Raw genomic sequence first — 57671 nt, 5'->3', positions numbered from 1 at the left:
AGAGCCGTCGGCACCTGAAAGTGTCACGGCCCCATCGTCTTCGGATGACACGCGTGCGCCCGCGATCGGCGCGTTCGCGGCGTCGAGAATGCGGCCCCGCACCACTCCAATACCCCGCTTGACGCGGCGGCTCACGGGTGAGCCGCTGTTCCGCCCGCCTGCCCCCTCCGTGACTCCACCAGGAGGCGAAAGACGAAAGGGTACAATCGCGATCCCCGAGCTGAAGTTTGCCCTGAGGGCCGCTGTTGTATCGCTTCCCCTCGATGCAGCTATCCCGGTCTCCAGATCGGATGGAATTCCGCAGAGCTCGTACGAACCATCGGACAGAACCGTCGTCGTCCGCTTCTGCGGAGTACGAGCAATCGACTTTCGGTCCACTTGATAATCCGTCCACTCAATCGAAACCACCGCCCCCGTCGATGGTTGTCCGGTCTCGGCGTCGAAAACCATCCCGATCGCCATGGAGGATCCCAGCTTTCTCTCGGCAGGAGTGCATTTCCGCTCTACCAGGCTACTGGCCGAGGGCGTGCTGATGACGACGAAGATTGAATCACTCGCGCTCGACTGGAACGTGCGCGTTCGCAGCCTTATCCCCAGGGTGTCAAGGAAGGGATGAAAGGCTTCGAGCTCGTACGACCCTGGAGGTAAGTCGGCCATGCGAAATCTTCCCGAAGCGTCGGCAATTGCACTGTGCGAGGTGCCGGCCACCTGAATTATTGCCTGACTCAGCGCTCTTCCCCGAACGCTGTCGATCGCGAACCCAACCACGACACCAGCGGCCGTAACGGGCCGTTGTGCGGCCAGAGGCACCGAGAGGGCAGACAGCGCGATTGCGATGCTACTCGCTTGAAACAGAGCGGATCCCGCTTTTTTCCCGACCATGTTGCAAGTCACGATCGTCTCTCGGAAGCCGGACATCAACCCGCAATGACCGAGGTAAACAGCACTTGAGTTTCGCCCGACGCGGCGCAGGTGAGGCCAGGGCAAATCAGTCGCGCCAATATTCCACTGGTATCAGATTCAAAGCAAGAATCAGTTGCGAACGCGAACGATTCTCCGCGCAGCGCGGCGATTGTCATGCTGCCGACAACCAGGCCCACATTGAGCGAATGCAATCCGGGGAACCAGTTGAACGCTGCTAGCGAACCACGTGACAAGTGGTTGCTGCCAATCCTCGCCGGGATCCTGCCAGCGGGTGCTCTTGCCGCTATCACTGGCTCCGTCGGAGACAGTTACTGGGAAGCGGCCGTACGTTCCAATCTCATCACCGATCAGGGCCTGCTGACAGAGATCGCGAGACGTTCACACGCAGTGATCGCGCCGCGACTGGCGGTGTCCGACAACGCACGCGCGGCGCTGCCCGAACGGCTCGCGAGACGCTTCCACGTTCTGCCACTTGCCGTCTCGGCATCCACACTCGATATCGCGACTTCGAATCCATATGACATGGACTGCGAGCAGATGCTTGCCTTCGTGTCCGGCCGCTCGGTGCGGATGTCACTGGCGCCGCCATTGTTGATTGCTGAGCGTATCGAACAGGTATACAGCGCCCAGCCTGTGTCAAAGCCGGGAACAGCGAATAGACAAACGCCGCCTGACTCCCCCGCTCGGTCAGGTGAATCGCCGCCTTCAGCGGGTATCGCCGATACAATCGTCGGTCTCGTCGATAGTATCGTCGCCGATGGCATCAATCAGAGAGCCAGCGACATCCACCTCGAGCCGGAAGAGAATGGCATCGCCGTCCGCCATCGCGTGGACGGGCTCCTCCGCCACGTCGCGGTACTGTCGAAACCCGTTGGCGTGCCGCTCGTGTCACGCATCAAGATCATGGCGAAGATGGATATCGCCGATCGACTGAGGCCTCAGGGAGGTCATGCATCGATTTCTCTCGGCGGGAGCAGAATCGATCTCAGAGTGTCGACGCTGCCCGCCTCGCACGGCGAAAAGGTGGTCATCCGCATACTCGACCCCCGCCACGCCCTTCGATCCCTCGAATCCCTCGGCCTCGATGCTTTCGATGCGCCACGCATGAAAAAGCTTCTTGAAGTGCGCGAGGGGCTCATCCTCGTCACCGGCCCAACTGGGTCGGGCAAAACGACAACACTGTATGCCGCGCTAAGTCAGATTCAGCATCGCGGTCTGAACGTCATCACGGTCGAAGATCCGGTTGAATACCGCATTCCCGGAATCGTGCAGGTACAGATCAACGACAAGGCGGGCCTCACTTTCGCCTCGGCGCTGAGGTCAATTCTCAGACAGGACCCCGATGTCGTTCTCATCGGCGAGATTCGAGACCGCGAGACGGCGGCAATCGCAATCCAGGCTTCGCTGACAGGCCATCTTGTGTTCGCCACCCTTCATACCAACGATGCCTGCAGCTCCATCACGAGACTGACGGATCTCGGCGTAGATAGCGCCAAATTATCGGCCGCACTCAAAGGCGTTATCGCGCAGCGGCTGATAAGGAAACTGTGCAGCAATTGCTGCGTCGTGGCTAATAGCGGGGCGCCGGTGCAGCTGCGACCATCCCTCTCACGGAACATCATGGTCTTCGCCCCGGCGGGATGCGTTCTCTGCGGAATGAGCGGCTATCGCGGCCGGATAGCCGTTACGGAAATTATTCAGATCGACTCCGACCTGGAGCGAGCCATCGCCGACCGGTCGACGGCGGACGTCCTGACTCAGGTGGCGCGTCGCGGTGGTTCGAGATCGCTTTGGGAATCGGGAGTCGCACATCTCGTTCGCGGCGAAACCGATGGCGATGAGCTGCTGAGGGTGCTCGAGCAGCAGATTCGATCGCCTGCCGTCGCAGCGAATGCCGAACGCGGCAGCGCACAAACGCTGGTGCCCGATGACAAACTCCCGGACGTGGAAGCTGATACTCGCACGGCGCCACGTAAGTCGCTTGATTCGTTTCAGGATGCAACCACCCGGGAGCAGGGAGATGACCTCGAGGTGCCGGCAATGACCGGCATAACCGCCGGGGTAGTGGATGTATATGTCATCCGGCCGCTGCCGGAAGGCTGGAAGATTCTGGTGGTCCAGCGCGCGGTTGACACTCGCTGCCCGAATGCATGGGAAACCATACATGGGCGGATCGAGCGGAGTGAGCGCCCGGAGGATGCTGCAGTACGCGAGGTGATGGAGGAGACAGGGCTCACCATCGTCCGGTTGTACAACGTGACAGTGCAACCGTTTTATCTGCACATGTTCCAGACCGTCCAGCTCGCCGTCGTGTTCGCCGCATTCGTTGACGAGCCAGCGACGGTCGCGCTTGGAGAGGAACACCAGACGCACGAATGGCTGTCCGCCGCCGACGCGGCGTCGAGGTTCGTCTGGCCGCGTGAGGTCGAAGCGCTCACGCACATCCGGAAGCTTCTTGCATCGGGCGATGCCGGCCCAGTCGAGGACGTTCTGCGCGTGTTTTGAGAGCCCCGGGCTAGCGCACCTTCACGGTCGTCAGATTGCCTGTACCAGTCGGTGCGTTCGGCTTGACTCTTACACTCTTGGCCGGAATGCCGACGTAGACGTGGTAGGGCCGCACATCCTTTGTCGCGACCGCACACGCGCCCACCATTCCTTCCTCCCCCACATGCACTCCCGCCAGGACCGTCGCATGGTAAGTGATGCGAACGCCGTCGCTCAGTGTCGTAACCGCGTCAGTCACATCTCTTTGATCGACAATGCTGTGCGTGTGGCTGTAGATGTTTGCGTAATCGCTGATCGACACCCGGTTGCCGATGGCAAGACCGCCGCGATCGTCGAGCAGCACATGGCGGTGCACCACGACGTCGTCACCGACATCCATGTTGTAGCCAAACGAGAACTCCACGTTCTGGAACGCCTTGAAGTTTGCACCGCACCTCTTGAAGATCTGCTGAGCCAGCAATCTCCTCAGCCTGACTCCGAGATCCACGTTCTGGCCGCCGAGTGGCGTGCGATCGAACGAATACCAGAGCCAGAGAAGGGGTTTGACGCGCTGAAACTTCTCATCGTCGCATTCGGCGTAGTACTCCGGCTCGAGCGTGACATTCCGCGGATCGAGCGCACTAAGCGCAAGTCGCGTTAAAAGCGGCAGCGCAGTATCCTCCACCGACGTCTCCCAGTCCGTAGAGTACTGCGGATACGCTATGTCACACAGCGTCTGTCTGCATAACAGCGCCCAGTCAGCCGGCCTGTCGGCTAGTGCGGCATCCATCTGCGACAGCCAGTCCATCGTTGCAGATGCGGTCGGGCGTTCAGATAGCTTGCGAAGCGGCAGAAGGGTCATTTGGGTCGGTTCAGGTCGTTGCGTTTCGTCATGGGCTTAAGCTATCACTGACTAACCTTCAGGGGATAACTGCCGGCGGAAAAATGAGCAACTATGCTCCTCATCGCCGTGTCGAAAGGTTGGCAATCGATCTGAGTCGGGGCCAAGATCAGGAGGTCAGTCGCAACGGTTGCTCTACTTTCAAGGGGAGTATTTACAATGTCGGTGCGTGCGTTTGCAGCTTTCGTCTTCGCATGTTGCGCCATGAGCCGGGTAAGCGATGCCCAGCAAGTCGAGGCCGTAACCGGACGGTTATTGTTCGCAGCAGGAACCGAAGCGATTGGTTTCCGCGACGGCGCGGTGATCGATCCTGCCCTGTCGCTCCATTTCGGGTATGAACGGCCACTCGGCAACTCCCGCGTCGGTATCAGGTTGGCCGGAAGCTTTACCGGGAACGCCCACAACAATGCAGACTCTGAATCCTACGGACGCTTTTACGGCGCAGGCCTTTTTTCAACCTATGCGCTCTCGACGGCACGAGCGCTCCGGCCGTATCTGATCGCCGGTGCAGGAATTGAACGCCTTAGCACCACCAGGACTCTCCAACGCGTGGGTGACAGCGGCGCTCGGTCGGTTTCGCTTGTTGGGCAGAGCAGTGCCTCACTCTCGGGCGGAGCTGGCCTTCTCTCCCGTCTTGGGCCTGCGTCGGTATTCGCCGAAACTCGCCTCACCTGGTTCCCGGGTGGCTCGCAAACAAGACGAGCAGCCATACCCATTTTGGTCGGCCTGCGGTTTTAGCCGTCTTCCCTATCGCGCCGATCCGCCCGACGCCCGGGCCCTTACTAGCGCTCGCTCTCGTTCGATTCTCTGCAGCACCTGCTCCCAGAGAGAGTTGCGCTGACCCTGGAACGTTACTGTCAACGGGTGATCGACATCGATGTCGCCGGGATACACATAAACCGCGCTCTGCGTTTCTCGCTGTCGCAGGCGCTGCTCGCCGAAGCCGGTGCTCAACGGTATGACATCGATCGGCCTGAAATCCTGGCCACCACTCGTTATTACAAGATCCATCGGGCTGAACCTCGCGTTGTCTTCGAGTCCGTAAAAAGACACGTACCACAGATCGGGAGCGCGCCCTCCAGACCGGCGCGTGATCTGTTCAATCGTCCTTCGGTTGCTTTCCTGCAGATCCCGCAGTGCACGGTAGGAATCCGGAGTGAGAAGACGAATAATGTTCTCATCGAGTGGAATGGCGCGGACGATCAGCCCCGGCGGCTCCAGCCGGGTTGCAATGTCGTCCTGGCGCAGCGAGCCGTAGCCAACGGGGACGCTGCCTCGGCCCGCGCTGTCGTCGACCACCACGGGCGCCGGATCGCCGCCAGCCGCGCCCGGCGTGGACGGCGCGCAAGCCGCGACGACAATTACGCCTGCCGCCCAAACCAAAAATATCCGTACTACCACCGCGATCGGCGTCCAGACCCGGAATGACCTCATCGCCGGCATGCCTGGCATCCAGACACGAAACATTTCATGCGGCACCCTCACTCCGCGGAACTTCGAGAGGAGCATCCACTGTATCGCTGTCCGGCTGCACAGCAAGCGAATGCGCTGCAACGATCGACGAAACTGCCGCTGCCAGCTCGTCACGACCTGCACCGGTCATGGCGCTGAACTCGATGGTCTGCGCTGGATCGAGCATCAGCCCCCTGACGATCTCGCCGGTGCGAGCAGCAACACTAGCCCGGGATAGCTTGTCGACCTTCGTAAGGACTACGATCGTCGGTATTTCGAGGTGGGCGAGAAAATCCAGCATGGAGACGTCATCTTCGCTCGGTGCACGCCTGATGTCCAGCAGTTGCACCACCCCGGCCAGCCTTGTCGTTCCGCCAAGATAGCCCTCGAGCAACGGGCGCCATTCAGCCTTTCGCTCTTTCGAGATCTTCGCGTACCCGTAGCCCGGGAGGTCAGCCAGCACGAAGCGATCGTTGACGAGAAAGAAATTGATCTCGCGGGTCCGGCCCGGAGTGCGGCTCACTCTCGCGAAGGCTTTGCGTTTCACCAACCGGTTGAGAAGCGACGACTTGCCAACATTCGACCGGCCGGCGAACGCAATTTCCGGCAGGTCTGTGTCCGGCCGCCAGCCGCCAGCAGACGCCATTCCACCCATGAATTCCAGCGACCGGATAACCAGCGGGTCTGCACCGCCGGCATCAGCCATCAGTGCGCCGTAATGACGTCTTGAATCGACTCACCGCCGTTGTGAGCGTGATCGCCCGCGCGGGTCGCTCGCGCCGCGCGCCGCGCCGCCGCTTTCTTGAGCGAATCGCCCCGCATTGCAATTGCCAGGACCTCGTCCATCGTCTTCACAGGGTGAAACCGAACCGCCGCGCGAACCTCTTCAGGCAACTCGTCGACATCTCGCGCGTTGCCGAAGGGAATGATGACATCCGACACCTTGTTGCGGTGCGCGGCAACCGACTTCTCCTTGAGGCCGCCTATTGGCAGCACACGCCCTCGAAGCGTTATCTCGCCCGTCATCGCAACGTCCCCGCGCACGGGTACACCAGTCAATGCGCTGATTACGCTGGTAGCAATGGCAATCCCCGCCGAGGGCCCGTCCTTCGGCGTCGCACCGGCAGGCATGTGAATGTGGATGTCCCGATTCTTGTAAAAGTCCGCATCGAGGCCCAGCTGGCGGGCACGGGTGCGCGCATAACTGAGCGCCGCGCTCGCGGATTCCTTCATCACATCACCCAGGGTGCCGGTAAGCTGCAATTTCCCCCGCCCCTTCACCACGCTGACTTCGATTTCGAGAACCTCGCCGCCGACGGATGTATAGGCCAGGCCAGCCGCCACGCCGACTTTGTCCTCGAGCGACGTGTCATCCGGATCGAATGGCGGCGAACCAAGCAGCTCCTTCAAGTCTGCCGACCGAACAATCTGAGTCGCGGACCCGGCCATATTCTCGGCTCGCTTTCGAGCGAGTTTTCTCGCCACTCGCGCAATCCGCCGTTCGAGCTCGCGCACTCCCGCTTCCCGCGTGTACCCCCGCATGATGGCCGCAAGAACATCAGGCTCAAACGTAATGTCGGAACTGCTCAGACCGTTTGCCTCGAGCTGGCGAGGCACGAGATACTGACGCCCGATAGCCAGCTTTTCATGGTCGAGATAACCGGCCAGCCGGATAATCTCCATTCTGTCGCGGAGTGCTTCCGGAATGCCTGAAAGACTGTTGGCCGTAGTGACAAACAGCACCTGCGACAGATCGTAGTCGACTTCGAGATAGTTGTCATTGAACGCAGTGTTCTGCTCAGGGTCGAGAACCTCCAGCAGTGCAGACGCCGGGTCCCCACGGTAATCCTGCCCAAGCTTGTCCACCTCATCCAGCAGAATGACCGGGTTGACGACCTCGGCACGACGCATCGCCTGGATAATCCGCCCGGGCATCGAGCCGATGTACGTGCGCCGGTGCCCCCTGATCTCGGCTTCATCCCTCACTCCGCCAAGCGCCATCCGGATGAATTTTCTGCCGAGTGCGCGGGCAATCGATTTGCCGAGTGATGTTTTGCCTACGCCGGGGGGGCCTACGAGACACAATATCTGGCCGTCGATGCGGCCCACGAGCGCGAGCACGGCAATGAAATCGAGGATGCGGTCCTTTACCTCCTCCAGCCCGTAATGGTCTTCGTCCAGGATCTGTCGCGCATGCGTCACATCCAGCACTTCGTCCGTGCGTTCTTCCCACGGAAGCCCGATAATCCAGTCGACGAAATTGCGAGAGACTGTGAACTCGGGTGACATGGGTGACATCCGGCGCAGTTTTCTCAATTCCCTGAGAGTGCGCGTGCGCACCGGATCCGGCATCGGCTTGTTTGCGACTTGCGTCTCGAGGTCACCGAAGTCGTCGCCGTCCTCCTCGCCGAGCTCCTTGTGAATCGCCCGAAGCTGTTCCTGCAGATAAAACTCTCGCTGATTCTGAAAAAGCGCTCCGCGAACATCGTCGTCGATCTTTCGTTCGAGACGTAGGAGCTCGCTTTCGCTGTTCAGTGTTTTCGCAAGCGCGTCGAGCAGGCTGCTCAATGTGAGAGCCTCGAGCAGCTTCTGCCGGACATCGAATTTCACCGGCATGTGAGCAGCGACGCCCCATGCCTGCCGCTCTTCCGACTCTGTGCTCTGTATCAGGCCGACCACTTCCGGTGGTATCCGGCGGTGCAGCGCAACGTACTCTTCGAACAGTGACAACACCCTGTTGCCAAGCGCACGAGTCTCGGGTTCTCCGGTGGACTCGGTCCACTCCAGCGGAGAGGCAACCGCGCGCATGAACGGCCCGCCGCCGACATAGCGGGTGATCTTCGCGCGGGCAAACCCCTCGACAAGCACCCGTGTGCTGCCGTTTGGCAGGCGGGCCACCTGAAGCACTCTGCCAAGAACGCCGGTTCGATGCAGATCCCCCGCGCCGGGCTCCTGAGTTTCGCCCTCTCGCTGTGCGACGAGGAGGATGAGCTTGTCGCCTTCGACTGCCGCGTCGATTGCCGCCAGGGAAGGTTGTCGGCCTACCAGCAGCGGAATGACGACGTAGGGAAAAATGACGACATCACGCAGCGGGAGAACCGGTATGCGGGCTTGCGCCTGCAAAGTCTCGCCGTCACGCACGAATTCGTGAGTCACGATAGGTATGTGGGTAGCCTGTCAGCCGCCACTTGCGAGCCCTTCTGGCGCACACCGGCGCGGAGCCGTGTACGGGAAGCGGCTAACGGGATGCTGGTGGCAGATAGAGGAGGGTAGATGGCGTCGGGAAACCGATCAGGCTTCCTTCTTCCGGCGAATCGGCGATATCTCGAGCAGCGGCTGAGTGCCGTTCGTGATACAGGACTCGGTGACCTTGACTTCAACGACGTCCTCGCGGCTCGGAAGGTCGAACATCACCTCCATGAGCGTTTCTTCCAGAATGGCGCGCAGCCCACGGGCGCCGGTGCCACGTTTGAGTGCCTTCGTTGCGATTGCCGTCAACGCGCCTTCGTCGAAGGTGATCTTCACTTCTTCGAGTCCGAACAGCTTGGTGTATTGCTTGGTGAGCGCGTTCTTCGGCTCTTTGAGAATTCGTACGAGCGATTTCTCATCGAGCGCTTCGAGTGCGACGGTAACGGGGAGCCGCCCGACGAGCTCGGGAATCATGCCGTATCGAAGGAGGTCGTCCGGCTCCACTTCTGCAAACATCTGGGTTGGATCGGCATCCTTGCGCCCGGCGAGGTTGTTGAAGCCGATCTGGCGCCGTCCAACACGAGCTTCGATGATTTTTTCGAGACCGTCGAAAGCACCGCCGCAGATGAAGAGAATATCCTTTGTGTTGAGCTGGATGTACTCCTGCTGCGGATGCTTGCGTCCCCCCTGCGGCGGGACCGAAGCAATGGTTCCTTCGATGATCTTGAGGAGCGCCTGCTGCACACCCTCGCCAGACACATCGCGGGTGATGCTCGGGTTTTCCGACTTGCGTGCGATCTTGTCGATCTCATCGATGTAGACGATTCCGCGCTCGCACTCCGCAATGTTGAAGTCACCCGCCTGAAGCAGACGTACGAGGATGTTCTCGACATCCTCTCCGACATAGCCAGCCTCGGTGAGTGTCGTGGCATCCGCAATCGTGAACGGTACATCGAGAATCCGCGCCAGCGTCCGCGCCAGCAACGTCTTGCCAACGCCCGTTGGGCCGATCAGCAGGATATTGGATTTGTCCAGCTCAACGTCGTCGTCCTTGAGGGACGCGGAGTTGATACGCTTGTAGTGATTGTAAACCGATACCGCTAACGCCTTTTTCGCGTGCTCCTGGCCAATGACGTACTCGTCGAGCACGTCCTTGATCTCCTGCGGCGAGGGAACCTGCGTGATCGCCTCGGATACCTCCCGCTCCTCGTCCTCCGCCAGAATCTCGTTACACAGCGCAATGCACTCATTGCAGATGTACACTGACGGGCCAGAGATGAATTTCCGGACCGAATCTTTCGATTTTCCGCAAAACGAACAGCGGAGGTGTTTATCCTGCGACATGGGGGATGGGTGCCAGGGACGTCAAACGTAGGCTGCTGAACAACTAACAGCGGTTTCGGATATGGTCAAGCGCGAATACGTCACTGCCCTATCCCTTTACCGCCTCGATGATCTGGTTCTGGTTCTGGTTCGTAATCACATTATCGATTATACCGTACTCCTTGGCCTCTTCTGCCGACATGAACCGGTCGCGATCCATGTCTCGCTCAATCTGCTCGATGTTCCGGCCGGTGTGCTTGGCCATGAGCTCGTTCATCTTGGCACGGAGATAAAGAATTTCGCGGGCCTGGATCTCGATGTCTGCGGCCGTTCCCTGCGCGCCGCCACTGGGCTGATGAATCATGACGCGGGCGTGGGGCAGGGCAGACCGCTTGCCCGGCGTGCCAGCAGCAAGCAGAAAAGATCCCATGCTCGCCGCCAGACCCATGCAGGTGGTGTTTACAGGCGGCTTCAGGAACTGCATGGTGTCGTAGATCGCCATTCCCGCAGACACGCTTCCGCCCGGCGAGTTGATGTAGACGTGGATGTCCCGCTCGGGATTATCCGCCTGCAGGAACAGAAGCTGCGCAATGACGACATTCGCAACATCGTCGTTGATTGGAGTGCCAAGAAAAATGATGCGGTCCATCAACAGACGGGAAAAGACGTCATACGTCCTCTCGCCGCGACTGGAGCGCTCGATTACATAAGGCGTATACAGTGTCGGCATTGCGGGAACCTCAGCTTTCGGTGTGTACTTCGTTCTTGTCGAGCAGCCACGCAAAAACCTTGTCTTCAGTAAGGCTGCGTTCCATTTCCTTCAATCGGCCGCTCTTCTCGAGCTGGGCATACAGCTGGCCGGGATTGACTCCGCGCTTGCCGGCCTGCTCGGTGATCCGATCGTCAATGTCTTTCTCGCTCGCCGCCAATCCTTCCCGCTCGGCGATAGTCTCGATGACGAGGTCGCGGCGAATCTGACGTTCGGCGACCGACCGGAACTCCGTCGCAAATTTTTCGCGCTCCGTCTCCGGAATCTGATATGCCTCTGCGTAATTGGAGGCAAACTGCTGCACCCAGCTTTTGGGCACGTCAAAGGGGTTGGCGCCAACGATCTCGTCGACCAGCTTCTGCCGGACTTCGGCCTCAGCTTCACGTGTCGCATGCTCAGTCATGTCCGTCCGCACCGCTGTCCTGAATGCATCGAGCGAGTCAAAATCTCCGACTTCCCGGGCGAAGTCGTCGTTCAGATCGGGGGCCGACTTGCGCTTGACGTCGTGAAGCGTGATTCGGACCGTCTTGGTCTGGCTGCGCTGGGCTTCGTCGGGAAAGTCCTCGGGCCATCGCACCGGCCGTTCGACGGTCTCCCCCGGCATTGCTTCCATCACCAACTCCTCGATTCCCGCAATCGCCTGTCCGGTGCCGAGTACAAGCGGGTAGGATTCGGGCGCAGCCTCGGTATCGCCGCCGGTCGATATCGCGACGTTGACCATGTCACCGGGAAGCGGTTTGCCGTCGACGGGTGCCCACGCAGCGCGCTGGTCGCGCACGGTCTCGATCTGCTCCCGAACGAGATCATCCGTGATTGAAATATTGCGCCGGGTCACTCGAAAGCCGGACACGCGGGAGAGGTCAAGGGTCGGGCGCAGCTCGAAATGGAGCTCGAACGTAAGAGGCTTGCCCTCTTCGAACTTGAGGTCATGCACGTGCGGCTGCGACGCGATCTTGAGATCCTCTTTTTCAACCACTTCCTTGTACGCATCACGAACGATCGCCTCGAGCGCCTCCTGACGTATCGCCTCGGCGAATTTCTTTCGCACCATCGTCGCCGGGGCCTTGCCAGGTCGAAAGCCCGGCAAACGAACGGTCGAGGCGTACCGGCGAGCGGCCCTGTCTTCGGCATCCCGCACTGTTTCGAGGGGTACGGAGACCTGAATGTGACGATCTACCCCTGAGCTTTCCTTCGGCGTGATATCGATGTTCATGCTTCTAATATAACAGGGGGCGCCAACACTTCCCCTGCCTCACACCGGTCTTCCAGCCATCGTCAAACCCTGTCTTCGAGACCCTTCACACCCGAGTTTTCCGCGCACGACGCGCAGCAGTAGAACGTTCCGCTCGCTTCAACGCCGTGGCCGATGATCCGGCACCCGCAGTGGGCGCATTTGGGCGCCAGCAGATGGATCGCGCACTCGAAAGCGTCGAATGTATGAGTCTCCCCTCCCATCGTCACCGTGAACGATTTGTCGTAGCTGTTGCCGCATACGTCGCATTTTGCCATGGTCTGTCTCGATAGTCGTAGGTGCAGAATCATGCTGCGCGTTCCGGGCCATGGCAACCGGCCTTAGTTTTACGTCATGTGCGGCAGGTCATCTCTTCACGACGTCCCGACGAATGTTCTCGATCGGTTCAGGCTGCCGCCGGTGCTGCCGGGCTTCACGCCCCGGTTTAACATTGCGCCCACTCAGGAGCAGTGGACAATCGCCGTTGGGCGCGACAGGAAACCCGTTTCGAAACTCATGCGGTGGGGCCTGGTGCCTTCCTGGTCGAAAGATCGCTCTGCCGGACATCGTATGTTCAACGCCAGGGCCGAATCAGTCACTGAGAAGCCGGCATTTCGCGATGCGATGCAGCGGCGGCGTTGCCCGATCCTCGCCGATGGCTACTATGAATGGAGTGTCCGGGGGAAGTCGAAAGTGCCGATGTATTTTTATCTCGCCGGCAATCGTGCGTTCGCCATGGCCGGTCTCTGGGAGTTCTGGAACGATGGCGATGCGCCGCTGTTGACATGCGCGGTCATTACAACGCCCGCCGGTGCCCGAACTCAGCCCTGGCACCACCGGATGCCCGCGATTCTCACCCTCGACGGCGCGGAATCGTGGCTGGACGCGTCGACTCCTCCGTCGGCACTTCAGGCTCTTCTCGTGCCGTACGACCAGGATGATCTGGTATCCCATGAGGTGGCAAAGCTTGTAAACAGCCCGGCCAACGATCGAGCCGAGTGCATGGCGCCCCTCGTCGCCGAGGCCGCTACCGTCACCTAGCAATTCGCGGACGTACTACCGGTACTGGTGTTCTCTTCCGTCCCGCTGTGAGTTGCTGAATCCAGCCAGCCTCCGGTAAAGCCAGCGCGGCGCAGGCCCTCCTGGATATATGGGCACCCATATAATAGACGCCAGATGAGTCCCGTAAAATGATTCTCGATCATCATTGCCACCGGACCCTGATCGATCGCATAGCACACACCCGACGTCCACGCATGCCCATCGCCACCCTTATGGGGATAGGACGCGTTGAAACTGCAACGGTAGCCGTATTGTCCCACGATCCCCCGATTCTCCACTGCCAGGCGGGCGAGGGCTTCCTCAACGTCACCGGGCGCGAATGGCAGCGATGCTGCGACACTCCAGGGGGACAGAGTTCCATCATCAGCGCCGTAAGGCACACCCCGCGCCCGGTAACCGTGGAAATCGTGCTCTCGATCGTTGATCGTGTGTCGCGACGGGCCCGGCCCATCGCTGGCCGTTACCCCCCACGAATGCTCCCCGTAGCCGGCGAAACCGCCTGGATTGCGGCGTGCGTACTCCCGCTGCACGGCGACAGCATGCTGGCTGTTCTCGAAATAGTCACTTTGCTTATCGCGCATGAACGCGTCCCGAATTCCACGGAAATCAATCCATGCGTGGCTCAACTGATGAACGAACAGTGGCCCCCCATAGAGGTATTCGTGACCATAGACCCGCTTCCATCGATAAGTCGATGTCCACTCGCCGTATGCGCGCTCGTCGAGCGAATGAGTGGGTGAACCCAGGCCCAGTATGTAGAGGAAAAGCGACTCGTTGTATCCGCGCCACGCATAGGGAATGAAACCACGTCCGGGCCGCCAGCCATGTGACAGCGCACCGGACTTGTCGGACGCCCAACTCCAGTCAGCCCGCCGGTAAAGTGCGTCGGCCAACTCGCGAATCTCGGCTTCCGCGGGGGTTGCGCGGTCGAAATACTGCCTGGCAACCAGCGCTCCGATTATCGCGATACCGGAGTCAACCGTGGACAATTCGGAGTTGCCCGCACGCTGGCCCGACTCGAAGTCGAGGAAGTGGAAGAAGAAGCCGCGAAATCCAGTCGCGTTCCGCGTGCCCGTCTGCGGTGCCTCCCAGAGGAAGCGGAGTGACGCCAACGTCCTCCCGGCTGCAGTCGAGCGTTCCACATAACCGCGCTCAGCTGCGATTACCAGGCATGCGAGCGACATTCCCGACCCTGCGATCGAGGCCGAGGCGCTGTCGCTCGAGCTGTCGCGAATAAGACCGTTCGAGACGTTGGCGTATCGATCGAAATAGCCAAGGGTATCGCGCTGCAAAGTCAGGAGCACGGTCCCGGTCTGTTAGCCGCCGCCTGAAGGACGCGCGGCGATCGCACCCGTGTTCGGGAAATAATCGGTCGGCCGGTCAGTCGTGCCGACCAGCCCCACAACCGCGAAGCTGCCGTCATCATTTCCGATCAGGTTGAATGGAACTCTGATCACCAGGTTGTTGGCGGAGAACGCAGCGGGCACGGCGACCGGAACGCCTCCGGGAAATGCTTCGATAGTGACTGTGGTGGCCGTTGCATTGAACAGGCTGATCAGATAATCCACACCTACGTTTGCTGAGGCCCCGAACGAGTTGCTCGAAGCACGTCCGCCGGTGGCTGCGTTGCTGTCGATGTCGATCTCGATCACGCCGGCAACCGCGGCCGGGCCTCCGACGGATGCAGGTCCTACCGGCCCGGCGAAAGTCAGCGTGAGAACGAGTGTGTCGCGACGAAATTCCCCGCGAGCGTCGATCACGTCATGCGCCCGTGCCAGACCCACGGGTGTCGGGGCCAGCGTATCACCTCGCATGTCGGAAACAGCAAAGGCGCCAACGCCGGTATCAGGGGCTATCGCCGAGATTATGAACGAAACCGGAGCGAGACCGGCCGCTGTGGCGGTGAGAAGTCTCATACCGAATGAGTTGCCGAGCGTCCACGCCCCGGCGGTTGCCCTACCCCTGGAATCTGTCGTCGAAGTCGGAGTTTGAATTGTGCCGCCCGATCCGGTCGTGAACGTCACCATCACTCCCGGCACCGGCCTGTTCTCGTCATCCAGCACCAGGACGGATGGCACGACAGGAGAGTCCCGCCCGGCCACGCCTGTCTGATTCGCTCCATCCAGCGCCAGCATCCGCGCCGGGCGCCCGAACGTGGGGGCGGTCGCTGACTCGCTGCAACTGGCAAGAACTACCGGCACCAGAAGTATTCTTCTCGCCACGGTCCGCCAGGAACGAATTGCCGGTATGGCGCTGTCAGGCAGGATGGTGGGAGACATCATCAGAGGCTACCGAGGTCGACTGCGCGGATCACGTTATCCGCCATGATGAATGCGACTCCCCCGTAAACCGCCATTCCGTTGATCCGTCCTTCCACCCGCGCCCCGACGATAGTGTCTGACCAGCTGGTCGGGTCGATGCGGTGTATCCTGTCACCGGCAAGCACGTAGAGAAATGAGCCGGCCACTGCCATCCCCTTTACCGAATTGAGCGGAAAAGGTGCGACTCTCTTTGCCCATGATCCGGGGGTGACTTCAGTCAGCCTGTCGTTTGCAATGACATACAGACGACCGTTTCCCGCGGTCATGTCGTTGAAGTCCGTCCATGTGCCGGGCATTGTAGTGCGCGGCCATTCGCCGGGGTCAGCGAAAGCGAACCGTTGATACCCATTCCAGAGCGCATGCAGCTTTCCATCCTGCATCACATAAGTGGAACCGAAGGGAGGAGCTGAAACGACTCTCTGAGTGCGCGGGAATCCTTTGGGGTCTTCAAGCGCGCCGAGGGGACGTCCAGATTCAGCCGTTAGCCGCGGATTGCCCGTCATTCCGCCGGCATCGCGATTCCCGAACCGGTTCCCCCAGAAAAGCCATGACCATGCAAGCCCGAAATGAACGTCTGCCTGTCCGGCGCCGAGTACCGTGTTGCCAATGAAATAGACGTCCCGCAATGGACCGCGCGGTCCGCTGTCCTCGGTCTCATATCCGCCGAGGCCCAACCCCGCATGCGCCGGACCGACGATCAAATTGTTGGCGACCACTACACCCTGTGATCGCCACACATCCAGCGCCGTGAGATACCAGCGGTCGATAGCTGGAGTGGATGCGTGATCGAGAATCAGATTGTTCTCGATGATGACGCCCACTCCCCCGTATCCTGTCTGGAGCGCCTGATAGATTGCATGCCGGTCGGCATTGCGGATAACGTTGTCCGCTATCCGCACCCGCCAGCAGTTTTCGTTGTGGATTCCGTAGCCAGAGCCTCGCGTGAATCCGCCCGGCAGTACGAAGTCCTGAATGTTGTCGAGACTGTTGCCAGTGATCGCGATGTCGGAGCACTGACCACCGCGTGGACTGACCAGGCTGATGCCCACGGCGACGTCCTTGATCTCGAGGTCATAATATTTTGCGCTGGTCAATGACAGACGGTCATCATCGGTTGCGATCGCGGCTGTCGGAACGTTAGACGGTAGCGTGCCCTGAATCGTCATGTGAGCGATGCTGATGCGCTTGACGTTGCCCGGGGTATTGAAACCTGTCAGAATGTTCGGCCCGAGGCGGATTATCGTCTTCCCGCGCCCCGCCCCGAATATTTCGAGATCGTTCTTGCTGGCAATCCGAAGTCCCTCGTCGCCAAGGTCGTACACACCCGGCGCAATCTGTATCTGCTGAAACGGTTGTGCGTTTCTGATTGCAGCCCTCAGCGATGAGACGGTTGAAACGCCGACCACAGCGTTGGTTGCCGTCGCGCCGGCACCGTTATCGGTGACAATCAGGGAAGTCGGAAGCGGGACGTCGCGGGCGCATGCCGCGGCGACCCATAGAGCGGCGGCGAGGACAGAGCGGCTGGTGACGGTCACACAGGTGTGACGACTGGCGTTTCGGATAGACATGCCGAAATATGCACCGCTGCCCGAGCCCGCGCCGGGTCGGGCTTGCCTCGATTGCAGCGCGGGCGCGGGCTTCCCATCTTCGGCGGCAGCGCTCCGGAGTGTGGCATCCCGGGATAACTCGCGGCGCGGCGCCTCGAAGCGATCCACCTGGCTTAAGTGTATTCGTAGCCTGCCTCGATCATCCTGGCGGCGCGCACTACCTCATTCATGCCACTGACCACCCTCGGTTTGCCGCGCGCGGGCTGGCCGCGGCGCGCGCTTACGCGAAGATCGCACCCGACGCGGAACACGCTCTGCACATGCCGTCGCTCATATTCGTGCAGATCGGCGCATGGGGCGATGCGATTGCATCCAACGAGCGCGCATGGGCCGCGTCGGTAGCCGGTGTGAAGGCCAGCCGCGGTCCCGAAAGTGAGCTAAACCTTCACGTGTTAGGGTGGCTTCAGTATGGGTACCTGCAGCAGGGGCGCTTTCGCGAGGCCAGAGCACTCGTTGACAGCGTCCGCAAGTATCTCGATTGAATGGACTGGATGAGGTCGGACCCGATAGATGGACGCGACGCACTGACAGAGTTCAAGTTCAGCTATGCGGCGACGACGAGCGACTGGACAGTGTTCGGGCCCACAGCCCCAGACACCGCCGTTGCGGGGCTGCAGGCGAATCGCCACGTGCGAGAAGCTTTGCCTTCGCGGATAAGTATGCTGTTGCATTCACTGCGGCGACTCTTGGGGACACGGTCAGGCGAAGTCGATCGCAGACTGTGCTTACACCGGAGACTGGCCTCGTCGCGTGGTTGCGCGCGCGCACGTTGCTGCACTGGTTGCCCGAGCTCAGGGAGACAGGCCTCGCCACATCGAACTGCTGCGGAGTGCTGAGCGGCGCATGCGCGGATCAGTCACGTCGGTCCGCCGACCCTCGTGCCGGCTGACGAAATGCTCGGCAACGCGCTGATCGAGGCGCGTCGGTGGCCAGAAGCGATTGCTGCGTTTCAGAAGGCGCTCGGGTTCATGCCAAACCGGTCGGCGTCATTTCTCGGACTTGCACGGGCTTATCGCGCATCGGGACGGGAAGCAGATGCGCGAATCGCATACGGCAAGCTGGTCGCGAACTGGCACGCCGCCGATGCCCCACCCAGCGGTGAAGGAAGCAAGGGCGGGGTTTCGCTAAACGCCTGCCCTTCAGCGCGCCGGGGCGAGCCTTCGGCGAAACCCCATGACGGCGGCAATTACTTCATCGGGCCGCTCCTCGTGAATGAGGTGTCCCGCGCCGGGAATGCGGGTAATGCTGAATTTGCTTCCCATTGTCATGAACGGTTCGATCTCCGCAGGTTCGGTCGCGCCGAAATGCGGAGCCGTTCCGACAAGCAGTTGAAGCGGCGCCTGCACTTTCCCAAGCGAAGGACGCATCGGTCGCGGCTCTTTCGAGCCTGCAATTGAACGATACGTGTTGAGTGTAGCTGAAATCTTCCGCGTCCACGGCGCGAGATAATTGTCAACGACCTCGCTCGTTATCCATGACCGGTCACCGGATACATTCTCCAGATCTCTACGCAGCCGGCGACGCATGATTCCACGGCTTGGAATGATCCTGAAAAGAACCGCTGCGACGGCGAACCCCATCTTGAGACCCGGTGAAGCAGAAGTCTCTGCCGCGCCCCCTTCGAGTGAAACGATTCCGCGCACACGATCTGGTGTCCCGATCGCCAGCCGGAGAAGCATAGAGGTGGAAAGTGCCTGTCCGATGAACAATGCTTCGCGGACACCTAGCGAATCGAGCGCGGCGCCAATCCGCCGCGACTGGGCGGTGATAGAGTAGTCAGCTTTCTGCGGACGGCCTGAGGATGCCACTCCAAGCGGCTCTATCACGATTACCTGCATGCCACTGTCGGCAAGAGGCGGAATGACTTTGCGAAATGCATAAGTCAGCGACCAGATTCCCGGGACTATGACGACTGGATCTCCGCGTCCTGATATGGAGACGTGAAGGGTTTCTGCCGGAGCGACAGCGATTCGCATCACCCGCGGCATCTGCGCATCTGCGCGGGCAGCCACCACAAAGAGGGCAGGGAGGAGCAGCAAGCGAGGTGATGTGAAGAGCATCTTCCGGGAGGAGGCCAATGTTGCCCGATCTGCGTTTGATTCGCACCTTACTGGCGGCGTGGCGGCTGCAGGCAAACCTAATCGCTGCTCGATGCAGAACGCACGAAGGTTTGCGGCTTGGCAGTCTGGCGCGTTACGCCTGGCGTGTCAGTGCGTTAATGGCGTATTAGTTTGCGTTGAAACGAGGATTGCGGATTGCCGACCGATGAAAATGTGAAAGCGAAAGGTCTGCTTCCAGAGCGGTCAATGCCGGCAGCGGGCCAGCGTGACCGTTCGGCTGGTGACGCTATTGTCGACAACGGTGCAAAGGTCAGGTCAGACTTTCGTAGTGAGCGCGATGAAGCGAGTGGCAACGAATCTGGCTCAAGCGCATCGGCAAGCCCAGGTTCAGTTAGTGTCGGCAAGTTTGCTACGTGATATACAAGGGGCACCAAAACCAGGCAATGTCAATTTCCTGGCTGCCAGATTGCCACCGAAACCATTCCGCTCGAATTCCACCTGCATCATTTGCCTGAGAAGGTGTGGCGCGCGCTCACGGACCCGTACGGCTCACCTGGTGGCTCCTTCCCATGGTCGAGCTCAAGCTTGAACCGCGGGCCGCGTTCATGTTCAAGACGCAGCCGTACCCAGGGTGGGACGGCATCGTGAACTGCCGGGTCGACGAAATCGTAACTCACAGGAAGCTCAGACGTGATTGGCCTCGACACCGTCGTAACCTTCACGTTCACGCCCACCGCATAGGGCACACACCTCACCTTCGTGCAGTCGGGTTTCGAGGCGGACCAGAACAAGGAGTTCGGCGGTGGGCGCTACGGCTGGAACATGATGGGCGCGAAGCTTGTCGCGCTGCTCGAGGATCCCCGGAGCCGGTCTATCCTGTTGAACAGAAGCAAATGGTTTTCGGCAGACCCAGCCGCTGGCTGTCTATTGCCTTCACGGTGACCGTCATCGCCAACCTCGTCGCCATGGCAAGGGGGAAGTCCTCCCTCTGGCTGACCTACTCGCCGCTGCTCCCGCTCGCCTGCTCCTGTTCAGCGGTCTGAACTTGTTCGTGCTGCCGTATGCCACCAAGTGGCGCAGCGGGCGACCCACTGAAACTTCCACGATGAGAACATGAAAAAGCCAGGCGACAACCAGGCCCAGTCAGCATCGGAGCATATCTCGGAAAAGATTGCCGACCTTGGCGACTGGCGTGGGGAAACCCTTAGCAGAATGCGCAAGCTTATCAAGGAGGCAGACCCGGATGTCGTCGAGGAGTGGAAGTGGATGGGCACTCCGGTGTGGTCGCACGACGGGATCATCTGCACCGGCGAATCCTACAAAAAGGTCGTGAAGCTCACCTTCGCGAAGGGCGCGTCTCTGCAGGATCCGGCCGCTCTCTTCAACTCAAGTCTCGACGGAAACACACGCCGCGCGATCGACATCCACGAAGGGGAAGTGATTGACGAGTCCGCCTTCAAAGCGCTCGTTCGCCACGCGGTCACGGTAAACAGTTCCGGCAAGCCGAAATCTTCGAAGAAAGCGAAGTCCTGAGGAAATCCCCTCGACGGGGCTCAGCTGTCAATCTGGATCAAGCAAATGGCCTCCGAAATCATCATGCGAAAGGGGGGACTCGAACCCCCACGGATTGCTCCACTGGATCCTAAGTCCAGCGCGTCTACCAGTTCCGCCACTCCCGCATCGCAGTCAAGATAGCCCGCGCTTCTGCAACAAACAGAACGCCGACGCGTTCGAATGCGTCGGCGTCAGCAACAAGTAACTAGACGGGCGAAATCATCTGACCCTTCCCCCGTCTATCTCCTACACTCGCTCGTCGCCCCTTACTCGCCGATCCTGATGTTGACAACACGCTCGTTCCCACCCGCTGCGATATTGCGAACATTCAGGCTGATGTAATCACCCGAACGCAGCCGCCCAAGAATCTGCTGAAGCTCGGCAGGAGTTCTGACTGGCCGCCGCGGGGCAGGGTAAAGCACCTCGAAAATCACGTCCTGTGTGCTGAGTTTCCCGTACGACGGGCCGAGCGGAATAACTTCAGTCACCAGTACTCCGCGCCGGTTCGCTGCCAGATTCGCAGCCGTCGCAATGTCTGCAGGAACTGGCTGGAGAGTTACCCCGAGCGCAGCGTTGGTTGAGCTCGTCGGCACGAGGGCCGCCGTCGGCGCCGCGCGTGCCGCCGCAGCAACCCGCGGAGCCTCGACGAGCTCGGTCAGCTTCACGTCGAACGACTTTTTCTGGCCGTAGCGCATTACTTCGAGCTTCACACTCTCGCCGGGAGCGTGATTGCGCGTAATCCGCTGCAGCGTGTTCACGCGGTCGACGCGCTGACCATCAGCAGTGGTAATAATGTCACCCGCCTGCAGCCCAGCCCGCTCCGCGCCACTCGTCCCCGGCGGATTGAATCCGTCAACCTTCGCACCGTGGATCTCCTTCATCCCGGCAACGGCAGCGTCTTCAGGAGTGACCTCGCGAATCTGAATGCCGAGCACCCCCACACGCACCCTGCCGTGCTTGATGATGTCGTCCATCACCTTTCGGGCGAGCGTAATCGGAATTGCAAAACCGTACCCGGCGTTGACGCCGGTCTGGCTGGCGATGGCGCTGGTGATTCCGATCGCCTCGCCTCGCTGATTGATCAGCGGGCCGCCGGAATTACCCGGGTTGATTGCGGCATCGGTCTGAATCAGATCGGTGATGGAATAATTGTTGGTCGATCCGCGCCGGTTGAGAAGGCCCCCGAGACTCCTGCCCTTCGCGCTGATAATTCCAGCCGTGACAGTAAAATCGAAACCGAGGGGATTCCCGATGGCGAGTACCCATTCGCCAACGCGGCTATTCACGTCATTGCCCAGAGGAAGAGTCGGGAAGCCGCCGCCCTCGATTTTTATCACAGCGACGTCGGTCGTCGGATCGTTGCCGACAACCCGCGCCTTGTATGTCCGGTTGTCCAGCATCTGCACCGTCACGCGGTCGGCAATCGTGGTCCGGTCACTCATCGTCACCACGTGATTGTTGGTGAGGATGTAGCCGTCCTTCGAGACGATGAAACCCGAGCCCGACCCGGTCTCGACCTGCGGCACCTGCCCCCCGAACTGGTCGAACAACTCCTCCATTCCCGGAGGAATCTGCATCCCCTGTGGCAGCTGTCTGCGTCGCTGCGTCCCAGCGGCGGAAGGCCTGCTCTCGACTTGAATGGAAACCACGGCCGGCGTGACATGATCGGCAATGGACACAAACGCATTGCTCGCCTCGACAAGCGGCGCCGTCGTCGACGTCGAGGGACGGCTCTGAGCCAACCCCAACCGTGACCAGTCAAGTCCGCCCGACGCGATAACCAGGCCGCCGATGAACGCAACAGCGACGGCCAGGCCCAACCGTGCCTTTGAAGAAAGAGAAGACATTGAACCACGCACCTTTAAAGAAGTTTGATCCACGAAATCTAAGACACCGGCCGGCCCTCGCAGGTTTCAGCCGGTGTCGCTGCTACGCTTATTTCTTATCGTCGACGATTTCGTAATCCGCCTCTACCACATCGTCAGCCGGTGCTGCATTCCCAGCACCGGATTCGGCTCCATCCGCTGTTTCAGCCGCTGGCTGACTCTCGCCAGCTTGCTGCTGATAGAACGACTGGCCCGCCTCGCTGAACACCTTGGTCAGCTCTTCCTGCGCCAACCTGATCTCGTCCATGTCGTCGCCGCGCAACGCCTTTCGGGCCCGCTCGATCGAAGCGTCGATCCGCGTCTTGATGTCTTCGCTGACCTTGTCGCCCCATTCCTTTACATTCTTCTCGACTTCGTAAGTCATCGAGTCCAGCCGGTTACGGGCGTCGATCGATTCGCGGGCTTTCTTGTCCTCCGTGGCATTCTTTTCCGCGTCCTTCACCATGCGATCGATCTCGGCGTCAGACAACCCGCTCGATGCCTCGATCCGGATTTTCTGCTCCTTGCCCGTCGCCTTGTCCTTCGCCGTCACATGCAGGATACCATTGGCGTCGATGTCGAAAGTCACCTCGACCTGGGGCATTCCCCGCGGTGCAGGCGGAATGCCCGTGAGCTGAAACTTGCCGATTGTCTTGTTGTAAGTCGCAAGCTCCCGCTCGCCCTGCAGAACGTGAATCTCTACGGTGGTCTGATTGTCGTCGGCAGTCGAGAATGTCTCGCTCTTCTTCGTTGGAATAGTGGTGTTGCGCGGAATCAAAACCGTAGTTACGCCACCCAGCGTCTCGATCCCCAGCGAAAGTGGTGACACGTCGAGGAGCAGCACGTCTTTCTGCTCGCCCGTAAGCACCGCGCCCTGGATTGCTGCCCCGATTGCAACCACTTCATCGGGGTTCACACCCTTGTTGGGCTCCTTGCCGAAGAACTTTTTGACAACTTCCTGAATCTTCGGAATCCGCGTCGAGCCGCCGACGAGTATCACCTCGTCGATCTCGCCCGGTTTGAGGCCGGCGTCCTTCAACGCCTGCTCCATCGGCGGAATCGTGCGCTGGATAAGGTCATCGACAAGCTGCTCGAACTTGGCACGCGACAACTGATAGTTCAGGTGTTTTGGACCACTCTGGTCAGCCGTAATAAACGGCAGATTGATGTCGGTGGACTGTGTAGTGCTCAACTCCATCTTCGCCTTCTCACCAGCCTCCTTCAGGCGCTGGAGGGCCATCGGATCCTTGGACAGATCGATCGCCTGGTCACGCTTGAACTCGGTGACCAGCCAGTCGATTACCCGCTGGTCGAAGTCATCGCCGCCAAGGTGCGTATCCCCGTTCGTGGACTTAACCTCGAACTGTCGCGAACCTTCGACGTCGTAAAGCTCGAGCACCGAGATGTCGTAAGTGCCGCCGCCAAGATCGAAAACCGCAACCTTCTCGTCCTTCTTCTTGTCCAGTCCGTACGCCAGTGCCGCCGCTGTCGGCTCGTTGATGATCCTGAGCACGTCCAGTCCGGCGATCTTGCCGGCATCCTTCGTCGCCTGCCGCTGGGAATCATTGAAATACGCAGGGACGGTGATAACGGCCTTCTCAACCTTGTATCCCAGATAATCCTCAGCGGTCTGCTTCATCTTCTGAAGGATCATCGCCGAAACTTCAGGCGCCGTGTAGCGTTTGCTCTGAACTTCGACGTTGGCAAGGTCGTTGCCACCAGAAACGATCTTGTACGGTACCCGCGACGTCTCCTCCTTCACTTCATCGAGCTTGCGGCCCATGAATCGCTTGATGGAGAAAACAGTATTCTGCGGATTTGTAACGGCCTGCCGCTTGGCGATCTGCCCAACAAGCCGCTCGCCGTCCTTGGTAAAACCGACAACGGAAGGAGTTGTCCGCCCACCCTCGGCGTTAGGGATGACAACCGGATCGCCGCCCTCCATCACCGAAACGACGGAGTTCGTCGTACCCAGGTCGATTCCAATAACTTTATCTGCCATTTAAACCTCTTTAATGGTTATGCTTTGAACGATGCAGACTGTTAGCGCAAAGGATGAGCCGTTAATCGCTGCCAAAGTGGCACACTTACCACTCCCCGCGGCCAGTTCGATATGACCGTCGGCAACCGCGTTGGACTACTGGCCAGGGCGCCATGTTCCCCATAGGCGACGAGCACGAGACGCTCCGAACACCGGTGATGACGTACGCGATTATCGCGACTATCATCGCCGTCTGGTTCCTGATTCAGGGCGCGGGCCTGCCCGGCAGCGAAGAAGCACTCGCGACAAGCGTCTGCAATCTAGGCATGGTGCCCGGAGAGCTGACACGACAGGCGGCAGTAGGCACCGGCATCCCTCTGGGCAACGGCTGGGCGTGTGTTATCGACCGGGAGCAGATAAACGTTGTCACCCCCATCACATCGATGTTTCTCCACGGGGGCTGGGGCCACCTGCTCGGCAACCTGCTCTTTCTGTGGGTATTCGGAAACAATATCGAGGACAGCATGGGGCGGATCCGTTTCCTCGTTTTCTACCTGCTTTGCGGTGTTGTGGCCGCGTTAGCCCATGTCCTCGTTCAGCCGGGGTCGCCGGTCCCGACTGTGGGTGCATCCGGGGCGATCTCCGGAGTCCTCGGGGCATACCTGGTGCTTTATCCAAAAATCCGCGTCAAGATGCTCTTCATCTTTATCGTCTTCTTCAAGGTGTTCCGTATTCCGGCGTGGGCGGTGCTGCTGTGGTGGTTTGTGTTGCAGGTGATCACTGGTCTTCCGGAGCTTACGTCAGTTCGGCCGGAAGTGTCGGGAGGCGTCGCTGTATGGGCTCACGTAGGAGGTTTCGTCGCCGGCGTGGTACTCGTCAAGGTTTTCGAGGATCGCCGATTGGTGGCCCGAAGGGCAGTGCCCGCTTAAATTGGCTGAGCGTATGACAACGGATCCGTCGCTTTTCATCAACCGCGAGCTGAGCTGGCTCGAGTTCAACGCACGGGTGCTTCACGAGGCATTCGACGAGCGGAATCCGCTGCTCGAGCGCGTAAAATTCCTCTCGATATTCAGCACTAATCTGGACGAATTCTACATGGTGCGGGTGGCAGGGCTGCGCCGCCAGATTGCTGAAAGGATGCAGTCACAGGCGCCGGATGCGATGAGCCCCCAGGATCAGCTCGACGCCATCCATGTGCGGGTTTCGGAGCTCGTCGCCCTCCAGCGCAGCTGTCTTCACGACGAGTTGCTGCCCGCGCTCGCCGGCCACGGGGTGCGACTGATCACCATGGACGATCTGAGCACCACCGAATGGCAGACCATCGATCAGTATTTCGAGTCTCACGTGTTTCCGGTGCTCACCCCGCTAGCGGTCGATCCGAGCCACCCTTTCCCGTACATCTCGAATCTGTCGCTGTCGCTCGCCGTGCAGCTTCGGAATCCGATTACGGGTGCCGAAGAATTTGCGAGAGTGAAAGTTCCGAGGAGCCTGCCGCGCTGGATCAAGATCGGACCCGGGCATCATTTCATCGCGCTGGAACGGGTAATCGCGGCAAATCTGTCGGCGCTTTTCCCCGGCATGGACATACTTGGGTCCAATGCCTTTCGCATCACGCGCTATTCTGACCTCGAGCTGGAGCTGTCGGAAGAGCCCGAAGACCTTATGGAGCTCATCGAAGAGCAGGTCTTCCGGCGCCGCTTCGCGGAAGTGGTGCGTGTAGAGATCGAAAGTGGCACACCGCTCAAGCTGCAGGAACTGCTGCTCGACGAGCTTCGTGATGATCAGGCCGAGGATCTGCCTGCACTGCCGAATATCGAACTGGTTGAGACCGGGCCGTTGCTCGAGTTGAGCGATTTCATGACCATCGCCTCACTCGATATCCCGGAGCTGCGCGACCCGCCGCTGGTTCCGGTTGTCCCCCGCGAGCTTCGGGATTCGTCACGGTCGATGTTTGCTCTTATCAGGGAACGGGATATCCTGGTCCACCACCCGTTCGACTCGTTTTCTGCATCGGTTGAACAGTTTATCACCGCGGCCGCGCGCGACGAGAACGTGCTTGCGATCAAGATGACGCTGTATCGAACGTCCGGCGACACGGCCATTGTGCGCGCACTCACCGAGGCGGCGCAGCGCGGAAAACAGGTTGTGGTGCTGATCGAGCTGCAGGCGCGATTCGACGAAGCGAACAACATCAGCTTCGCAAAGACGCTGGAAAGCTTTGGCGTCCATGTGGCCTATGGACTCGCGGGCCTGAAAACCCATACGAAAACCACGCTCGTCGTTCGCCGCGAAGGAGAGCGCATCCGGCGTTACGCGCACATTGGAAGCGGAAACTATAACTCCAAAACCGCGAGAGTGTACACCGACATCGGCCTGTTCACCTGCAGCCCGTCAATTGGAGCAGATCTGAGCGACCTTTTCAACGCGCTCACTGGATTCTCCCGCCAGGACCTGTATCGCAAGCTGCTCGTCGCGCCCGGCGGGATGCGCCGTCGGTTTCATGAGCTGATCGACCGCGAAACGAAATTTGCGGAGGCCGGTGAACAAGGGCGCATTATCGCGAAGATGAACGCGCTCGTTGATGCGGACACTATCGAAGCACTTTACAGGGCTTCGAAGGCAGGAGTGGAGATTGACTTGATCGTGCGGGGTATCTGCTGCCTGCGACCCGGCGTTCCCGGTGTGAGCGATCACATTCGCGTCATCAGCATCATCGGCAGATTCCTGGAGCATTCCCGAATCTTCTATTTTGGGAATGGCGGCAGCCCGCAGATATACTTTGGCTCGGCAGACTGGATGCCGCGAAATTTCGACCGGCGTGTGGAGGCAGTCGCGCCGGTCGATGACCCGAACCTGCATCCGAAACTTCGCTCACTTCTCGAAACCTGCCTCGGCGATAACCGTCAGGCGTGGGAGCTCGACGCGGACGGCTCCTATGTGCAGCGAGTGCCGCACGACAAGCCGCAGCGGGCAACGCATACCGTTTTGCTCAACGACAGCTGGGGAATGAAGGCGCCCGAAGCGACTGACTCCCAGGCCGATGGAGCCAGCTCCATGCGCCGCGTGGCCGACCGCTAGTCGACGCGACTGCCGTCGTTGTCGTAGGAGAACTTTTCTCCATCCGGACCGATCACTTCGACCGGTACGCCAGCCAGCTCCGACAACATCCCTGACTTCTTGCTGGCTCCCCAGAGCTCCAACCGTATGGTTGTCGCACCAGGCGCCGGTATCGCAGTCAGCCGCAACACGCGGCCCAGCCATCTAACGCGAACCTGATCGACCGCTGATGCATGTCCACGGTCGAATCCATCCGCAACCCGGAGAATGGCGGCGAGCCGAATGACCCGCGCACGCGCCTCAGCATTGAGCGGCCCGAAATTCTTGTGGGAGCTTCGCGGATCCGCGCCCCGGTGATACCGCGCGACATTGGCGACAAGCACCTGCTCGGCCGGGGTCATGCCAAGAAGATCGGCGTGCGAGATGAGATGGTAAGAGTGCTTGTGATGCTTGTCGTAGTTGATGTGGTATCCGATATCGTGCAGCAGTGCGGCGTCCGAAAGTATCTGACGCTCATCCGGTGAGCACCCCAGGCGCGTGCCGATGGAGTCGAACAGACGAAGCGCAAGTTTCTGTACGTGGCGCGAATGAGGCTCTTCGAACCGGGAACGTTCCGCCAGCTCCCGTACTGAACGCTCGCGCGCCTGCCCATGGTCGGCCGGCCTCGGTTTGACCTTCGCCAGCTCCAGCAGTATCCCCTCCCGGATTCCATAGCTCGAGACCACCAGATCTCTCGCTTCGAGGCGCGCCACAACCTCGGCAACTACTGCAAGCCCGGCGACAATTATGTCGGCACGCGCAGGGTTGAGTCCGGCCGTCCGCTGGCGCTCTGTCTGCGACAGGCTTTGCAGCGAGTCGACGATGTGCTCCAACTCGACTCTCGTGACTACCGTTCCGTGAACCGTTCGTGCGGTGTTCATGCCATGACGCGCGAGCACCATACCGCCGAGGTTGGTAAACGTCCCGCCGGACCCTATCACCTGCGCGCCGCGCCAATCCTTGACGGAAAGTTCTTCCTTGAGATTCCGCTTCAGCATCCGCCGCAGTTTTTTCATGGCGCGTGGAGTAACGCCGTCGGAGAAATAGCGCTCGGTCATCCGGATGGCTCCAAACGGCAGCGAAATCATGTGTTCGACCAGGCCATCCGCACTTAGAATCAGCTCCAGCGACCCACCGCCGATGTCGATGACTACCGCGCGTCCCGAGCCGAGGTCGAAATGTGCGAGCGCGCTTCTGAAGCCGAGGCGAGCTTCGTCTTCGCCATCCAGCACCACTGGACTCAATCCGGTTTCCGCCCGCACCCTGTCAAGCCATTCGACACCATTCGCGGCTTCTCTCACCGCACTGGTTGCCACCACCCTGATACGCTTTGCGCCAAGTTGGGTGGCGAGTGTCGACATGCGGGCCAGTACCGCCAGCGCCCCGTCCATTGCCGCTTCGCTGAGCCTTCCGGTTTCATGAATGCCGGCGCCAAGACGGGGCGCGGCTTTCATTTCATCAACGACGCGTATTGCGCCACTCGCGGAAACGTCGGCGATGATCTGGCGAATGGAGTTCGATCCGATGTCGATCGCCGCAATACGTACGCTGGCGCCGCGGCGTCGCAGCTGTGGGCCTGTTGTTATCACGACAGCATGAAATCTGGTTACTGAAAAGAAGGAGTTCGAAAGCGAACCAACCCGTGAAAGCTAACAGGGTTTACCGAATCGATCGCGCTGGTTGCAACGGGAAAAAACCCGGACGGTGGTTCCGCTTCCCGGACGACTTTCCGCGGCCACGTGTCCACCGTGTGCGACTATGAGAATGCGCTCGTTACGAGTCTCTACGGCTTCCACAGGGCAGCACTGTCAAGCGGGAAACGTCTCAAGTAGCGACCTTCAGCGTCCGGTAATGCCTGTCTAATCTTCGAAGTGATGCTTGATCTGCTTGCCTTCGGCGAGGTAAACGGCATCTTCGCCAATGTTCGTTGCGAGATCTGCGACCCGCTCCAGGTTTCTGCTGACGAGCAGAAGCTCGAGAGAGGGAGTAATTGTCCGCGCGTCTTCCATCATGTGCGTCAAAAGAATTCGCAGGACTGAATTGTTGAGTGCGTCAACATAGTCATCTGCCTTGCACACTTCGCGGCCAAGCGCTCCGTCGGCGCGCGTGAATGCGTCGAGTGAATCGCTCAGCATCGCCCGCGCCCGGCGAGCCATGTCCTCGATCTCGGGATCGGTTGCGAGCAGCGTATTCTGGTCGATCAGGCGCAACGCGCACTCGGCGATATTGACGGCGTGGTCCCCGACTCTCTCGAGCTCGCCCGAAACCTTGATAGTACCAATGATGAAGCGGAGATCGCGGGCCATTGGTTGCTGAAGCGCAAGCAATGCTACCGCCCTCCGCTCGACCTCTACCTCGAGGAGGTTCAAAACGCGGTCGCCGGCAATGACCTCTTCTGCCACATTTCTGTCGCGGTCGATGAGTGCAGTAATCGAACGTTCAACGAGATGCTCTGCCTGCTCGGACATGTCCAGCAGTCGCTGCTTCAACTGAGCGAGCTCGTCGTGAAAATGGCGAAAGCCCGTCGTCGGCTCGACAGATGTCATCCAAATCTCCCGGTAATGTACGCGTCCGTGCGTTCTTCGCTGGGGCTCGTGAAGATCGTGTCAGTCGCTCCTGTTTCGATCAACTTCCCAAGGTAGAAGAATGCAGTATATGTCGACAGGCGTGCAGCCTGCTGAAGATTGTGGGTGACGATCACGACCGTGAGCTCGGACTTGAGCTCAAACAGAAGCTCTTCGATCTTCTGCGTGGCAAGCGGATCCAGCGCACTTGCCGGCTCGTCGAGCAAAAGGACTTTCGGGCTGTTCGCTAGGGCTCTTGCAATGCAAAGCCGTTGTTGCTGGCCCCCGGACAATCCCAGGGCGCTCTCGGTCAGACGATCCTTGACCTCCTCCCACAGCGCAGCGCGGCGAAGTGATCGCTCCACCAGGGCATCCAGCTCGCGCCGCGGCGTTCTGCCATTGATCCGCGGCCCGTACGCGACGTTGTCGTAGATCGACTTTGGAAACGGGTTCGAGCGCTGAAAAACCATCCCGACTCTCGACCGAAGATCGACGACGTCGACGCCCGGGGCGTAGATATCTTCCCCGTCTAGGGTGATTTCGCCCTCGCGGCGCACGCCGGGAATGATCTCGTTCATGCGGTTGATGGACCGCAAAAATGTCGATTTGCCGCACCCTGAGGGGCCTATCAGCGCAGTAATGGACTCGCCCGCGATGTCGAGCGCAATCGAATGAAGCGCCTGTTTTTCGCCATACCAGAACGAAAAATTCTTTGCGCTGACCGCTGTGCGGGTTTCAGCCGGCGGCTTTGCTCCAGCCGGTACGACGATGGACGACAAGGTCATCCGAAGCGGCCCGTCACGTACGCTTCCGTACGCGAATCGGAGGGATTCGTGAATAACTGGGTCGTCGGCGATATCTCCACCAGCTCGCCGGCGAGCATAAACGCAGTGCGGTCTGAAACCCGCGCCGCCTGCTGCATGTTGTGGGTTACGATTACCACTGTAATTGCCTTTCTCAGCTCGTACACCAGTTCTTCTACGGTCTGCGTGCTCAGCGGGTCGAGTGACGCCGTTGGCTCGTCGAGAAGCAATACCCGCGGCCGGGTCGCCAGAGCCCGGGCAATACACAGGCGCTGCTGCTGTCCACCTGAAAGCGCCACGGCACTGTCGCGCAGCCGGTCTTTGACTTCCGTCCAGAGACCGGCGCGTTGCAGCGCATCTTCGACAATCCCGTCGGCCTCCGCCCGGGGCGGAGCATTGCGTCCCATGATCCGCAGACCCGCGGCGACGTTGTCGCGAATCGACATTGTCGGAAATGGCGTCGGCCGCTGAAAAACCATGCCGATGTGACGCCGCACCGCTATCGCGCTCGACGAGTCACCATAAATGCTGTTTCCGTCGAGCGTCACCGATCCGCTCACCTTGGCGAGGGAGATTGTCTCGTGCATCCTGTTGAGACACCGGAGCAGCGTAGATTTGCCGCAGCCCGAGGGACCAATGATCGCTGTCACCTCGCGATCCGGAAATGCAATGGATACGTTGCGTACGACGTGACTCTCGCCGAACCAGGCGTTGAGGGCACTCGCGGACAGGCAGGGCTCCGCCTTGGCAGACGTCACCTCGCGCCCGGTGTCCACGTGCCCGGCATCCACGCGCTCGGTCTCCACGCCGGGCTCAGTCTCCGGCGGTTCCGAAGCGCGATCTTGTTGCGTAGCGGGCAGCAAGGCTGATTACGAGTACCATTGCGATCAGTACGAGTGCTCCTGCCCAGGCCTGGGCGTGGGCAGTGTCGTACGGGCTGATGGCATAAGTGAATATCTGTAGGGGCAGGGCCGCGATCGGCTCGGTGAGCGACGTCGACCAAAATTGATTCCCGAGCGCCGTGAAAAGAAGAGGCGCCGTTTCACCGGCGATTCTGGCCACGGCGACGAGGGCGCCGGTGACTATCCCCGGCATCGCCGTCCGAAGAATAATCGTGACCGACGTGCGCCATCGTGTATATCCGAGCGCCAGTGCGGCTTCGCGGAGAGAGGTAGGGACCAGCCGTACCATCTCTTCGGTGGTTCGGGTCACTAGCGGGATCATCATTGCCCCGAGCGCCAGACCGCCGGCCAGCGCGGAAAAGTTTCCGAACGGGCGAACGAGGAACTCCCATGCAAATATGCCGATGACGATAGATGGGAGCCCATTCAAAACGTCGGAAAGAAACCGGACCGTATTGGCCAGCCGGCTGCCGCGATGTTCCGCGAGATACAGGCCGGCACCAATTCCTATCGGCAGGCCGATCGCCGATGCGATGGAAACCAGTATCAGCGTTCCCACAATGGCGTTTGCCATCCCTCCGCCCACTTCTCCGATAGGCATTGGCATCTGGGTGAAAAACGCCGGCCGGATGAACGCGGCGCCTTTCCGCAGCAAATAGAGGATTATGAAAAGCAGCGGAAGTGTCGCTATCGCCGCCGCGACATAGGTCAGACCCAGCATCACGACGCTGGTCGCGTGACGTCTCTGCCTGCCTCTCATCTCGCCGACTTCCTTGTCACCTGCCACACCAGCCAGCGTGCGAGCGCGTTGACGATCAGAGTGATGACAAACAGCACAGCGCCCACCGCCATCAGGGCGGACAGGTGAAGGTCGCTGGTAGCTTCCGTAAACTCATTTGCGATAAGCGAGGCCATTGTATACCCGGGGGCGAACAGTGACGCTGATATCTCCGGCCTGTTCCCGATCAGCATTGTCACGGCCATCGTCTCGCCGAGCGCGCGGCCGAGTCCCAAAATTATGCCTCCAATGATTCCCGACCGGGCGTACGGCAGCACCGCATCGCGGATCATCTCCCAACGGGTAGCTCCCAAAGCGAGCGCCGCCTCGCGCTGCGACCGCGGCACTGCGAGTAAAACTTCCCGGGTAACGGCTGATATGAATGGCAGGATCATGATGGCCAGTATCAAGCCGGCGGCGAGCATGCTGTAGCCATAGTTGGGACCACTGAAGAGCGGAGTGCTGCCAAGTCTCAGTGTGTCGCTCAAAAACGGCGCGATCGGATCTCGCAGGAGCGGGATCAGAACGAAAATTCCCCAGAGTCCATACACGACGCTGGGGATGGCTGCCAGAAGGTCAACCAGGAAGCCCACCGGTTGTCTGAGCCACGGGGGTGCGATCTCCGAGAGGAAGATAGAAACACCGATGGCGAGCGGCGTCGCGATAAGGAGAGCAATCGCGGAAGAGACGATCGTTCCGTAGATGGCGGGCGCAGCGCCGAACTTGCCGCGGGCAACGTCCCATTCGCTCGAGGTGATAAATGAGAAGCCTGCCTGCGAAAGTGCAGGCCACGCTGCAATACCGATCGAGATCGCGATCAGCACGAGCAACAGCGGAATCGAAACAGCGAAAGCAGTGGTAATTGCGTGATAAACGCGGTCGCCGCGCGCCGATGCTTCCATCCTCATCGGTTTTGGGGCAGCCCCCTTCGGGGCGCCCACGGAAAGCGGGGCGGTCACATCGGTCACGGCGTCGTGCCGATCTTTATCGAGTCGAGACGTCCTTGCAGGCTGGTAAGCATTGACTCGGGAAGCGGTGCGTAATCGAGTGAAGCCGCCTGTTTCTCTCCTTCTGTGAGCGCCCATCGGAGAAAGTCGACGAGTTTCCGTCCCTTCACGCTGTCGGCCTGCTGCGCGTAAGCCAGAATCCAGGTGAATGAGGAAATCGGATAGCTGGCCGCGTCAGGCGCGTTTACGATGGAAATCCTGTAGTCCGTGTTTGCGGGAAGCGCTTTGGCCACCGCCGCTGCCGCCGCTGTCATCCCTGCCGGCGACGGCAACACGAACTGGCCGGCAGAATTCCGGATCGCGGCAAACGCGAGGCGGTTCTGTTTCGCGTACGCGAGTTCGACGTAGCCAATTGCGCCGGGTGTCTGCTTGACCTGTCCCGCCACGCCTTCATTGCCCTTTCCACCGAGACCCACCGGCCAGGGCACTTCCTTACCGCGACCGGGCCCCGCAACCCACGCAGGACTCACTGCTGCCAGGTAGTCGGTGAAAACGAACGTCGTGCCGCTGCCATCACTTCTATGGACAACAAGTATGTCGCTGCCTGGCAGCTTCACTCCGGGATTCGATGCCGCCAGTCGGGGGTCGTTCCACTTTTTTATCTTTCCAAGGAAGACATCTGCAAGCACATCGCCGGTAAGCTTGAGGGGCGCAGAAAGCTCAGGCAGGTTGTAGGTGATAGCGATGGCGCCGAGCACCGTTGGAATGTGGAGCACTGGGCCTTTCGCCTTCGCAATCTCGTCGTCCTTCATCGGGCTATCTGATGCGCCGAAGTCAACCGTGCCCTCGGAAAACTGGCGAATGCCGCCGCCCGAGCCGATCGACTGATAGTTGATGCGAACGCCTTTCGCGGTGGCGTAATCCGCAAACCACTTCGAGTACAGTGGATATGGGAACGTGGCACCAGCGCCTGTGAGATCGACAGACCCGGAGCCGGACGCACGTCCCTCGCCGCCGGACTGATCAGGGGCGCATGCGGCGAAAATGAAAGCGAAAGCGACACTTAGCCAACGATTCACGCTGAGCTCCTTGGAATGATTACACGACAAATTTTGATGACGCAGTTTGCGGAATGCGCCGGCAATGCGGGCGCCGAGGCGGGACTACCAGGGTAAAGCTAGAGTCAAAGGTTGGATCACATCCGCCACGGTCGTAACAAGAATGTCACAACTGCGCGCCAGTCGCCACGACGCCGGCATCCAGCCCCGGAGCCTCAACCAACGGGCTTCCTTCCGGTGACCCTGCGTCAGATGCCTGCCGCAGGTGCTGCCCGACGCCGGGGAAGGCGAATCAGAAGTCGTTGGCGAACGAGAGAATCTTGAACCGCCCGTTCCGCTCGATAATCGCCCCGAACAGCTTGCGAGTCACCGCCGTGGATGATCCAGGGTCGGTGAAGCTCACTGCGCACTCTCTCCAGATCCGGTTGACGCCTTCCGTGAGAGCATCACCACACCGGTAGCCAGTCACTTCGAGACTGCGACCGCCAAGTCGCTGGATCAGTCTGACGCTACCCTTCCGACTGTTCTCGACACTGAGCAGCCACGCGATGTCCGGAGCCAGCTCGTATGGCTTGGTGGCATACACGCTGGTTGGGTAGTAGAGGTACGCGTACTCGGCGCGGGTGATCAGCGTTGCCGCCAGGCCGCTGCTATCGTTCCGTTCCAGCAGGCCGATGACGAGATTGACGAGAGAATCACGAGAAGGAGCGGCGGTGCCCAGCTCCGTCACGACTGCAAGGCCTTCACGAAACCGGCGCAGAGATTCCTCGATCGGGAGGATGCTGTCGACGGTGGAACCGGGTGCAGGGTGGTTCCCCGGTGCGGTACCCGGCATGGGAGCATCGGTCCGGTTACATGCGAGTACCGCAATGACAATAGCAGCGGCGAGAAAATGGTGTGTAATCGCGCTCATCGATTCATTATAAAGAGAAGTGGCTGGTACCCAGGGGGCACCGGCCATTCCCTGGAATGTTGCGCGATGCTGCTAGTTGCGAGCGTAGTTTGTCCAGCCAGCCCACCACTTTGCGCCCGCCGGATCCGCCGCGCCGCGATACGTGGTGCCCGTCACGAAACCGCCGGCCTTGGTGGCGGTGGTGCCGGTGAAAGCGCCCGTGCCGCCCGTCCTTGCAGCGGCAGCCGCAGAGAGGCTCCAGTCGAGTGTGGCTGTAGTCGGAGCCGAGGGGAGGGAAGTGAAAAGCGAAGCAGCGGTCGTGGCTGTTGCCGCAACCTCGATATTGTTCGTCGTCATGTTGACCGTGCCCTGCACGGTGGTTCCCGATGCGGCCTGGAAAGCCGGTCCGTTGTTCGCAAGGTACACGTTCCGAATGACGAGCGATCCATCAGCGATGCGATCAAGAGTGGTCTGGTCCCGGAGGCTCATCGCCGCTCTCGGCCACCTGGCTACCACGCCGTTCACGTAATGCCCGGCGGTGCCGCGACGGAGCATCATGCCTATCCCGCCTGACGTGGCGTCAACGACACCCTCGCCCGTTCCGACAAGCGTGAAGTTGGCGAACATCGGATCCGTGCGGGGCAGCGAAGTTTGTCCGGCAAGACAATTCGCACCAGCACACCCATCGTTCTCGATCCCCTGTGGATCGGACGATAGTGTGCCCGCTGCGGGACGTGCGTCAGGACGTATCGACTGAAACGCAACGAGGAACTGATTTCTGCCGGTGTACCCCTCGGAAGCATCGAAGTGGTCGTCACCCGATTCGTAGGAAACGAGATACTTCGCGTCCACGGCGCCCCCGAACCACTCGAACGAGTCGTCAAGGCCGTAGAGGGACTGAAGGTAGGAAAGCTGGGTACCGCTCCCCAGCGCGGCGAAGGTAAAGCTGTTGAGTTCCGCATCAGCCGCAGTGGCGAAACCCGCAAACTCCACTCGGACATAGCTCAGGGTGCCGCTGTTGTCGGAGTTGTTGCCACCACCGCCGTAATTGACCTGTGGGTTCGAGGCGCCAGTGCCCGTTCCTTCCAGTATTGTCGGATCGGCGCGATTGATGACGCCATTGCCGACAATGATGAGGCCGCCCCAGTCGCCCGCCTGGCGCCCTGTCGAACGCTCGGACGTGAAGACGATCGGCCTGTCGGCAGTGCCGACGGCGTTAATTCGCGCGCCGCGGAGCACGAAGAGTGAAGACCCCGGCACATCGAAATCGCCAATGATTTTCGTTCCTGGTTCGATCGTCAGCGTGGCGCCGTTCGCGACCTTCACGAAGCCGGAAAGAGTGTACGTCGTCTCGGCACGGAATAGCCGGTTGGCGGTGATATCGGCGGTAATGGTGGATGATCCAGCTGGAATCGCTGGATCGGGAGGTCCGAGCGGATCCTGCTCCGAACAGGCGACGAAGGCAGCGACGAGGGCAGCAAGACCAGCAAATTGTGACGCGCGAAGACGGTTCATCATCGGTATCCGTGTTTGGACGGGGAAGGAAAAAGACACGCGACTCAAAGCAACGAGTCGCGTGTCTCCTGACTGCACGGACGGTGTCACGGACGCGTCACAATCCACGCGTCCGACGGGCTTTTACGGACGCCAGTTCAATCCGAGCGTGTAGACCCGCCCTGCCCGATACGATTCGCGAGTGACGGTACCTTGAGTCTGCAGATATTCCTGATCAAACAGATTGCGGGCGTCGAACTTTCCGGAGATTCTTGCGAATACCGGGAATCTCAGCGAGAAATCCAGCACACTCCGCGATTCCTCGTAGGTCACGGGAAGCGGACGCTGGCTGGCGCTCAGGATTCTGCGGCCAACCCGGTTGAACAGCAGCGTGCCGCTGATGGCGCTCCCTGGAGCAGCATACGAAACACCGGCATTGATCACGTACGGAGCCTGGCCGACCATCGCCCTGTCTTCCTTCGCGACCCGAGGATCATCACCAAGTCGCACTTCGCTGCGCATGAACGTCATGTTCGAGAACACGCTCAACGGAGCGAAGAACGATCCAAGCCTGTCGAGACCGGTGCGCGCTTCGAGCTCGACGCCCAGGTTGTCGGCGCCGTCGGCATTGATGAAGGTCACAATGCGAGTTCCCGATGTCGCGAGGAAAACCCGTTCGATCGGATCCTGAAAACGTTTCGCAAACACGCCTACGCTCAGAACCTCACCACTGCGCGGATACCACTCCCACCGCGCGTCGGCGTTACGAATCAGCGTCCGGCGCAACGCCGGGTTTCCGAGCACATTCTCTCCACCCAACACATCGCGATACTGCACTTCCGCAAGCTCCCGGTATTCCGGGCGAGCCAGAGTCTGCGTTGCGGACAGACGGAAGTTCTGGGACTCGGATACCCTGAAATTGAAGAGAAGGGAAGGAAGCACGTCGGTGTAAACCGGGTTGGTTCTTACTCTCTTGCCTACGGTTGGCTCCGCCGAAACAAGGGTGTAAGACCGCTCGACGCGCGCGCCGCTGACGATCTGCAACCTGTCGCTGGCCATCCACTCGATCATCCCGTAGCCGGCGCCCACCTCTTCGTTCGCGCCGTAGGATCCTCCCTGCGAAAGCGGAGCAATCCGGAAAACCGCATCGGAAGCTTCGGTGAATCGACCATCGAAGATCTGTTCAGCCGCGAGGCGTCTATCGTCCAGTCCGAGCGAACTCGCCTGAATGCTGTAGGCGCGATTCGTCGCCAGGCGGTCAGTATAGCGGAAGATTCCGCCAAACTTGAGCTGGCTCTGCCTTTCAGGTCTCCCGAACTGAAGCGCGTAGTCGCCACTGGTCGAATAGCTCTTTTCATTCAGATCGCCAAACGTACGGACTGCGGCCTCACTGGCATCAAGCCAGAAAGGAATCTGGCCAGCGCCCGGATCGACGCGTATGAATTCCGATCGGTCGGGCTCAGCCCGGTTGACCGCGGAGCCAGTGAATGACAGACTGAGCTTCTGCCGCGCTCCAAGCTGGCGTTCCGCGACGATCTGGCTCGAGGCAACCGTTCGCTCCACGAACCGAAGGCGGTCGATCAGCAGGCGCGAACCGAGATTCTCGCTGAACCCGTTCTCCCGGCGCGCTTCGTTGTCCGAGGTGCGGTTGTAAGTATTGTTCAGGCTGATGCGTGTGTTGCTGCCGAACATCAGGCTGCCGTTCATGATGCCACCCCAGAGAACGGTCGCTCTCCCCGTGGAACCCTCGAACCGATCGATCTCCCTGGTACCGTCGGTGGGCTCGGCATATGCGCGTACTTCGTTCTCACGCACCTCCTGATTGTTCGAATAGCTCAGTGCTGCGATGTAGCCTGCCTGTGCACTGCCAATTGCGCTGCTGCCGCCGGCTGTCACGCCGATGGACCTGTTTGGCGAAGGGCTCTCCGCCAGCGGCGACCATGCATTACGGAATGACGATACGAACGTGTTTACATCGGACTGACTTGGCTGCCGCTCGATTCTGCCTGCTGCAGCGATAACCGCGGGCAACCTGCGCTCGCTTCCGGCGAAGCCCAGCCATTCTCTTCCCACGGTCGGGGCCGAGAAAAGCGAACGGTTCGTAACAGCGTCGTTGTACCCCATCGACGAAGAAAACTGAATCTCTCCACGGGCCGGGAACTCCCGTGTTCTGATGTCGACCTGCGCGCCACTGAAGTCGCCAGGCTGATCGGCGGTGAAATTCTTGGAGGTCGTCACTGACTGAATGAGCGACGACGGAAACAGATCGAGCGGAACGACTTTTCGCTCGGGCTCCGGGCTCGGGATTCGGGCTCCATTCAGCGAAGTCGTCGTGTACCGCTCGCCGAGTCCACGGACGAAGACGTATTTGCCGTCCTGCACCGTGACACCGCTGACACGCTGCACTGCCTGCGCAGCATCGCTGTCCGGACTCTTTGCGATCTGTTCGCGCGTCACTGCACTGACCACGCCGACCGCAGTGCGCTGCTTGTCGAGCGCTTCGTTCACAGTGCCCCGCTCGCTCGATGCAGTGACAACCTGAGTGGTGAGCGAGACGGTGACAGGCTCGAGCGTGACGCTCTGTTCCAGCGTCTGACCCTGCGACAACACAAGTCCCGTGACCGTTTTTGGAGCAAACCCAAGGCGCCGCAGATGGAGCGTGACAGTGCCGGGGGTGACGCGATTGAGGGTGAACCGTCCCTCGAGGCCCGACGCTGTGCCAGCGGTGGTGCCTACAACCTGGATGCCGACGTCCGTCAGTCCTTCACCAGTGCGAGCATCAATTACGCGGCCGACAATGCGGCCGGAAGCCGCGGTGGCGTTTGGCGCAGGTGTCTGCGCTGCAACGGCCGAAAACGGAGTGACTGCTGCAATCGCCAGTGCTGCAGCGATAACGATCCGAGGACGCGCGATGGTATGCATGTCGCTCCTTCTGATAGAGGGCGGAGTTGAGTCGGGCAGATGCCGCGACGAACCGGGGAGTTTGTCTCTGCGGTGTGTCGGAATTCACCCGATTACTGCAACAGACCTGTAACGATTGGCCGATCGTTCAGAGAGTGCTGGCGTTGGGGCGCAGCGTCAGCATCGGCGTCGGCGTCGAGGGCGCGCCCGCACCGCCAGCTTGGTTGGACAAGGCCCATTTGCGGGCGGCTATACCGCTCAGGCCGCGTGCGGCCGGTCCGGGAAGAAAGCGGCTATGGTGGTGCCGTGGCCGATTGCACTCTCGGCACGTACACGTCCTCCGTGCGTTTCAACGAGGTGTTTCACAATCGCGAGTCCAAGCCCGGTCCCGCCACTGTCACGGGTGCGGCCCGCGTCAACGCGATAGAACCTTTCGAAAATTCTCGGCAAGTGCTCGGCGCCGATACCCGGCCCGCTGTCTCTTACGCCAATCCAGACGCCGCCGATTTCACGGTCTGCGAAAACTGTGACGTGCCCGAAGGACGTATGCCGCACGGCGTTCTCCAGCAGATTGGCGAGCACCTGACGGAGAGCGGTGATGTCTGCAATCAGCGATGACGCAGGTGCTGAAACTTCCACCTGCAGATTCAGGCCCTTTGCGTCTGCCGACGCCTGCACCGATGACAATGCGTCGGCGGCTACGGCGGCCACGTCCTGCTCGGACACTGAGGGTGTCCATCGCCCTGACTCCAGGCGCGAAAGATCGAGTAGATCATCGACGATTCGCTGCATGCGCTCAGTGTGCGTGTAGATCGTTTTCGCAAACTGCCGACGGCGCTCCAGGGGTAAATCATCATCCGCCAGCGTCTCCGCGAACCCCGCGATGACAGTCAGCGGAGTACGCAGCTCGTGAGAAACATTCGCCACGAAGTCGCGTCGTACCATCTCGAGCTGGCGTATTCGCGTGAGATCGAAAAACGCGAGTACCGCGCCGCCCCCTGTCAGTGGACGCGCTGTCAGCGAGAGCGTGTGCCCGCTAACGGCGAGCTCAAAAGGCTCAGTGGTCGCGCCCTGCAGCGCTGCCTGAATCGCGTACTGTAGCTCACGCACCCGCGGCAAACGGTCGACGCCGAAAGGCACGTCATCAGTGACTCGGAGAAGCGTTCGACCCGCCGAATTGATACGCAGGACCTGTTGTCGCTGGCCAATCGCCACCACACCTTCATTCAGTGATTCGATCAGCGCGGCCAGGAGCGATTCCTCAGCGTGCTGGGCCACCATCCTCGCGCTCAACTGTTCGGCCAGGCGATGTACGGCAGTAGCGAGTTCTCCAACCTCGCCTGGGGCCGACAGTGGCGGCCGCGATGTCTGATCGCCGAGCGCCAAAGCGCGCGCAACGCCAGCGAGCTCGTCGATCGGGCGGGTAATACTGACCGCAACTATCCGTCCAATCACAAGCACCAGCATACATGCAACGATCGCCGGAACGGCGAGTTCAGATAGGGGAGTGCCGAGTATCAGCCGTACGAGAAGAACTACCAGCGCGACAACGGCGACCGAGTGCATTTGCAGCCGGCCGGCGATTTTCATGGATCCCTGGACGAGCCGGGCTTGATGCGGTAACCGAAGCCACGCACGGTTTCGATGAGGTCACCTGCCGACCCAAGCTTGGTTCGCAGCCGCTGCACATGCATGTCCACCGTTCTCGTCTGAATGTCGGGCGCAGCATCCCACACCGACTGGAGCAAGTGCGACCGGGCCTGCACCCGTCCGCGTCTCTCGGCGAGCAGCAGCAGCAATTTGTACTCAGTCGGGGTCAACTCAACTTCGGCTCCCTCGACACTTACGCCATGGGCTGATCTGTTGATCGATATGGAGCCGATATTCACCACATCATCAGCTTCAGGCGTCGCACCCGTTCGCCGCAGAATGGCCTTCACTCTGAGGACCAGTTCGGCTGGACTGAACGGCTTGGTGAGATAGTCGTCGGCTCCGAGGGACAGACCGCGGACGCGGTCTGGCTCCTCGCGTCTGGCGGTGAGCATGAGCACGGCGACATGGCGGGTTGATTCGTCGTTACGCAGCGCAGTGAGAACGTCGAACCCCGACATGCCGGGAAGCATCAGGTCGAGGACAACGAGCGCCGGCCGCTCCCGGCGAGCCTGATCAAGCGCTTCAGATCCGCCGGTCGCAGTTACGACGCGGAAGCCTGACTTCGCGAGGTGGTACGCGACGAGGGCTACTATATCTGGTTCGTCGTCGACGACGAGCACCCGCTCGCCTGTCGCTGCGGGCTGTTCCATGTGCGTAAACTTGGCCGTCCCGCGTCGTATCAGTCAACGCCGACACTGTCACGGTCGTGTGACGAAAGCGTCCGCTGACGGCGCAGCAAACACTTCGCTAGCTTGAGAGTTCGCCTGCCCGACCGCCAATCCCAGCGACCTCAGGAACCATGAAAGCATTCGCCGTTCTTGCAGTGGCGTTCGTGTCAGCATCGTGCGCCGCTACCGTCCCGCCCGCTTCGAGCACCGGCGGATCTCGAGGAGGAGCGTCCGGGTTCGAACTGCTGGTTCTGAGCACCACCGATGTTCATGGCCACATTCGCGGCTGGGATTACTATGCGAACGCGCCCGCGGCGGGCAGAGGGCTCACCCGCGCCGCAACAGTGGTGGACTCTGTTCGGGCCTCAAACCCTGGTCGCGTGGTGCTGGTCGATGCGGGCGACCTGTTGCAAGGCAACCCCTTTGCCGACGTTTCGCGAAAGCAGTTCGCGGACTCCCTCAATCCGATAATCTCGGCGATGAATGCCATGCGGTATGACGCTGCCGCTATTGGAAATCATGAATACAACTATGGCGTTCCGTATCTGCAACGGGCAGTCGCGCAGGCGCGGTTCGCGTTGCTGTCGGCCAATACCTATCGGCCGAATGGGGCGCATGCTTTCCGCGCGTGGACGATTGTCGAGCGGCGTGGCGTCAAGATCGGCATCATCGGCGCCACCACTCCGGGAGTGATGGTCTGGGACGCGGAAAACGTCAAAGGCAGAATCACTGTGGGCGATATAGTGCCTGCAGTTCGCCAGGCGGTTCAGGGAGCCCGCGTTGCCGGAGCCGACATCATTATGGTGACAATGCACGCCGGGCTCGATGGCCCGTCGAGCTACGATACGGTGGCGTCTGGACTCCCAAGCGAAAACGTAGCGGGGCGGGTGGCAGCCGAAATTCCCGGAATCGATCTGATCGTCTACGGTCATTCACACCGTGAACAGAAGAATCTGAAAATCGGGTCGACACTTCTTGTGCAGCCGCGTAACTGGGCGATGAGTGTAGGCGTTGCACATCTGCAGCTTGCGCGCGAAGGAAATGGGTGGAAAGTCGCCTCGGCCCAAGGTGAAACGATACAATCGGCGGCCCGTGCCGAAAGTCAGACAGTCATCGACGTTTCGGCTGCCGCGCACAAGGCGACAGTCGCGTACGCCAACACTGTCATCGGATCTACGCGCGTGGCGTGGCGCGCAGACTCGTCGCGACTTCGTGACACCCCGCTTATCGATTTCATGCTGGAGGTCATGCGGAAGACAGCAGGCGCCGATCTGGCGTCGACGGCAGCCTTTTCCACCGATGCATCGCTCGACACCGGCTCTATCACGGTCGCCGAAATGGCGCGGCTTTACCCTTACGACAATACGCTCCGCGCCGTGCGCATAAACGGACAGCAGCTGCGTGATTATCTGGAGTTCAGCGCGAGATACTACAAAGGGGCTACTACTGGCCCGCAGGCTGTGCCCGTCCCCGACCCTGAGATTCCGGGATACAATTTCGATATCGTCTCCGGGGTGGACTACACCATCGACCTCGCGCGTCCGATTGGGTCCCGTATAACCACCTTGTCGATAAAAGGCAGGCCAGTGGCGCCGAGTGACAGTTTCACGATGGCGCTCAACAATTACAGGCAGACTGGCGGTGGCGGTTTCTCGATGCTGCGCGGGGCGGCCGTCGTATACGACAAGCAGCTGGAGATTCGCCAGCTGCTCATCGACGAAGTCACGAAGCAGCGCGATATGCGGCCGGCCATCTATTTCTCGCAGAACTGGTCGTTGATTTACCCGGGTGCCGCGCTGTCCCCGGCGGGCGGTGAATCCCAGGGCGGGCCGCTGCCGGCCGGCACTCCGCGATTGCGCGTCATTGCCACAAATGATTTTCACGGTGCGCTCGAGCCGCGCCCGGATGCAAATGGTGTCATGCGGGGTGGCGCTGCTTACGTTGCCGCTGTCATTAAGAAGACAATCGCCGAGTGCGCACCGGAATGTGAAACCCTCCTGCTCGACGGGGGCGACATGTTTCAGGGCACCCCGGCATCGAATTTCGCGTTTGGCCGTCCGGTGGTGGAGTACTACAACCGGCTGGGATACGCCGCTGCCGCGCTAGGCAACCACGAGTTCGACTGGGGCGTTGACTCGTTGCGAGCGCGGATGAAGGAGGCACGGTTCGCCATCCTGGGTGCGAACGTCAGATTCAAGGATGGTCGCGACGTACCGTGGATCCGCGACGATACCCTCGTGGTTCGTGGTGCACTGAAAATCGGTGTGATTGGCATCGCGACGCGCCTCACTCCGACAACAACCAGGGCGGCCAACGTCCTCAACCTCCGGTTCGACGATCCGGTTCCAGTCGTAAACGCGCGGGCACGGTCACTGCGCGAGCGGGGAGCGGATATGGTGATCGTCGTTGCGCACGACGGCGGGTTTTGCGCACCGGATGGGGTGGCACCGTGTCGCGGCGAGATCATTGACATTGCGGGCCGGCTCACCGAGAAAATTGACGCCATCGTCAGCGGTCACTCGCATAGCGTGATCGACGTGAACGTCAAAGGCGTTCCCATCGTGCAAGCCAGATCCAGCGGCCGCTCAATCGGCGTAATCGACATTCCGCTGCAGCGAGCGTCGGGGGCACTCGGGGCATATGGGGAGGTGAGAGACGTGGTAACGACAGGCACGATTCCGGAGCCTGGCATCGACTCGCTCGTCCGGCTTGCGTCGCGGCGCGTGGCTGCGCTCGTCAACCGGCCAATCGCCCGGTTTGCCTCGGGCCTGAGCCGGGAGGGCAGCCAGTATCCTCTTGGGAACATCATCGCCGACGCGCAACGATGGGCGGGAAAGGGCGACGTCGCGATCATGAACAACGGCGGTATCCGGGCCGGACTCCGCGACGGCATCGCAACGTACGGCTCCTTGTATGAAGTTCAGCCATTTGGAAATACCCTGTACCGACTCAGCATGCGCGGTTCGAATCTTCGCAGTTGCCTGGAACGGATAATGACGCGCGAGCAGCCGAGGGTGCATGTGAGCGGAATCACAATCGGATTCAATCCGGCGGGTGCAATTGGCCAGAAAATCGTATCGCTGGCGTTGCCGGCGGGTCGAACGCTGGCAGCCAACGCCGTCTACACTGTGATCGTCAACGACTTCATTGCAACAAGCACTGACGATCTGTGCTCCATGAAAGACGCGATTCGGTCGACGCCAATCGGCATCACTGATCTGGAGGCATTAACCGGTTATCTGGCAACTTTGCGTTCGCCAATACAACCGCCCGTCGAAGCGCGCATTGTCATCCGTCAATGACGGATTCGGGCATTCGCGTGTACGTCGATTCCGTTCCCTTCGATGTCCCGCCGGCAGCCACGGTAATCGATGCCGTCAGGGCTGCGAGCAACGATCTCGCGCAGGCAGTGATCGAGGGGACGCGAATGGTGACGGATAGCCGGGGCCTGCCAGTCGAACCGGACGTTGCACTCCACGGTGGCGCGATACTAAGGGTTGTTGCTGTTCGCATGAAGGACGCTTAACCGGCCTGTCCAGGTGGTTCAACTTTCGGCAGCGATGCGATATCATCGTGCATGCTGACATCCGAACTACTGCGACGCCTGCCAAAAGCGGAGCTTCACTGCCATCTCGACGGATCGGTACGACCGGCGACCCTCCTCGAGCTGGGCCGCGAATACGGCGTCAGAATGCCGCGCCAATCCGAGGAGGAATTGCGGGACTATATGCTCGTGAGCGATGCTCGCTCCCTCGAGGATTACCTGCAGAGATTCGAGGTGACAGTATCGGTGATGCAATCGGCCGAGGCGATCGAGCGCATTGCCTACGAGCTGGGTGAAGATGCCTGGAGAGACGGTGTCAGATACATCGAGGTTCGTAACGCGCCGATTCTCAACAGCCGCGGTGCGCTTTCGATTGACGAGGCACTGGAGGCACAGATCCGGGGCCTCCAGCGGGCGGAACGCGATTTCGGAATAGTCTGCCGTTCCATTGTGTGCTCGCTTCGCCAGCTGCCGCCTGCGACTTCGCTGGAGATGGCGCGTCTGGCGGTTTCATACAAAGACCGGGGTGTCGTTGCTTTCGATCTTGCCGGCGGCGAGGCAGGATTTCCGGCCGCCGCGCATGGCGCCGCGTTCGCATATGCAAGGGAGCATCATCTCGCCGTGACTGTGCATGCGGGCGAGGGCGACGGGGCCGACTCGGTGCGCGGCGCGGTGCACTCATGTGGCGCTCACCGTATTGGCCATGCAACCCGCCTCATTGAGGATGCCGAGCTGACACAATATGTGAACGACCGCCGGATCGGACTCGAGATCTGCCTGACGAGCAACGTTCAGACGCACGCAGCGTCATCGTACGAAACTCATCCACTGCGGGAATATTTCAACCGCGGATTGAACGTCGCCCTCAACACCGACAATCGCCTTATGAGCGGGACGACCCTTACCGACGAGTTTGCGTTTGCCGCGCGTCACCTCGATTTCACGCTGGATGAGCTCTCGACGTTGGCCCTGAACAGTTTCGAGAGCGCCTTCCTTCCGTGGGAGCAGCGAATGGAGCTGCTGGAATCCGTGTCTGCGGAGCTGATGTCGATGGCGGGTAACGAATCGTGACCAGGCGATACGGATTTGAGGCAGCCCGCGAGTCAGCGGATGCGATACGGGACCGCATTGGCCCAGCGGTACCCGAAATTGCGATCACACTTGGGTCTGGTCTTGGAGGACTCGCGGACCAGATCGAAAACTCCGTTCACATTCCGTTTGCGGAAATTCCAGGGTTCCCCAGTGCCACAGTGGTTGGCCATGCCGGAACACTGGTAGCGGGGACGCTCGCGGGAAGGCAGGTCGTCGCCCTTGCAGGACGGTTTCACATGTACGAGGGCCACGCGCCGCAGGTCGCTGCATTTCCCATACGAATGATGCATGCGCTTGGCGCCCGCACCTATTTCGCGTCGAACGCCGCCGGCGGAATCAGGCGCGACCTGGTTACGGGCGACCTGATGATCATCGAAGATCATCTTAATCTTGCGTGGAGCAATCCGCTGACTGGACACGTAGAGGACGGCGACGAGCGCTTTCCGGACATGAGTGCTCCCTACGACATGATGCTTCGCTCGGTGTTGCAATCCTGCGCGGATACGCTGGGTATCGTCGTCAAGGAGGGAGTGTATGCATGGCTCGCCGGCCCGTCATACGAAACCCGTGCGGAAGTGAGAATGCTCGAGCGGCTTGGGGCCGATGCGGTCGGCATGTCGACAGTGCCGGAGATCATCGTTGCGCGGGCGCTTGGCATGCGTGCGGTGGGCGTTAGCTGCATCGCCAACGCCGCATCGGGATTATCCGAGGGTCCTGTACTGCATTCGGACGTGCTTGAAGTAACAGCCCGCGCGGCGGAATGCTTTCAGGCGCTGGTGACGGCGTTCGTTGGGAGACTTCCGCCCGCGAAGTGATTGAGTGGGCCATTGCCGGCACCGAGCCCTGGCGCCGACGCGATCGCGGAGTGCACATAGTCAATTGCAACTCTGACTGAAGTCCTCAGCTCGGTGCCGCAGGCAAGCTGGGCGGCGACTGCAGCCGAAAGCGTACAACCCGTGCCGTGTGTGCTGGTGGTGGCAAGTCGTGCATGTGTGAAGACCTCGAAAGCACCGTCATAGAACACGTCGACCACTGATTCGTCGCGCGCAGACGCGATGTGCCCCCCCTTTACGAGAACGGCCTTGGCTCCCAGAAGAAAAATCGTTTCAGCGGCTCGGTGCATGTCGTCGGAGTTCTGAACGGGAAAGCCGGCGAGCACTGCTGCCTCATCCGAGTTCGGCGTTACCAGCGCGGCCAGGGGGAGCAACAGCGCCCGAATCGCCTCCGCGGTACCGCCGTCAGCGAGCAGGTCACCTGAAGTTGCGACCATCACCGGATCGAGCACGTAGGGGCCCATTTCATGCTCGCGGAGCGCGGCGGCGACCGCTCGCGCGATTCCCTCGTTGGCGAGCATGCCGCTTTTCACCGACCGTGGTCGGAGGTCAGTCGCAACCGCGTCAATCTGCGCCTTTACAAGGGATGGCTGGAGAGCTTCCCAATGCAAAACACCAGTTGTGTTCTGAGCTGTGATTGCTGTAACCGCCGACGTGCCGAACACTCCGAACCTATGGAAGGTCTTGAGATCAGCCTGGATTCCTGCGCCTCCTCCAGAATCGGAGCCTGCGACCGTCAACGCGACCTTCATATGCGAAAGATGCGCAGCGGAATTCCGCTGCGCATCTTCAAATCGAAATGAAGCGAACTACCTACCGCGTTCGCCGAGGGGCGGGTGACGGAGGCAGCGAGCGCAGCCGGGACTTGAAGCGATCATAGTTGGTCGTGTTCCGGTTGAGTCGGCTCAGCGTCGTGGCTGGGACCCGGCTGATGAGCGCCTGGGTACTGGCGATTCTGTCTTCCTCGAGCGGGTGGGTCGCAAACCATGACGCTACACCGCTGGGCCGGGTTCTTCGCTCGGCCAACAGTGTCTGGAACATCGTGACGATGCCCCTCGGATGGATTCCCGAGCGAACGACGGTGTTGACAGCGTCTACGTCGGCCTCCGCCTCGGCCTGACGTCCGAAGCGCGCAAATACCGCCCCGCCGGCGATGTTGATTCCCGCCTGCGCGATATCACTGTTGCATACACTGGTGAGAACGCAGGCAAGCGTCACACCGATATTTGCACCCTGTGCTTTTTCCATCTGCTCGACGCTATGCCGCTGCACCACGTGCCCGATTTCATGACCGAGCACTCCGGCCAGCTCGGACATCTCGGTGGTGCGTTCAATCAAACCACGATTGACGTAGATGAAACCGCCGGGAACGGCGAACGCATTGACCTCTCTGCTGTCAACGATGTAAAAGCGCCAGTCAAGGTCCGCGCGGCTCGTGGTTCGTGCCAGTTGGTCGCCAAGGACATTGATGTAGCGGTTCAGCTCCGGATCGCTCACTATCGGCAGCTGAGAATTGATCTGCCTTGCGTAATCAGTGCCGAGCTCAACTTCCTGCTGCTGGGAAATGCCACACGCCGAGATTGACAGAGTCAGCGCAGACAACACAAAAATTCGTCTCATTTATAGCTCCGCGGTAAATTGCTTCCCAGAGGGAAAAGCAAGTCCTATTCCATGCCCGTTGAACTGGGGTTCTGCGTGAGATTGCTGACACTCGCTCGTGACCTTCGGCGCCGAAAATCAAGGGAGCGCCAGTCCCTTTTTGTAGCTGAGGGAGTTCGCTCGGTAGAGGAACTCCTCTCGTCTTCGGTAAGTATCCTTGGCGTTCTGACCGCCCCGCAACTGAAAGACGCGCCGCGCGGCACTGAGCTTCTACAACTTCTCGCCGAACGAAACGTCATCATCACGCCCGTGAACGATGCGGAGTTTCGTTCTGCCGCCGAAACCGAGTCCCCGCAGGGAATTCTGGCAGTCGCCGAAATACCGACATACAGTCTCGAGACGCTGGCAACCAGTACCGAATTTCGCATTTTGCTGCTCGATGGTCTGCAGGATCCCGGAAACGTCGGCACCGTTCTGCGCACCGCCGCCGCCTTCTCTTTCGATGCGACCATCGCTTTACCTGGTACCGTCGATATCTGGAACGCCAAAGTCGTCCGTAGCGCGATGGGGTCTCTCTTCCGTCATCCCGCATTTCATGATACCGCGGAGAATGTATTTACGTTCCTTGCTGAGCATGGAGCGGAGACATGGGGAGCCGATACCACGGGCGCCCCAACAGGCGACCATGCCATTCCCGGTCGTCTGGCGCTCGCAGTCGGAAACGAGGGCGCAGGTCTGTCGTCTTACGTGTGTAACCGTGTCGACCGTCTCGTGTCGATCGACATCTCCAAGTCAGTGGAATCCCTGAACGTCGCTGTCGCTACCGGCATTTTCCTTTATCAGCTCAGGAAATAATGGATACCCTCTGGGCGATCTACAGTTTTGTGGTTGGAGCATGTTTCGGTTCCTTTCTGAACGTCTGCATCTCGCGGTGGCCGGACGATCTGTCGGTAGTCTCACCCCGCTCCCGCTGCCCGAAATGCGAGCGCCAGATAACGGCATTCGAGAATATTCCGCTCATCAGCTGGCTTGCCCTGAGAGGTCGTTGCCGGGGTTGCGCCAGCCCGATTTCGTTCCAGTATCCGCTGGTTGAGTTGACCGCTGGTTTGATATGGCTGGCGTGCTACATGAATTACGGGCTCACATTCACCGCCCTCCGCGTCGCGATGCTGGCGACAGTTCTTCTCGGCATCGCAATCACGGATGCAAAGCGTTACCTCATTCCCGACGGCTTCACGGTATTTGGTCTCGCGTGGGTGATGTTGACGGCCGTGATCGCGCTGTTTGTCGGCGATGCACCACCTTTCGCCGGCCTGTACAGTGCGTTCATCGGCGCGTGCGTCGGAGCTGGCGCGATTGCGATAGCGGGGTGGATAGGTGAAGTAACCTTGGGAAAGGAAGCGATGGGGTTCGGCGACGTCACCTTGATGGCTGTAGTCGGCGGCGCGGTGGGACCAGACCGTGCACTCATCACGGTATTCATCGGCGCCCTGCTCGGAGCGCTAATCTTTCTCGGTATTGTCTACCCGATTGCGTGGCTTCGAGCGAAAAGGACGGAAGCCGAGTTCTCTGCTCCACTGGTTCCATTTGGGGTGTTTCTTGCGCCTGCCGCAATGATCGCGTTGCTTTGGGGCGACTCACTCATCTCGACCTACGCACGCTATTCAGGCCTCTAGGCACAGTATATATGCAAACGCACCTGAAGTCCGTCGCGCACGTTTCAAAGGCGTGCCTTCGCAGGATGGGATCGACGGTTTTTTCCCTGCTGGCCGGCGCCGGAGTGCTGACGTCATGCGCCGACAAGCCGGTAGAGTATTCCGGACCATTCGGCAGGCAGGTCGCGGAAGCAGTTCCGAAAATAGAAGGTGCGGTAGGGCTTAAGTTCAAGGCTCCCCCGCGCGTGGAGCAGCGGTCGAAGGCCCAGGTGCGGGAGTTCGTTACGCGTCAGGTGACCGATCCGCGGGCGGCACGCGAGCTTGCGGGAATCACCGCTGTGTACAAGCGGCTGGGGATGATTCCCGATTCCTTGAACATGCAGAAGTTCCTCGTGGATCTGCTCGAGGAACAGATCGTGGGATACTATGATCCCAAGACCAAGGTGCTTTACATCGTCAGCGACGCACCGAAGGAGGCTGTGGGGATTACGATCACCCACGAACTCGTGCATGCGCTGCAGGACCAGTACATCAGCCTGGACTCGACGCAGAAGGTGGAAGGGCAGAACGATCGCCAATCAGCGGCGCAGGCAGTGTTCGAGGGACAGGCCGTCTACGAACAGGTCGCCGCAATGCTTGGCGGAACCAATGTGGCGATCAACCTGCCTGGAGGGTGGGACCGCATACGCGACATGATTCGTGAGAACCAGAGCTCGATGCCTGTGTTTGCCGCAGCGCCTGTCGTCATCCAGGAGACACTGATCTTTCCATATCTGAGTGGCGCCGAATTTGTCCGTAACTTCAAGGAGCGAAACACGGGTCAGTCAGTGTACCAGGACATGCCGGCGTCGACAGAGCAGATACTTCATCCAAGCGCGTTCTTCGGAAAGCGAGATGCGCCCACTGCTGTCACGCTGCCCCCGCTGGCAGGTGGATCGCCGGTTTACCAGAATAGTCTTGGAGAGTTTGAAACGCGCCTGCTCCTGTTCCAGCATCTCAAGGATCAGAACGAGGCCGTGCGCGGGGCGACGGGCTGGGATGGTGACCGCTACATACTTTTCGACACGAACGGCGGACAGGGAATAGCGTGGGTGACGGTGTGGGATTCTCCCGCGGAAGCCTCGGAATTCTTTGATCTGATCGGACAGGGGGTGGACCGGCGATTTGGCACAAAGACGCCAGCAATTAGCGGCGCAGTCAAAAAGCAATACGCTGCTCCCGGACGCTCGATAGAGATTACGACCGACCAAATTGGTGGACGACCGTTGGTTCTCTATGTTGACGTTCCGGCCGGGACGAACAGCGCCGTGATCGACCTGAATGCATTGAAGCTGCAACAGTAGCGGTCTCAGCCCGGGCAGGTGCTACACTATCAGCGACGCGGGCCAGGCTTCAAAGCCCAATGAGCTTGGACAGGAAGAAAGTGCAAACGCCAACTACTGCTCCAAGCGCATAACCGATAGTGATAATGAGCTTGAGCTCATTGTCGATTACCGAGCGCAGGATGTCTTCCACACGATCAGTGCTGAAGGCCATGACCTTCCGCTCGACCATTGCCTGAACGTCGAGGCGCTCGACGAGGGAAGGCAGTTGAGCGTGCATCCACTCCCAGATCATGGGCGCGCTCGAATGCGCAAGCCGCCTGCCCGCTTCGGGATCGTTGGTCAATGCTACATCGCCGATGATTTCGGCGATTGGTTTCTGAAGATACGCCAGCAACGCATCGTGAATGGTGCGGCTGATCTCTTCCCGAATGATCGGATCATCCAGCAAAACGACGAGCTGTTCGACGCCGTCGGTTTCAATCGAGTCGAGTGCCGCCTCGAACTTCCGTTCCGACATCATCAGCTTGGCAAGCACTTTCTCATGGAACTTCAGATCTTCGACGAACCGGTTGAACAGACCGTGCAGTGCCCCCCGCAGCTTGATTCTGGTATTGGGCTGCCCGAGAAATGAACCCAGTTTTCCCATCGCGGTGGGAAGATATGAACCCATCGCACCTTCCATGGCGGTCACGACTCCGGGCGGTACCTTGTCGATCAGCGGCTCACGCGATGCGATGATCTCGTTAATCACCTCTTCCAGCTTCATTTCGAATGCGGCCCGCAACTCAGGCCTGCCGAGCTCGCTTTGTAAATCTCCCGGCGTCAGGAGCCGTTCGCCGACAGTACGTCCCAGGCTGCGAGCCATTCGCGCCTGATTCTTCGGGATTGCCCCCTGTAATCCGAACCGTTTTTTCTTGGGGTTGAAGAGCATCCAGACCGCGACCGTGTCCGTCACGCCGCCGGCAATCGTGCCGATGAACACGTGCACCGCGAGTTGTACCCACGCGTTCTCCATGCTGAAATCCATACGCGCTTCTACGCCCTTCTCGTGGAGCTCGTTTCGTTTTTCTCCCGGGCAGACAGAGTATCACGGATTGCCAGCCTTTTCCGTTTCCCCGGTCCCGTTGCCGGCGGCGAATCGGCGGGAAGTGGTGCTGAGCCTTTCAACAGCATGAGATGGAGCACCTCGTCCATGCTGGACACGAAGGTGAACGCCATCGCTGCTTTCACTTCCTCAGGGATTTCGCGCAAGTCTTTCTCGTTGTGTGCCGGCATGATGACCTGTCTCAGGCCGGCGCGGTAAGCCGCAAGAATCTTTTCCTTCACGCCGCCAATTTCCAGCACTCTGCCCCGCAGCGTCACCTCCCCGGTCAGTGCAACGTCGCGTCGCACGGGCCGTCGGCTAAGGACACTTGCGATTGCGAGCGTGATCGCCGCGCCAGCGCTCGGACCATCCTTCTGGATGGCGCCGGCAGGGAAGTGCACATGCAAATCAGTGTTCTTGAAAGTCTCGGCGGGAATTTCCAGCAGATCGCCCCGCGACCTTACATACGAATGGGCCGCGTCGACTGACTCCCGCATCACGGCGCCAAGTTGTCCTGTCACGGTGAGTTTTCCCGTGCCGGCCATTCTCAGCGCTTCGATCGACATCAGGTCTCCCCCAGTCGCTGTCCACGCAAGGCCCGTCACTGCGCCCACCTCTGGCTCCTGTTCCGCCGCTTCGAGTGTGTAACGCGGATTCCCGAGGACGTCAGTGACACGCTGAACGTCGACCACCCATGCACCTTCCTCGCCCTCTGCTTTCCGGCGGGCGCGCCGGCGGAGTATCGAAGCGATGTCGCGCTCGAAGTTCCGAAGCCCGGCCTCGCGTGAGTACCGGCTGGAAATGTGAATCAGGATCTCGTCCGTGAACTGGATGTCCTTGTCCGTAATCCCGTGCTCCAGAAGAAGCCGCGGCAGAACGTATCGCCACGCAATCTCCACCTTCTCCTCGACTGTGTAGCCGGAGATGTTGATGATCTCCATCCGGTCGCGAAGCGGAGCCGGGATGTCGAAGACGTTGTTTGCGGTGCAGATAAACAGCACGTGGGACAGATCAAATGGCACGTTCAGATAGTGGTCGACGAAATTGTCGTTCTGCGAAGGGTCGAGAACCTCGAGCATCGCCGCCGTCGGATTTCCCGATGATCCACCGCCGCTCATTTTGTCGATTTCATCGATCATGAAAACGGGATCGTTCACGGCCACGCGGCGGAGGGCCTGAATCAGCAATCCAGGCATCGCGCCCACGTAAGTGCGTCGATGTCCGCGGATTTCTGCCTCGTCTCGCACACCGCCAACCGATATTCGATAGAACTCACGCCCGATGGCGGTGGCGATCGCTTCACCCAGCGAAGTCTTACCGGTGCCCGGCGGGCCCGCGAAACAGAGGATGGGGCCGTGAGGATCGTTGCCCCGGAGTTTCCGAACGGCGAGGAACTCGATAATCCGCTCTTTCGCTTCGTTCAGCCCGTAGTGCCGGTTGTCGAGCGACTTCTCCACCGTTGCAAGCTCGATCTCGATATTGCCCGATTGAGCAACCCAGGGAAGCGTGAGCAACCAGTCGAGATAAGTGCGAATTACCTGGTACTCGCTGGATGCCGGAGACAACATCCGCAGGCGTTCACTTTCGCGTTTTGCTTCCTGAGCGGCACGTTCCGGGAGTTTTGCCAGGGCGATCTTTTTCAGCGTCTCGACTGCTTCCTTTTCACCAGGGTCAGCTTCGCCAAGCTCGGACTGGATCGCCCGCAGCTGCTGGCGCAGATAGAACTCGCGCTCGTGCTGTTCGATCTGGATTTCAGTATGTCGCTTGACGTCCTCGACGACATGGGCACGACCTACCTCGCGCTCCAGTCGCCCCAGCAGGAATTTCAATCGTTCGCCGGTGTCGAGCCGCTGCACGATTTCGTCCTTGTCCGCGATCTTGAAGTTCATGTTCGTCGCGGCGAGATCTGCAAAGCGGCCGGGGTCGGACACATTCATGCGCAGAATCGCCGGCACCTCGTCTGGAATCCGGTCCACCAGCATCGCGAGGGTCTCGGCAGCAGTGATTACGCGGGCAACCAGCTCATCGAGTTCGTTGGCAGCGGGCGGGGTTTCGAGCGCAGCGTGCGCGCTGGCGACAGGATACGGTTCAACCTGAGTGATCTCATCGATCACAATCCGCCGCAAACCCTGCAGCGTGATCTGGACGGTGTCGCCCGGGAGGTTGATTCGCTCGTGAACGCGCGCCGCTACGCCTACGCGGCCCTTGAACGATTCAAGGTTGATCGGGTCATCATGATCGCCTTTGAAGACAACCAGCGCGACGATAAGACCAGCGCCTTCGTTGCTCCGAAGGAGTGCAAGATTCTCGGGTGCGCCCATCTGAACCGCAATCGTGCCGAGCGGATAGACAATCGTCGAGCGAAGTGCCATGAGCGGGAGCTGCGGGGGGATGTCGGACTTGAGAATGTCGTCTTTGCGCTGCGGCTTGATCATTGTCCAACTTAAGGCGCGCGTGCCCGGCGAGCCATTCTGAGGAGTGCCGGCCAAAGTGCCGGGTGAGTTGATTGGATGACACCCGGCCGGTAAGTTAGAAGGCTATGTTCGAGGACCTGAGCGAAAAGCTCGAAGCCACATTTGCCCGTCTACGCGGGCGCGGAACTCTGAGTGAATCCGATATCAAGGAGGGCCTCCGCGAAGTGCGGCGTGTGCTGCTCGAAGCGGATGTCAATTTTCAGCTCACCCGCGAGTTTCTCGAGCGCGTTGAAAAGAAAGCCGTCGGAGTAACCGCGCTCAGCGCGGTTTCCCCGGCACAGCAGCTGGTCAAGATTGTTCACGAAGAGCTGGCGACCATGTTGGGCGAGCGGCGTGAAGGTCTGAAGCTCAGCTCGGTTCCGCCAACTGTTGTGATGATGGTTGGGCTGCAGGGTTCGGGCAAGACCACGACGGCGGCCAAACTTGCGCGCAGACTGCTTGCCGAGGGCCGGGCGACTCGGCTCGTAGCGGCCGATGTCTACCGTCCGGCCGCTATCGACCAGCTCGAGACCCTTGGCGCGCAACTGGGTGTGCCGGTGTACGCCGACCGCACGACGCAGGACGTGGTCCGAATTGCACGCGCCGGCATAGAGCAGGCGAAGCGCGATCGCGACCGCGTGGTGATCGTCGATACTGCCGGCCGCCTCCAGATCGACGAAGAGATGATGGACGAGCTGAGGCGTCTCAAGGATGCCATCCGCCCGACAGAGATCATGCTCGTCGCTGACGGCATGACAGGGCAGGAAGCGGTGAAAATTGCGCAGGGCTTTGACGAAGCGCTGAATGTCACCGGCGTCATACTCACGAAAATGGACGGCGATGCGCGTGGCGGCGCGGCATTGTCCATTTATGGAGTATTGAAGAAGCCGATCAAGTATATCGGCGTTGGCGAAAAGCCCGATGCGCTCGAAGAGTTTCATCCGGACCGGATGGCCGGCCGGATTCTTCAGATGGGCGATGTGGTTTCACTGGTCGAGAAAGCGCAGGCAGCGTTCGACGAGACCGAAGCCAGACGCCTCGAAAAGAAAGTCAAGAAAGAGGGCATGGATCTGACAGATTTTCTGCAGGCCATGCGCCAGATCGAAAAAATGGGCCCGCTCGAAGGCGTATTGAAGATGCTGCCGGGCGTCAACAGCAAGATGCTGAGCCAGGCCAATATGGATCCAAAACGAATGAAGCACGTCGAAGCGATCGTGCTCTCGATGACCCCCGGGGAACGCAGGGATCCGGCGATAATCAACGGCTCGCGCCGGGCACGGATTGCGCGTGGTTGTGGCCGGTCAATCAGCGAAGTGAATCGTCTGCTCGAGCAGTTCCGCGAGATGCAGAAGATGATGAAGAAAATGTCGCAAGGTGGGGGTGGCCGGAAAGGAATGCCGTCGATGCCCGGCATGTTCGGAATGCGGTAGCGACTGCCGCGGGCGTCACGGGTGCGTGCCGGAATCACCGGCAGCGCGATGAGCCCGGAAGAAGCAGATCATTCAGCAAGGGAGTAACACCGATGGTAAGAATTCGTCTCCGCCGCGTAGGGCGGAAAAAGTCACCTGTCTACCGTATTATCGTCGCAGACTCGCAGAGTCCGCGCG

Annotated in this window: 48 protein-coding genes and 1 tRNA gene (1 of these 49 running past the window's edge); 16 read left to right on the top strand and 33 right to left on the bottom strand. The window is 60.2% G+C overall.

What is annotated here, in order from left to right; genetic code table 11:
• Positions 1 to 894, bottom strand: the 5' portion of a protein-coding gene (locus WKF55_14305) for a carboxypeptidase-like regulatory domain-containing protein (GenBank protein ID MEJ7760753.1). The gene continues 555 nt to the left of window position 1, outside the view; 894 of the gene's 1449 nt are visible here — the first part of the coding sequence; the start codon lies at positions 892 to 894; the stop codon falls past the left edge of the window.
• Positions 895 to 1128: 234 nt separating this feature from the next.
• Between WKF55_14305 and WKF55_14300 the strand changes: the two genes are divergently transcribed.
• Entirely contained in the window at positions 1129 to 3429 is a 2301-nt protein-coding gene (locus tag WKF55_14300) for an ATPase, T2SS/T4P/T4SS family (GenBank protein ID MEJ7760752.1), read from the top strand.
• Positions 3430 to 3439: 10 nt separating this feature from the next.
• Here WKF55_14300 and WKF55_14295 read toward each other — a convergent pair whose 3' ends face one another.
• Positions 3440 to 4270 (bottom strand): acyltransferase, encoded by an 831-nt coding sequence (locus WKF55_14295; GenBank protein ID MEJ7760751.1) that lies wholly within the window; start codon positions 4268 to 4270, stop codon positions 3440 to 3442.
• Between the two features lie 243 nt (positions 4271 to 4513).
• Here WKF55_14295 and WKF55_14290 point away from each other — a divergent pair, with 243 nt between their 5' ends.
• Complete coding sequence (locus WKF55_14290; protein MEJ7760750.1) at positions 4514 to 5047, top strand: hypothetical protein; 534 nt, start codon at positions 4514 to 4516, stop codon at positions 5045 to 5047.
• A 9-nt stretch (positions 5048 to 5056) separates the two neighbouring features.
• Here the strand turns inward: WKF55_14290 and WKF55_14285 are convergent, their stop codons facing one another.
• The 7 genes from WKF55_14285 to WKF55_14255 all read right to left on the bottom strand — a co-directional run bounded on the left by WKF55_14285 (position 5057) and on the right by WKF55_14255 (position 12551).
• Positions 5057 to 5743: a hypothetical protein gene (locus tag WKF55_14285; protein MEJ7760749.1), complete on the bottom strand. Its 687-nt coding sequence runs from the start codon at positions 5741 to 5743 to the stop codon at positions 5057 to 5059.
• Between the two features lie 34 nt (positions 5744 to 5777).
• The gene (gene yihA, locus WKF55_14280; protein MEJ7760748.1) at positions 5778 to 6467 is read right to left on the bottom strand and encodes a ribosome biogenesis GTP-binding protein YihA/YsxC; all 690 of its coding nucleotides are present in this window, start codon (positions 6465 to 6467) and stop codon (positions 5778 to 5780) included.
• On the bottom strand, positions 6467 to 8917 hold the full coding sequence (gene lon, locus WKF55_14275; GenBank protein MEJ7760747.1) for an endopeptidase La: 2451 nt from the start codon (positions 8915 to 8917) through the stop codon (positions 6467 to 6469). The genes yihA and lon (WKF55_14275) overlap by 1 nt, the downstream gene beginning before the upstream one ends.
• Positions 8918 to 9052: 135 nt before the next feature.
• Positions 9053 to 10294: an ATP-dependent Clp protease ATP-binding subunit ClpX gene (gene clpX / locus WKF55_14270; protein MEJ7760746.1), complete on the bottom strand. Its 1242-nt coding sequence runs from the start codon at positions 10292 to 10294 to the stop codon at positions 9053 to 9055.
• An 88-nt stretch (positions 10295 to 10382) separates the two neighbouring features.
• The gene (gene clpP / locus WKF55_14265) at positions 10383 to 11003 is read right to left on the bottom strand and encodes an ATP-dependent Clp endopeptidase proteolytic subunit ClpP (protein ID MEJ7760745.1); all 621 of its coding nucleotides are present in this window, start codon (positions 11001 to 11003) and stop codon (positions 10383 to 10385) included.
• Positions 11004 to 11013: 10 nt separating this feature from the next.
• Positions 11014 to 12255 (bottom strand): trigger factor, encoded by a 1242-nt coding sequence (tig, locus tag WKF55_14260; GenBank protein ID MEJ7760744.1) that lies wholly within the window; start codon positions 12253 to 12255, stop codon positions 11014 to 11016.
• A 62-nt stretch (positions 12256 to 12317) separates the two neighbouring features.
• Positions 12318 to 12551: a hypothetical protein gene (locus tag WKF55_14255; protein ID MEJ7760743.1), complete on the bottom strand. Its 234-nt coding sequence runs from the start codon at positions 12549 to 12551 to the stop codon at positions 12318 to 12320.
• A gap of 76 nt (positions 12552 to 12627) precedes the next feature.
• Here WKF55_14255 and WKF55_14250 point away from each other — a divergent pair, with 76 nt between their 5' ends.
• Positions 12628 to 13314, top strand: coding sequence for an SOS response-associated peptidase (locus tag WKF55_14250; GenBank protein MEJ7760742.1), 687 nt, complete (start codon positions 12628 to 12630; stop codon positions 13312 to 13314).
• Here WKF55_14250 and WKF55_14245 read toward each other — a convergent pair.
• From WKF55_14245 to WKF55_14235, 3 genes are read right to left on the bottom strand one after another with little or no spacing between them, the layout of a single operon-like run.
• Positions 13311 to 14639, bottom strand: a complete 1329-nt coding sequence (locus WKF55_14245) for a glucoamylase family protein (protein MEJ7760741.1) — start codon at positions 14637 to 14639, stop codon at positions 13311 to 13313. The genes WKF55_14250 and WKF55_14245 overlap by 4 nt on opposite strands.
• A gap of 12 nt (positions 14640 to 14651) precedes the next feature.
• A complete protein-coding gene (locus WKF55_14240; protein MEJ7760740.1) occupies positions 14652 to 15617 on the bottom strand; it encodes an Ig-like domain-containing protein in 966 nt (321 codons plus the stop codon).
• Positions 15617 to 17224 (bottom strand): hypothetical protein, encoded by a 1608-nt coding sequence (locus tag WKF55_14235; protein ID MEJ7760739.1) that lies wholly within the window; start codon positions 17222 to 17224, stop codon positions 15617 to 15619. The genes WKF55_14240 and WKF55_14235 overlap by 1 nt, the downstream gene beginning before the upstream one ends.
• Before the next feature lie 8 nt (positions 17225 to 17232).
• Between WKF55_14235 and WKF55_14230 the strand changes: the two genes are divergently transcribed.
• A complete protein-coding gene (locus WKF55_14230; protein ID MEJ7760738.1) occupies positions 17233 to 17745 on the top strand; it encodes a hypothetical protein in 513 nt (170 codons plus the stop codon).
• Between the two features lie 657 nt (positions 17746 to 18402).
• On the opposite strand, the gene WKF55_14225 is transcribed toward WKF55_14230, so the two are convergent.
• Both WKF55_14225 and WKF55_14220 read right to left on the bottom strand, forming a co-directional pair.
• Positions 18403 to 19323: an alpha/beta hydrolase gene (locus WKF55_14225; protein MEJ7760737.1), complete on the bottom strand. Its 921-nt coding sequence runs from the start codon at positions 19321 to 19323 to the stop codon at positions 18403 to 18405.
• Between the two features lie 503 nt (positions 19324 to 19826).
• Positions 19827 to 20069 carry a hypothetical protein gene (locus WKF55_14220; GenBank protein ID MEJ7760736.1) on the bottom strand — a complete coding sequence of 81 codons (243 nt, stop codon included), beginning with the start codon at positions 20067 to 20069 and terminating at the stop codon, positions 19827 to 19829.
• A 147-nt stretch (positions 20070 to 20216) separates the two neighbouring features.
• Here WKF55_14220 and WKF55_14215 point away from each other — a divergent pair, with 147 nt between their 5' ends.
• Both WKF55_14215 and WKF55_14210 read left to right on the top strand, forming a co-directional pair.
• Positions 20217 to 20366 carry a hypothetical protein gene (locus WKF55_14215; GenBank protein MEJ7760735.1) on the top strand — a complete coding sequence of 50 codons (150 nt, stop codon included), beginning with the start codon at positions 20217 to 20219 and terminating at the stop codon, positions 20364 to 20366.
• A 70-nt stretch (positions 20367 to 20436) separates the two neighbouring features.
• Positions 20437 to 20856, top strand: a complete 420-nt coding sequence (locus WKF55_14210; GenBank protein MEJ7760734.1) for a DUF1801 domain-containing protein — start codon at positions 20437 to 20439, stop codon at positions 20854 to 20856.
• Between the two features lie 64 nt (positions 20857 to 20920).
• Here the strand turns inward: WKF55_14210 and WKF55_14205 are convergent.
• The 3 genes from WKF55_14205 to dnaK form a co-directional block, all read right to left on the bottom strand.
• A tRNA-Leu gene (locus WKF55_14205) sits at positions 20921 to 21002 on the bottom strand.
• Between the two features lie 141 nt (positions 21003 to 21143).
• Entirely contained in the window at positions 21144 to 22724 is a 1581-nt protein-coding gene (locus WKF55_14200) for a trypsin-like peptidase domain-containing protein (protein MEJ7760733.1), read from the bottom strand.
• Positions 22725 to 22812: 88 nt separating this feature from the next.
• The gene (dnaK, locus tag WKF55_14195; protein MEJ7760732.1) at positions 22813 to 24744 is read right to left on the bottom strand and encodes a molecular chaperone DnaK; all 1932 of its coding nucleotides are present in this window, start codon (positions 24742 to 24744) and stop codon (positions 22813 to 22815) included.
• A 152-nt stretch (positions 24745 to 24896) separates the two neighbouring features.
• Here dnaK and WKF55_14190 point away from each other — a divergent pair, with 152 nt between their 5' ends.
• The gene (locus WKF55_14190) at positions 24897 to 25652 is read left to right on the top strand and encodes a rhomboid family intramembrane serine protease (protein ID MEJ7760731.1); all 756 of its coding nucleotides are present in this window, start codon (positions 24897 to 24899) and stop codon (positions 25650 to 25652) included.
• Positions 25653 to 25665: 13 nt separating this feature from the next.
• On the top strand, positions 25666 to 27801 hold the full coding sequence (gene ppk1, locus WKF55_14185; protein MEJ7760730.1) for a polyphosphate kinase 1: 2136 nt from the start codon (positions 25666 to 25668) through the stop codon (positions 27799 to 27801).
• On the opposite strand, the gene WKF55_14180 is transcribed toward ppk1, so the two are convergent.
• The 12 genes from WKF55_14180 to WKF55_14125 form a co-directional block, all read right to left on the bottom strand.
• Positions 27798 to 29408 carry a Ppx/GppA phosphatase family protein gene (locus WKF55_14180; protein ID MEJ7760729.1) on the bottom strand — a complete coding sequence of 537 codons (1611 nt, stop codon included), beginning with the start codon at positions 29406 to 29408 and terminating at the stop codon, positions 27798 to 27800. The two genes, ppk1 and WKF55_14180, sit on opposite strands and share 4 nt — an antisense overlap.
• Before the next feature lie 270 nt (positions 29409 to 29678).
• Positions 29679 to 30365 (bottom strand): phosphate signaling complex protein PhoU, encoded by a 687-nt coding sequence (gene phoU / locus WKF55_14175; protein ID MEJ7760728.1) that lies wholly within the window; start codon positions 30363 to 30365, stop codon positions 29679 to 29681.
• Positions 30362 to 31168, bottom strand: a complete 807-nt coding sequence (pstB, locus tag WKF55_14170; GenBank protein MEJ7760727.1) for a phosphate ABC transporter ATP-binding protein PstB — start codon at positions 31166 to 31168, stop codon at positions 30362 to 30364. The genes phoU and pstB (WKF55_14170) overlap by 4 nt, the downstream gene beginning before the upstream one ends.
• A complete protein-coding gene (gene pstB, locus WKF55_14165) occupies positions 31165 to 31992 on the bottom strand; it encodes a phosphate ABC transporter ATP-binding protein PstB (GenBank protein ID MEJ7760726.1) in 828 nt (275 codons plus the stop codon). The genes pstB (WKF55_14170) and pstB (WKF55_14165) overlap by 4 nt, the downstream gene beginning before the upstream one ends.
• Before the next feature lie 7 nt (positions 31993 to 31999).
• Positions 32000 to 32875, bottom strand: a complete 876-nt coding sequence (gene pstA / locus WKF55_14160) for a phosphate ABC transporter permease PstA (protein MEJ7760725.1) — start codon at positions 32873 to 32875, stop codon at positions 32000 to 32002.
• The gene (pstC, locus tag WKF55_14155) at positions 32845 to 33768 is read right to left on the bottom strand and encodes a phosphate ABC transporter permease subunit PstC (GenBank protein ID MEJ7760724.1); all 924 of its coding nucleotides are present in this window, start codon (positions 33766 to 33768) and stop codon (positions 32845 to 32847) included. The genes pstA and pstC overlap by 31 nt, the downstream gene beginning before the upstream one ends.
• A 62-nt stretch (positions 33769 to 33830) precedes the next feature.
• The gene (gene pstS / locus WKF55_14150) at positions 33831 to 34892 is read right to left on the bottom strand and encodes a phosphate ABC transporter substrate-binding protein PstS (GenBank protein ID MEJ7760723.1); all 1062 of its coding nucleotides are present in this window, start codon (positions 34890 to 34892) and stop codon (positions 33831 to 33833) included.
• A gap of 271 nt (positions 34893 to 35163) precedes the next feature.
• A complete protein-coding gene (locus tag WKF55_14145; GenBank protein MEJ7760722.1) occupies positions 35164 to 35784 on the bottom strand; it encodes a hypothetical protein in 621 nt (206 codons plus the stop codon).
• 72 nt (positions 35785 to 35856) lie between these two features.
• Positions 35857 to 37281, bottom strand: coding sequence for a hypothetical protein (locus WKF55_14140; GenBank protein ID MEJ7760721.1), 1425 nt, complete (start codon positions 37279 to 37281; stop codon positions 35857 to 35859).
• Between the two features lie 120 nt (positions 37282 to 37401).
• Complete coding sequence (locus WKF55_14135) at positions 37402 to 40179, bottom strand: TonB-dependent receptor plug domain-containing protein (protein MEJ7760720.1); 2778 nt, start codon at positions 40177 to 40179, stop codon at positions 37402 to 37404.
• Positions 40180 to 40416: 237 nt separating this feature from the next.
• Positions 40417 to 41748 (bottom strand): ATP-binding protein, encoded by a 1332-nt coding sequence (locus WKF55_14130; protein ID MEJ7760719.1) that lies wholly within the window; start codon positions 41746 to 41748, stop codon positions 40417 to 40419.
• A complete protein-coding gene (locus tag WKF55_14125; protein MEJ7760718.1) occupies positions 41745 to 42461 on the bottom strand; it encodes a response regulator transcription factor in 717 nt (238 codons plus the stop codon). The genes WKF55_14130 and WKF55_14125 overlap by 4 nt, the downstream gene beginning before the upstream one ends.
• A gap of 149 nt (positions 42462 to 42610) precedes the next feature.
• Between WKF55_14125 and WKF55_14120 the strand changes: the two genes are divergently transcribed.
• The 4 genes from WKF55_14120 to WKF55_14105 are packed head-to-tail and all read left to right on the top strand — an operon-like array spanning position 42611 to position 47930.
• Positions 42611 to 45781: a 5'-nucleotidase C-terminal domain-containing protein gene (locus WKF55_14120; GenBank protein ID MEJ7760717.1), complete on the top strand. Its 3171-nt coding sequence runs from the start codon at positions 42611 to 42613 to the stop codon at positions 45779 to 45781.
• Positions 45778 to 46005: a hypothetical protein gene (locus WKF55_14115; GenBank protein ID MEJ7760716.1), complete on the top strand. Its 228-nt coding sequence runs from the start codon at positions 45778 to 45780 to the stop codon at positions 46003 to 46005. Before WKF55_14120 ends, WKF55_14115 begins: the two co-directional genes overlap by 4 nt.
• A gap of 51 nt (positions 46006 to 46056) precedes the next feature.
• Complete coding sequence (add, locus tag WKF55_14110; protein ID MEJ7760715.1) at positions 46057 to 47094, top strand: adenosine deaminase; 1038 nt, start codon at positions 46057 to 46059, stop codon at positions 47092 to 47094.
• Positions 47091 to 47930, top strand: a complete 840-nt coding sequence (locus WKF55_14105; protein ID MEJ7760714.1) for a purine-nucleoside phosphorylase — start codon at positions 47091 to 47093, stop codon at positions 47928 to 47930. The genes add and WKF55_14105 overlap by 4 nt, the downstream gene beginning before the upstream one ends.
• Here the strand turns inward: WKF55_14105 and thiD are convergent.
• Positions 47882 to 48700: a bifunctional hydroxymethylpyrimidine kinase/phosphomethylpyrimidine kinase gene (gene thiD, locus WKF55_14100; protein ID MEJ7760713.1), complete on the bottom strand. Its 819-nt coding sequence runs from the start codon at positions 48698 to 48700 to the stop codon at positions 47882 to 47884. The two genes, WKF55_14105 and thiD, sit on opposite strands and share 49 nt — an antisense overlap.
• 61 nt (positions 48701 to 48761) lie before the next feature.
• Positions 48762 to 49568: a M48 family metallopeptidase gene (locus WKF55_14095; protein ID MEJ7760712.1), complete on the bottom strand. Its 807-nt coding sequence runs from the start codon at positions 49566 to 49568 to the stop codon at positions 48762 to 48764.
• A gap of 75 nt (positions 49569 to 49643) precedes the next feature.
• Here WKF55_14095 and WKF55_14090 point away from each other — a divergent pair, with 75 nt between their 5' ends.
• Genes WKF55_14090 through WKF55_14080 form a run of 3 tightly spaced genes read left to right on the top strand, consistent with a single transcriptional unit; the run spans position 49644 to position 52545 of the window.
• Positions 49644 to 50402 (top strand): RNA methyltransferase, encoded by a 759-nt coding sequence (locus tag WKF55_14090; GenBank protein ID MEJ7760711.1) that lies wholly within the window; start codon positions 49644 to 49646, stop codon positions 50400 to 50402.
• Complete coding sequence (locus tag WKF55_14085; GenBank protein MEJ7760710.1) at positions 50402 to 51223, top strand: prepilin peptidase; 822 nt, start codon at positions 50402 to 50404, stop codon at positions 51221 to 51223. Before WKF55_14090 ends, WKF55_14085 begins: the two co-directional genes overlap by 1 nt.
• An 11-nt stretch (positions 51224 to 51234) precedes the next feature.
• Positions 51235 to 52545: a hypothetical protein gene (locus WKF55_14080; GenBank protein ID MEJ7760709.1), complete on the top strand. Its 1311-nt coding sequence runs from the start codon at positions 51235 to 51237 to the stop codon at positions 52543 to 52545.
• A gap of 49 nt (positions 52546 to 52594) precedes the next feature.
• On the opposite strand, the gene WKF55_14075 is transcribed toward WKF55_14080, so the two are convergent.
• Together WKF55_14075 and lon (WKF55_14070) are read right to left on the bottom strand one after the other, a co-directional pair.
• Positions 52595 to 53554 (bottom strand): DUF445 family protein, encoded by a 960-nt coding sequence (locus tag WKF55_14075; protein ID MEJ7760708.1) that lies wholly within the window; start codon positions 53552 to 53554, stop codon positions 52595 to 52597.
• A gap of 8 nt (positions 53555 to 53562) precedes the next feature.
• Positions 53563 to 56046, bottom strand: coding sequence for an endopeptidase La (gene lon, locus WKF55_14070; GenBank protein ID MEJ7760707.1), 2484 nt, complete (start codon positions 56044 to 56046; stop codon positions 53563 to 53565).
• A 104-nt stretch (positions 56047 to 56150) separates the two neighbouring features.
• Between lon (WKF55_14070) and ffh the strand changes: the two genes are divergently transcribed.
• Positions 56151 to 57494, top strand: a complete 1344-nt coding sequence (gene ffh, locus WKF55_14065) for a signal recognition particle protein (GenBank protein MEJ7760706.1) — start codon at positions 56151 to 56153, stop codon at positions 57492 to 57494.
• The last annotated feature ends 177 nt before the right edge of the window (positions 57495 to 57671 follow it).

The sequence above is a fragment of the Gemmatimonadaceae bacterium genome, from assembly GCA_037721215.1.
GTDB lineage: Bacteria > Gemmatimonadota > Gemmatimonadetes > Gemmatimonadales > Gemmatimonadaceae > UBA4720.
Note: the sequence above shows the minus strand (reverse complement) of the source record. Positions and strands in the feature narration are given on the sequence as shown.

What these genes read in the sequence shown, in the direction of transcription:
- thiD (MEJ7760713.1), bottom strand. Translation starts at nt 48,700, where the DNA reads ATGAAGGTCGCGTTGACGGTCGCAGGCTCCGATTCTGGAGGAGGCGCA.
- tig (MEJ7760744.1), bottom strand. Translation starts at nt 12,255, where the DNA reads ATGAACATCGATATCACGCCGAAGGAAAGCTCAGGGGTAGATCGTCAC.
- WKF55_14230 (MEJ7760738.1), top strand. Translation starts at nt 17,233, where the DNA reads ATGCACCGCTGCCCGAGCCCGCGCCGGGTCGGGCTTGCCTCGATTGCA.
- phoU (MEJ7760728.1), bottom strand. Translation starts at nt 30,365, where the DNA reads ATGACATCTGTCGAGCCGACGACGGGCTTTCGCCATTTTCACGACGAG.
- WKF55_14130 (MEJ7760719.1), bottom strand. Translation starts at nt 41,748, where the DNA reads ATGAAAATCGCCGGCCGGCTGCAAATGCACTCGGTCGCCGTTGTCGCG.
- WKF55_14295 (MEJ7760751.1), bottom strand. Translation starts at nt 4,270, where the DNA reads ATGACCCTTCTGCCGCTTCGCAAGCTATCTGAACGCCCGACCGCATCT.
- WKF55_14085 (MEJ7760710.1), top strand. Translation starts at nt 50,402, where the DNA reads ATGGATACCCTCTGGGCGATCTACAGTTTTGTGGTTGGAGCATGTTTC.
- WKF55_14285 (MEJ7760749.1), bottom strand. Translation starts at nt 5,743, where the DNA reads ATGAGGTCATTCCGGGTCTGGACGCCGATCGCGGTGGTAGTACGGATA.
- WKF55_14075 (MEJ7760708.1), bottom strand. Translation starts at nt 53,554, where the DNA reads ATGGATTTCAGCATGGAGAACGCGTGGGTACAACTCGCGGTGCACGTG.
- clpP (MEJ7760745.1), bottom strand. Translation starts at nt 11,003, where the DNA reads ATGCCGACACTGTATACGCCTTATGTAATCGAGCGCTCCAGTCGCGGC.
- WKF55_14095 (MEJ7760712.1), bottom strand. Translation starts at nt 49,568, where the DNA reads ATGAGACGAATTTTTGTGTTGTCTGCGCTGACTCTGTCAATCTCGGCG.
- WKF55_14135 (MEJ7760720.1), bottom strand. Translation starts at nt 40,179, where the DNA reads ATGCATACCATCGCGCGTCCTCGGATCGTTATCGCTGCAGCACTGGCG.
- yihA (MEJ7760748.1), bottom strand. Translation starts at nt 6,467, where the DNA reads ATGGCTGATGCCGGCGGTGCAGACCCGCTGGTTATCCGGTCGCTGGAA.
- WKF55_14255 (MEJ7760743.1), bottom strand. Translation starts at nt 12,551, where the DNA reads ATGGCAAAATGCGACGTATGCGGCAACAGCTACGACAAATCGTTCACG.
- WKF55_14140 (MEJ7760721.1), bottom strand. Translation starts at nt 37,281, where the DNA reads ATGATGAACCGTCTTCGCGCGTCACAATTTGCTGGTCTTGCTGCCCTC.
- clpX (MEJ7760746.1), bottom strand. Translation starts at nt 10,294, where the DNA reads ATGTCGCAGGATAAACACCTCCGCTGTTCGTTTTGCGGAAAATCGAAA.
- WKF55_14290 (MEJ7760750.1), top strand. Translation starts at nt 4,514, where the DNA reads ATGAGCCGGGTAAGCGATGCCCAGCAAGTCGAGGCCGTAACCGGACGG.
- ppk1 (MEJ7760730.1), top strand. Translation starts at nt 25,666, where the DNA reads ATGACAACGGATCCGTCGCTTTTCATCAACCGCGAGCTGAGCTGGCTC.
- WKF55_14120 (MEJ7760717.1), top strand. Translation starts at nt 42,611, where the DNA reads ATGAAAGCATTCGCCGTTCTTGCAGTGGCGTTCGTGTCAGCATCGTGC.
- dnaK (MEJ7760732.1), bottom strand. Translation starts at nt 24,744, where the DNA reads ATGGCAGATAAAGTTATTGGAATCGACCTGGGTACGACGAACTCCGTC.
- WKF55_14225 (MEJ7760737.1), bottom strand. Translation starts at nt 19,323, where the DNA reads ATGCTCTTCACATCACCTCGCTTGCTGCTCCTCCCTGCCCTCTTTGTG.
- WKF55_14190 (MEJ7760731.1), top strand. Translation starts at nt 24,897, where the DNA reads ATGTTCCCCATAGGCGACGAGCACGAGACGCTCCGAACACCGGTGATG.
- WKF55_14215 (MEJ7760735.1), top strand. Translation starts at nt 20,217, where the DNA reads ATGGTTTTCGGCAGACCCAGCCGCTGGCTGTCTATTGCCTTCACGGTG.
- WKF55_14200 (MEJ7760733.1), bottom strand. Translation starts at nt 22,724, where the DNA reads ATGTCTTCTCTTTCTTCAAAGGCACGGTTGGGCCTGGCCGTCGCTGTT.
- WKF55_14250 (MEJ7760742.1), top strand. Translation starts at nt 12,628, where the DNA reads ATGTGCGGCAGGTCATCTCTTCACGACGTCCCGACGAATGTTCTCGAT.
- WKF55_14240 (MEJ7760740.1), bottom strand. Translation starts at nt 15,617, where the DNA reads ATGATGTCTCCCACCATCCTGCCTGACAGCGCCATACCGGCAATTCGT.
- WKF55_14125 (MEJ7760718.1), bottom strand. Translation starts at nt 42,461, where the DNA reads ATGGAACAGCCCGCAGCGACAGGCGAGCGGGTGCTCGTCGTCGACGAC.
- pstC (MEJ7760724.1), bottom strand. Translation starts at nt 33,768, where the DNA reads ATGGAAGCATCGGCGCGCGGCGACCGCGTTTATCACGCAATTACCACT.
- WKF55_14210 (MEJ7760734.1), top strand. Translation starts at nt 20,437, where the DNA reads ATGAAAAAGCCAGGCGACAACCAGGCCCAGTCAGCATCGGAGCATATC.
- pstB (MEJ7760727.1), bottom strand. Translation starts at nt 31,168, where the DNA reads ATGACCTTGTCGTCCATCGTCGTACCGGCTGGAGCAAAGCCGCCGGCT.
- WKF55_14080 (MEJ7760709.1), top strand. Translation starts at nt 51,235, where the DNA reads ATGCAAACGCACCTGAAGTCCGTCGCGCACGTTTCAAAGGCGTGCCTT.
- WKF55_14115 (MEJ7760716.1), top strand. Translation starts at nt 45,778, where the DNA reads ATGACGGATTCGGGCATTCGCGTGTACGTCGATTCCGTTCCCTTCGAT.
- add (MEJ7760715.1), top strand. Translation starts at nt 46,057, where the DNA reads ATGCTGACATCCGAACTACTGCGACGCCTGCCAAAAGCGGAGCTTCAC.
- ffh (MEJ7760706.1), top strand. Translation starts at nt 56,151, where the DNA reads ATGTTCGAGGACCTGAGCGAAAAGCTCGAAGCCACATTTGCCCGTCTA.
- WKF55_14235 (MEJ7760739.1), bottom strand. Translation starts at nt 17,224, where the DNA reads ATGTCTATCCGAAACGCCAGTCGTCACACCTGTGTGACCGTCACCAGC.
- WKF55_14145 (MEJ7760722.1), bottom strand. Translation starts at nt 35,784, where the DNA reads ATGAGCGCGATTACACACCATTTTCTCGCCGCTGCTATTGTCATTGCG.
- lon (MEJ7760707.1), bottom strand. Translation starts at nt 56,046, where the DNA reads ATGATCAAGCCGCAGCGCAAAGACGACATTCTCAAGTCCGACATCCCC.